Origin of the sequence: Lactiplantibacillus plajomi (assembly GCF_005405405.1) — a bacterium.
Lineage (GTDB): Bacteria > Bacillota > Bacilli > Lactobacillales > Lactobacillaceae > Lactiplantibacillus > Lactiplantibacillus plajomi.
Genome location: NZ_BJDZ01000019.1, coordinates 1 through 50,288 on the forward strand (window position 1 = coordinate 1; position 50,288 = coordinate 50,288).

Consider the following 50,288-nt stretch of genomic DNA (forward strand, 5'->3'; position numbering starts at 1 on the left):
CAACTTGAAGATGAGTATCAAACTCAAATTCAAAATTTAGTCGTGGCATAGGACAAAAAAGTCTCTATTTAAATTGTCTATTTTATTGACAGGGGACCAGTTCGGTTAGTTTTGTTAGACCCGCTAGTGGTGTTAAGTCGGTGACGTCACCATAGATTCGGCCGCTCGGTGCGTTAAAGCCGTTATTCAGTCCCATGCGGGTGACGTTCTTGGCGTATTGCAGACCTTCCAGTGAGTAGGACGTTTTACCGTCGACGTACGTATCCTCACCGAAAAAGGTTTTCAACAGCAACATGTCTTCCTTGGTAATATCCGCAGCGGAGTTCCAAGTACGATCCTTATTTTGATATCGCAGGTCTGCCAAGACTTCCTGTTGGAGCGCCTTGTTTGGCATCCACTCGTTGATGTCTTCGGTTGCGCGGGCCGCGGCCTTGTAGGCGCTAGCCTTGGCAACGACTGGTTGCGTTTCTGGTCTGGTGGTTGGTTCCGCAGTGTCTTTGGCAGTATCCGCCGGTTTTTCCGCAGCGCTAGCCAGTGTTTTGGTTGCCGGCTGATCACTGACTGGGTTGGCCGTTGTTGAACCCGCTTCCGAGCGACCGCTTACATTTTCCTGACTCGCGGCGGTCCGTGATTCGGGCGTGTCAGCGCTTGTCGGGGCAGGTGTTGCGTCGACCGGGTTGGTTGGCTTACTTTCGGAACTAACGGCTGACTTTAAGGCCACTTGCGACTGCTGCAGGGGACTTTCAGCCGCCGTCTGACTGCTGGTCGTTGTCGGCGCTTGTGATTCGGCCGCGCCACTATCGGCTTGTGCGACCTGGTTGGTTAGGGCCATGACTCCCAAGATCATGGTGGTTGCGCCGGTCATTAGCCAGCGCGTCTGATATAAATTGGTTGGTTTAATACGAGTTGTCTTTTTCAAAGAACCCCACTCCTTCAAAATTATATTAGGACATTAAATAAAAATCATTTAAACAGTTTAAGTCTAACATTGTTTTTTGGGAGCGTCTATTGAAACGATAAATTAAATAATGAACAAATATAGAGGAATGGATAAAAAAGGTTGATAAAGTTTATTTTGGCAGGGGTAACGTTAAAATTTAGCGCAAAGAAGCCCTTAGGTTGATTTAAAATTAATGATTGTCTTAGCAAGCCTGAACGGAGTTATTATATTCTGTTATAACCACGAGTTGTGAATGAATTATCATTTTAAAAATCAATCGATAGTTATAATTGAATTTTGGGGGCACGTGATTGGTTGGGTGTGATTTTTAGCAAAGGGTTTAAAATCCTAATAAATGGCCCTGAAATACGAACTCGCGGAAGGGTCGACTTTTTACGCTTTATATTTAGAACTAAAAAAGGAAGTAACGGTGACGTTCATCACGGTTACCTCCCTTTGTGGGTGTGGCGGTTAATTTAGTGCGTCCTAGAAATAACGGGCTGTTGAGCAGCAAGCCCGTTTTTTAATGTGGATAGCTTGTGGACACGAAAATGCGCGCTACCGTCATGAAACAACGGTAACGCGCACTGTCGGTATGCCGGTCGAAAATTGGGCATTTTAGGGGTGGCCGTCTCGAAAAGCGAGACGAACTGTACAGTTGACTTGGGGGTGGATGCGGCATACCGATGCTAAGTGCGTCAGTGCCTTTTAATTGCGCTTACGCCGCTTAGCAGTCCCTAGCCAACCAAATGAAATGACTGCAAGTACCAGACCGAGAATTGCACTGATCCGGCCAGGTGCTTCGTTCGTTTGTGGTAATGCTTGCGCCGCCGCGGTAGCTGGCTTATTAGTTGTCGTACTACCTAGACCGGTAGTTGCGTCACCGTTCGTCGTGGCCGTCGCGGAACTACCAGTCTGACTAGTGCCGGTACTTGCAGTACCACTGCCAGTAGTGCTACCGGTTGTACCGTTTCCAGGTGCCGGACTAGGGCTCGGCTCTGGCGTCGGTGCTGGGCTTGGCGTTGGTGCTGGACTTGGTTCGGGTTCTGGGCTTGGTGCTGGTGTTGGACTAGGTTCCGGACTTGGCGTCGGCGTTGGTTCAGGAGAAGGCGTTGGCTCCGGTGTCGGCGTTGGTTCTGGTTGAGGCGCCTGTGAATTTTCCGGACCGTAAACGTAGGTCACTTCCTGGTTACCCAGGGCAAAACTACCAGTGGCGTTTGCCGGATCCTTCGTGACTTCGAGGCCGGCGATGTTGGCCGGTTTAGTCGTGTAGGACTCACCAATTGTCCCAGTCAACGTTTCATCCGGTGCAACCTGGTTACCGTTTTGATCCACGTGGTGAACAGTAATTGTCCCGGTCGTGATTGCTTTGTAGTAGTAAGTGACGGTTTTTGCGGTGTCACTAAACGTCCCGGTAGTGTTATCGGAAGCGTGGTCAAAGGTGTAACCGGCGAATTCTAGTTCGGCGGTGACGTATTCATCGTTGTAAGCGCCGGTTAACGTAATTGGTTCGCGTAAGGCGTTACCATCCTGATCCAAGTATTCCACGGTGACCGGCTGTACGGTGGAAACGTACGTGTGGGTCACGGTTTGCGCGGTATCGGTAAACGTCCCGCTGGTTGGACCGTCCGTTTTCGAGAGCTTGTAACCCGGAATTTCGGCGGCTGACGCATAAAACGACTCGCCAACCAAGCCGGTCAAGGTTTTGGCCGGTTGTAGCGGCTTGCCATCGGCGTCGACGTAGTTAACCGTCACGTCCGCGGCGGCCGAACTGAGAATGTATGGTTGCAGGATGTAAAAAGCAGTGCCCGTACTATCAGTTCCCTTGGCAATCAGGTAGAAGTTGTGTTCCTGAGGCACAACGTTTAGGGTCATGCCGCCAATCGTGGCCTGGCCGTTGGCATCCCCGGTGAAGCCGGGAATTTGGGTGACTAACTTGCCAAAGGTGATCCCGCCATCGGCACTCGGACTGACGTTGGCGTAATCACCCTGAACCGCTCCGGTCGAACCGTTAAAGTACAGCTTGTAGTAGTATTGACCATCCTGAGTGATTTGAATCGGTTGCGCAACCATGGCACTGGTGGTAAAGGTTGACTTACTACCGTCTGGCAGCAGGTAACCACTATTGGCTAAGGTTGCTTGGGGGTCAGCCTCGTTGACGTAAATTGGTGCCTTGTAAATATATTGGTCGGTATATTCTTTGGTCGTCAGGTTTGGTAACTTACCCAAAACGGAAAGGTCGCTAATCTGGTTGAACGAAACGTCGATGTCGGTTAAATTCGTTAAGCCCGCTAACGCGGAAATGTCTTGAATCCGGTTATGGGCAATATCCAAGTTCGTTAATTTTGTTAAGCCGGCTAAAGGCGTGATGTCAGTAACGTCGCCGTTGTAGTAACCGGCTGGCGAATTCATCCCCTGGTTTAACTTCAAGCTCGTCAGGTTGGTCGCGTATTGCAATCCTTCCAATGAGTAGGACGTTTTGCCATCAATATGGGTATCGGACCCGGTGAAACTGGTTAATAGTTGTAAGTCCGACTTAGTAATGTCACTGACCGAAGTAAACTGACGGTCGGGTAGGTTGAGTGCTTGTAAATTCGTTAACATGTCGGCCTGTAACAACTTATTCGGCATCCAAGTATCGATTGAATCGGTATCACCCGCAACCGGGGTAGGGGTCGCGGTTGCCGCACTTCCCGGCGTTGCCGTGGAAGCCGCGTATTCCGCCGCCTCAGCTGAATCTAACGCTTTGTCCGCAGTCACTTGTTCATCTAACAAGCGGGCGACGGTACTCGTTAAGTACGGCTCGTCGGGAGTAGCGGGCGAAGCGCTGTCGTCGCTAGTAGTAGGTGCCGAGCTATCAGCGCTAGAAGCCGGAGTGGTGCTGCCAGCATCGCTGGAAGTAGGAGCCGAGCTATCAGCGCTAGAAGCCGGAACGGTACTGCCGGCATCGCTAGAAGTAGGAGCCGAGCTATCAGCGCTAGAAGCCGGTGCAGTACTGCCGGCATCGCTAGAAGTAGGAGCCGAGCTATCAGCGCTAGAAGCTGGTGTGGTACTGCCAGCATCGCTGGAAGTAGGAGCCGAGCTATCAGCGCTAGAAGCCGGAACGGTACTGCCGGTATCGCTAGAAGTAGGAGCCGAGCTGTCAGCGCTAGAAGCTGGTGTGGTGCTGCCGGCATCGCTGGAAGTAGGAGCTGAGCTGTCAGCGCTAGTAGCTGGTGTGGTACTGCCGGCATCGCTGGAAGTAGGAGCCGAGCTATCAGCGCTAGAAGCCGGAGTGGTGCTGCCGGCATCGTTAGAAGTAGGCGCCGAACTGTCAGCGCTAGTAGCTGGTGTGGTACTGCCGGCATCGCTAGAAGTAGGAGCCGAGCTATCAGCGCTAGAAGTCGGTGCAGTACTGCCAGGATCGCTGGTAGCGGCCGGACTGGTCACACTAGTCGTGGTCGTGGATACGGATGTCGCCGGTGCTGCGCCCTCAGTGGAACCGGTTCCACTACTTGTCAGCGTTGTACTTGTTGAAGTTGACGTCAAATTGGTTGGCGCGTCGCTGGTCACAGCTGGTGAGCTGCTTGTGGGCGCGTCACTCGTTGCCGCAAGGGCGGATTGATTAGTTAAAATTAATCCGGCTAAAACGGTTGACGCTAAACCGGTTACGAGCCGGCGCTTTGTGGATTGTGTTAAACGTAATTGTTTTTTAGTCAATCTAACCAAACTCCTTTATAATAGTAAATTAAACATTCACCCTCCTATGAACAGTTAAAGTATATATCGAATTAGTTTATAAGTGGATTAAAAATCTTCATCATTAAATTTTCATTTAAATCTTAAGGATTAAACAACGCGGACTTATTAATCCAAAATAAAGCAACCCGGCGAGCCGTCAAACTGAACGGTTAACTGGGTTGCTTTATATGACGATTTAAAGTAGGTGAATGTTATTGGCTTCGCACTGGTCGATCATTGCTTGGGGCCACAGTGAGGCTTGAACTTCGCCAACGTGGGCCTTGCCAAGTAGCAGCATGCATAAGCGTGATTGGCCGATCCCGCCACCGATACTGTAAGGAACCGAAGCGTTTAAAATCATTTGGTGGTACGGTAACTTCAAGCGGTCTTCGGCGTCGGCGTCCTTTAATTGGGCGCGCATGGCGTCGGCATCGACCCGAATCCCCATGCTGGAAATTTCGATTCGTTGGTTCAACGGTTCGTACCAGAAGAGGATGTCGCCGTTTAACTTCCAGTTGTCGTAGTCGGGGGCCCGGCCGTCATGGCGTTTGCCGTCGCTGAGTTTCCAACCGATTTGCATCAGGAAGACGCAACCGAGTTTCTTACAAATGGCGTTTTCGCGTTCTTCCGGTGTCAAGTCCGGGTACATATCGGCAAGTTCCTGGGTCGTGATGAAGTGGATTTCGTCCGGTAAGTGGTGGACGGCTTGGGGGAACTTGTACCAAACTTCGTGTTCCATGTGTTTGATGACTTTAAAAATGGTTTTGACGGTGTTTTCCAAGGTTTCGACGTTGCGTTCGTCCTTGGCGATGACCTTTTCCCAGTCCCACTGATCAACGTAGGCGGAGTGGTAGTTGTCGAGGTCTTCGTCTTTACGGATGGCGTTCATGTTGGTGTACAGTCCTTCGTGCATGTCGAAACCGTAGCGCTTCAACGCGACCCGCTTCCACTTAGCTAGGGAATGGACGATTTCGATCGTATCGTCGCCCATGTCCTGCATGGTAAACGAAACCGGCTTTTCGGTCCCGTTCAGGTTATCGTTCAAACCGGTTTTTTGTTCAACGAACATTGGTGCGGATAACCGGGATAAGTTGAGTTGTTTACCGAATTCATCCTGGAACGTTTCGCGGATGTAGCGGATGGCTTGTTGGGTTTCTTTAACGGATAATTTTGGACTGTAGTCCTTTGGAATAATCAAATGCATAACCAAATCTCCCTTAGTAGCTTATATTTTTAACAACGGTTCAAGATAAAAGAAAAGAAGCCTTTCATTCCTTGAAATCTCAAGGGACGAAAGGCTTCTTTCGCGGTACCACCCAAGTTGTCCGCCAAATGCGAACCAGCTTAAAACAGAGTACTAACATACTCTACCGATGGTAACGTACCGGTTAACGGCTAATCCTACTTTAACATGGTTATTTCAGTTAGCAACTAAGAAAGTGTTTTTCGGATTAATCAGGACCTGATCGGGTTTCCACTCGTTCCCGATTCACTGGCAGGCTGGTTAGTCGTACTCCTCTTTCCTCCGTTTTTTATCTTGTGCCATTTATATTAGCACTTATTTTAATTTTGTAAACCGTAAAATTAAAATTAAATTAGTTCGCGGTCACAAATCCATGATAATACCGGTGAATTAGTCGTTCAAATTATAACGTAACTTCATTTTTTCGGAACCAGCAATGACCATGTCACCGAGTAACTTGGTCTGGCGTTGCATGGCTTCGTCCGCCAACTGCTGGTTGGCAGCTTCCAAGTAAGCGGCAACGTCATCGTGGTTGGCGAGGTCGGCGTCGGTATCGTTTTCGATTTTACGGTAAGCGCTCATGGCAGCTAGTTCGTAGCTGTTACGCATGTCAACGTAGAAATCGTAGTCGGTATCACCGAGTAGGGCGGTCGTGCAGCTCAACCAGTACATGTCGTTTAGGTTGAACGTGCCGTTGGCGTTTTTGTAGCTGGCCGGCGTATCGGTAACGTTGGCGTAGAACGGCACGACCGTGTTGAAGGTGTTGGCACCGAAGGCTAACCAGTGAATACCGGCGATTTCGGCGGGCACGTTGTTGCGGATTTGCAAAATATGAACGTCGTGGTTCCGGTTGATCCCAATTGGCCGGAATAACTTCTTGTCGGCTTCGGAACCACTACCGTAAACGTCGTACTTGGTGTTTTCGTAGTGTGAACTCAAGACGAACTTGACGTCTTCAATACTGATCTTCCGGTTAGCGTGGCAGATGAACGGTAGGTCCTGTTCCATCGGGTCCTGTTCAACGTCCGGCGTAAAGTAGCGTTGACCGAACCAGGCCCGCGGATTGTTATAAACGGTATCCTTGATTGACGCACTACCGAAAATGTGGCGTAAGTTGACCTGATCAAAGTCGGGGTTCAACTGGTATTGGTCAATCAAACCTTCTAAGTCGTCCGAGGCTAGGGTGTCGTCGGCGTTAAAGTCAAAGTCGTCGATGTTCATCCGGTTCGGCGCAACTACGTAAGCGTCGTCCGGAATCCGTTTAGCGGCCCAGTGGTGGCCACCAATCGTTTCGAGCCACCAAATTTCGTCCTTATCTGAAAAGGCAATCCCGTTTGGTTCGTAGGTCCCGTATTCTTTTAGGAGGGCACCGAGGCGTTGCACCCCTTCCTTAGCGCTGTGAATGTATGGTAAAACCAGGGTCACTAAGTCTTCTTCACCGATACCGCCGCTGACGAACGGGTCGACTCCCTGAATCCGGGAGTTGGTGGTGATGGTTTCGGTGGCGGACATCGCGACATTTTCACTGTTGATGCCGGCGGCCGGCCAAGTCCCGTTGGTTAGGATTGAGTTGGGAATTGAGGTATAACGTAACGGGTTATCTGGTAATTCCACCTTGACTTTACTAATAACGGATTGATAGTGGCGCGGTTGGTCCGCCGGGTTAACAACGACTAACCGTTCCGGGTCGAGGGCTTCGTGCCCGTCATCGTTTCGCGAAATAATGGTTGAACCATCGATCGACGCCTTTTTACCAACGAGGATCGTGGTACATGAACCTTTGATACGTTTTTCCATGAATATGTCACTCCTTATAGATTACTTAATGTTATTATACGCTTTCTATAACGGGGTAACACCGGCTTGGGAGTGAAGATTGACCGCTTTCTTCAAAATGTAGTTAACACTGCTAATACTAATGCCGGTCGCCGCCGCAATTTCACGGTAAGTTTTACCGTGCGCGTGCAGTTTTTTGACCAGCGCGTACTTGGCGTTGCGCCGTTGGTGACGGGTACGAACCGGGGCCGGCGCCGGTGGTAGTGGGGTGGCTAGCGGAACCGGCTGGGGAGTTTCGGTTGGGGCTTGCTGGTGCAGGCGGGCTAACTTCTGTAAGACGAGTTCAGTTGTCTGAACATCCCAGAGCGCGTTATGTTGGTTGGGGTTGGTTAGGTTGAAAATGGCGGCTAAGCCGTTCAACGGTAAGTTGTGGTAGCCGTTCTTATGGTTACCGAGGTTGATGATCATGTTCGTGTAGGCTTGGGCGTCGAAAATGGTGACCGGTGTCGTTACGGCGTGCTGTTCACTCGGCGTTAGCTGGTCGTAGTGTTGTGCAATCAGGCGGCGTAAGTACTTGATGTCCTGGGTTTGGTCCCAAAAGACCAAGGGAAGCGCCGGTTGGAGGACCTGGTTAATAAAGGCCTTGATCACGGTCAACGGGTCGCCCTGGCGTTCGTACTGGGCAAGCGTTAAGCCGGTAGCGGCTAGGCCGGCAAGCTTCTTTTCTGGTAAGAAGTCGGGGTTATCGAAGTAGCGGTTAAAGAAAACGTTTGTCTGATGATGGCGATTAAAGCCAATCGCACTAAGTTGAAACACATTGGTTTTAAGTCCAGCGGCTTTCATCACCTGCCAGTTGATCGTATTGGGGGTGTTGGTGCGCCGGAATAAATTGCCAAATTCGCAGTCGATGATGATGTAGGCCGGTGGAATTGTCGTTGGGGCCGGTGCCGGCGTTAAAATGTTGGGTAGGTTGATCAGCCGTTGTTGGTCGCTGGTGGCCGCGTCTGGCAATATGTAACCGAATGATTGTAGAAATTCCTCGCAGGACGGTCCGATGGCGGCGTCACTGCAGGTCACCACTTTTTTAGGCGTCAGCACCATTTCGCTGCGACTAGCAAAACTAATGTGGAACCGGTCGTGGTTGTCCAGTTCAATTGCGGTCACGTTACCAGCGTCGCCGTAGTGCTCGGCCGGCGTTAGCCGTTTGTCATGGTCAATCTGGTAGACCGGTCGGTTCAGCAGGTAAAGACAGTTGAGGTTGTTTGAAATTTTACGTTCGAGCATGGTGAAGGTCGTGGCAAACATGCAAATCACTCCTCTAGTCTGGTTAAGTACATTGTAGCGAACTGCGGGGTCAACTGGCTAACGTTTGCACCGGCCGTCCAACCATGAATTTAGTAATGATGAATTGGTTGCGCCGATTATAGTGACCGTAAAGCGCAAGCCGGGCGTTGGGTTGTAACTGGTATAGCAAGGTCAGCGCGTGACGCGTCACGAGGCAGTGAACGACTTGTTGTTCGGTAAGCCGTCCGCGGACGTAAACTAGGAGCGGGTCGTAGCTAATGATTTTAAATTGGTTGTTATATTGAACCGTTAGTGGTTGTTGTCGCATGGTGATCACCTCAAAATCATTACACGAACACTTGTTCGTTTTTGCAAGTCTAAAGCTGCCGTTTTAAATTAAGTGTGGGGCTGGTTTTCGGTGACTGGTGGGGTGATGGCGCTTAAAAATACGAACAAATCGAAAAACTTACGGGGAAAAAGCTACAAAAAATGGTCTAGACTTGGTATGATAAAATCTGGATAAATGAAAGGAGGCCTTGCCATGGAGCGTGGACGACGCGCAACGTTAGAAGAACGGATCGCCATCGTGAAGTACACGTTGGCCCATGATAACAATTACCAGCAGGCAGCCGACCGGTTTAACGTCTCCTACCCGCAAGTATATACTTGGGTTCGCAAGTACCGTCAAAGCGGCATGGAAGGCTTGGTAGATCACCGGGGCCGACCAAAACAGGCTAAGTGAATTACATATCAAACCCGTTTTCACCTCGAGTGGACGCGGGTTTTTTATTTGGTTCGGCACGTGACGCCGAGTTGTAACTCGCAGGATTCCCCGTTAAAATGGAACTACTATGAAAGAAAAGGTGGACGGATGATGGACTTAGCGGCAGCGCAACAAGTACTGAAAACAACTTTCGGCTACGATGAATTTCGGCCGGGACAAAAAGCGGTGATCGAACAAGTACTGGCCGGTGAAAACACGTTGGCAATTATGCCGACCGGGGGTGGGAAGTCACTCTGTTACCAAATCCCCGCGCTCCTGTTCAACGGCGTAACGGTCGTGGTATCGCCACTGATCTCGCTAATGAAGGACCAGGTGGACGCCCTTAACGATAACGGCATCGCGGCGACCTTCATTAACAGCGCGTTGACCCAGCAGGAAATCAACCTGCGCTTACAAGAACTGCGCCAGGGCGACTACACTTTACTGTACGTCGCGCCCGAACGGCTGGATTCTAGCTACTTCATTCAGGCACTCGGCCAGTTGCCGATTAAACTACTGGCAATTGACGAAGCCCACTGTATTTCGCAGTGGGGCCACGATTTTCGTCCGAGTTACCTGGCGCTGAGTACGGCTATCGAACAACTGCCGACGCACCCGCAAGTGCTAGCCCTGACCGCCACGGCGACCGAGCAAGTGGCACAGGACATTTGCGCGCAACTCGCAATTGATCCTAAGCAGGAAGTCAACACCGGCTTTGCCCGCGATAATTTAAACTTAACGGTTGTGAAGGGCCAGGATACCGACCGTTACGTCCTGGATTACTTGAAGGTCAACCAGGGGGAAGCCGGCATTATTTATGCCAGCACGCGTAAAGAAGTGATGCGGCTGACCGCCCTGTTACAAAAGAAGGACATTAAAGCAGCCCCGTACCACGCTGGACTGGACGCGGACGTCCGCCGACAAAACCAGGAAGACTTCCTGTACGACCGGGTCGCGGTCATGGTGGCCACCAACGCGTTCGGAATGGGCATTGATAAAAGTAACGTCCGCTTCGTGATCCACGCCCAGGTTCCCGGTACCCTGGAAGCTTATTACCAGGAAGCTGGCCGGGCCGGCCGGGACGGATTACCGAGTGAGGCAATCCTCCTGTTTCGACCGGCTGACATTCAGTTACAACACTTCTTTATTGATGAATCGGAAATGGACGATGAACACCGCCGGCAAGCCTACCACAAGTTACAGGTGATGACCCAGTACGCCAATACTCAGGGTTGTTTGCAACAGTTCATCCTCAACTATTTCGGTGAGGACTCCGAACCGTGCGGTCGCTGCAGCAATTGTACTGATCAGCGCGAGGCCCAGGACATTACCACCGACGCGCAAAAGGTGCTGTCGTGCGTGGTGCGGTTGCATTCTCGTTTCGGTAAGGGCGTGGTGGCCCAGGTGTTGACCGGTGCTAATAACCAGCGGATTCGTGAATCGAATCTTAGTGAACTATCAACGTACGGACTGATGGCCGGTCAGCGCCAGAAAAGCGTCGGCGAATTGATCGACTTCTTAACGGCGGCTGGTTATTTGCAAGCGGTCGGCGGCCAGTACCCTACTTTAACCGTAACGGCCAGCGGAGCGGCAGTATTGAAGGGAAAACAAACTGTGCACCGCAAAACGGCCCAGACCGTACACCAGTCTGGACCAGAAAACAGCGCGCTATTTGAACAGTTGCGGACGTTGCGGCGGACGATCGCCGAACAGCAGCAGGTCCCGCCGTTCGTTATTTTTTCCGATAAGACCCTGCATTCGATGTGTGACGTGATGCCCGAAACCGACGCGGCCTTCTTAACGGTCCGGGGGGTCGGACAGAGCAAGCTCGACAAGTACGGTGAGCGCTTCATGGCGACGATTCGGGCAGCTGCCCACGCGGATACCGCAACAAGCGCGGACTAGGCCTTGTCGAGTAGGCCGTATAGGTCGTTGACGACTTTGCCGAACGAGACCGAACTGCGGACGTTCGCCATTAAAACGATGGTCGTCCGGCCACTGCGGCTAATACTGTTGATGATGTTGAAGCCGCCCAGCACGCCGTGGTTGCTATAACTACCGGGATTACAGTAAAAACCCATCCCGTAGGTCGACCAGCTACCGGCCGTTAGCATTTGTTGGCGGGCCGTGCTGGAGATCAGCCGCCCGCTCATCAGGGCCTGGTCGAAGCGCAACATGTCGCTAACCGGCATGTAGAGGTCGCCGACGCCGAATAGCTGGCTGAGATTGCCAAGGGGCGCTTCCACGTAGCGACCGTTACGGATGACGTAACTGGTCGGGTGGTTAGAGAGCTGTTGAAAATGGGGGTACTGCCCGGTCGCGGTCATTTCTGCCGGTTTGAAAATATTAGTGGTCAGGTACGTCATTAACGGCTGACCACTAATTTTTTCGACTAAGTAGGCGAGAATGGTATAGTTACTATCGAGGTAGCGCTAACGCCCCGGCTGTTCACGAATGCCGGCCTGCGCGATTTGGGCGACGAGTTCGGTCGGCGTCATCGGCTGCTCGGTAGCGGCGTGGCCGCGGATACCGGACGTATGGTTTAGCAGGTGTTTGAGGGTGATTTGCCCGCCGTTCGGAAAGTTGGGCAGGTAAGTCGCTAACGCATCGTTGACCCGCAGCTTCCCGCGGTCCTGTAGTTGTAAAATGGCGGTCGCAATCAGTGCCTTTTGGGTTGACCCCACGTAATAGGGGGTGTCGATTTGATTGGCGAGGTGCCGCTGGCGGTCGCGTTCACCGTACGCTTGGCGCAGGATGGTCCGGCCATTGCGGACGATTAGGGCGGTGCCCGAAAAGCGGTGCGCCTTTAAGTACTGGTCAACGCTGGCATTAGCAACGATGGGGTGCAACGGCACGGTTTTAGGTTTTGGCCGCGACGGTTTGGCTTGCGCCACCACCGTGGTCGGGGTCGGTTTGGGGATCACACCAGTTTGTGACACTGCTTGATTATGTAAGCCGTAGATCAGGCCGATGCCGCCAAGCAGCGTAAGGCTGAGTAGCGGCATGAAGCGCAATTTTGAGCGGGGTGGGTAGTGCATCCTAATTCCTCCAATAACGTCGTGATGAGGATAACTTACCACGCTAATACCCGCTTTTTTATGTAGAACACGTATAGTTTTGATAAATCCGGAAAAGGGGAGAACGATGGAATTTACTTGGCAGCACGCCGGTACGGCGGTTTCAATGAAACGTTTTTTGAGCGACCATGGGATCAGCATGCGCCTGATCAAGGCCGTTAAGCACGGGGAGGGCCAGCTGCTGTTAAACGGCGCGGTCGTCAGCGGTGTGATCACCGTCAATTCAGGCGATCGCGCCGGCATCCGTCTAGCCGATGAAGCGCCCGACGACGCGATTGCCGCTAGCCAACAGTCACTGGCAGTCTTGTACGAGGACGCCAACTGGTTAGTCGTCAACAAACCGGCCGGTCTCACCAGCGTGCCGGGTCCTAGTGACCGGACCGAAACATTGGTTAACCGGGTCAAGGGCTACTTGGAACGGACGCAGGCGCCCAACCAGCGCCCGCACCTCGTCACCCGCTTGGACCGCGACACCAGCGGCATCGTACTAATTGCTAAGCACCGTGTCGCGCAGGGAATGCTGGCAAACCCGCGCCTGACAGAAACGCTGAAGAAAACGTACACGGCTTGGATTGCCGGTACGCTCACGCCAACCAGCGGGACCATTGACCAACCGATTGGGCGCGTCGATGATAGTCCGCAGCGGCAAGTCACCGCGGCCGGTCAACGCGCCGTGACCCGTTACCAAGTTGTCGGCGTGGCAGCTGACCGGCAAGTCAGCCGGTTGAGATTAACGCTGGTGACCGGCCGGACCCACCAGATTCGGGTGCACCTGACCAGTTTGGGCCACCCGCTGTTAGGCGACCAGCTCTATGGTGGTCAGCAAGACTTAATCACCCGGCAGGCGCTGCACGCGACCAACCTGAGCTTTTTTGACCCCTTCACTCAGACAACGTTACAAGTCACCGCGCCGTTACCGGCCGACTTGCAGCGCTTGGCCGAGTTAGCGTAATTTAAACGCCCGCGGTGGCTCAGGGCGGTCCCGTTTTCACTTAATAAATATAAAAATCGTGCTCAATTTCTCAAGTAAGGCTACCCGAGAAATTTAGCACGATTATTGTTGTTCTAGTTACGATTCGATTTGCCGCTTACTTGCCACCGGCAGCTTCGGTATCGGCTGCTAACGTGGCGAAGGTTGCTTGCAATTGCTGTAAGGGCGCACTCAACGTTAAGAAATAAATGTGCTCGACACCACTACTACGCATGTCGATCACACCGGCTTCACGCATTAAGCGCAGGTGGTGTGAAACGGCTGGTCTGGAAATATCGACCAGCGCAGTAATGTCGGTCACGTTAAGACCATCATCACTGTTCCCCAGAGCAATGATGATTTGACGCCGAATTTTTTCGGCAAAGATACTGATCAACGTTGCGCTGTTGGTCAGTGCAACTTTTGATTGTTGATAATTAGCCATATCCTCCTGAGTCCTTTCAATCTCTTTCTAGGTCGCCCAGGCACGTTTCCCCCATAAAGTCATACGCTGAAACGTTACCTGAGCGCCCCGTGAACAACTACGCCATGCCGGGCGCTTGCCAAAGGCAATGACGCCGGCCCACTTATCCGCGTAAAGGTCGAAGTGGGTCGGCGAATTTTAAGTCTGCAAGTTGTCGAACGGACTGTACAAACTCGGTAAAGTTGTACTTACGTTTATTAAAGCAAGCGGGGAATTGATTGTCAATCGTTTTTGTCGAAAGTGATTATCATTAGCAACTTTAATCGTTTATGTTCGTTTTGTATCCGTATTTGCACGGCAAAGTGCGTTAAAATGGTACTATGACATTCAGGGGGTGGACAACGTGAAAGTTTTAGGGTTATTAGGAACCCACAATCCGGACGGGGTGACCAGCCAGATGCTGCAGGCGGTCCTTAAGGGGGCGGCTACCAGCGCGGAGACCGAGTTAGTGAATCTGAACGATTACGCACTGACCCCGGATAAACCGCAGGCGAAAAATCCGGATCTTGATAAGCTCGAGGCCAAGTTGCTGGCCGCCGACGTTTGGGTGTTGGCGGCCCCAACTTATATTGGCGGCTTGGCGGGCGTGATGAAGAATTTCATGGACTGTTTTCGCAACCGCATTGCCCGCTATAACGCGGTTGGCGAGGCGGTTCCGGACCGGTTTAAAAACAAGCACTACGTGACCATTAGTGACTGTTACGCCGGTGGTATTGAAAACTACGTGACCGGGGTGACCGACAACGCCTTTAAGTCGATGGACAAGTTCCTAACGATGGGTGGGTTGATCAAGTTGCGCGAAATCGTCGTGACCAACACTTTTGGTATGCAACAACTGCCAGCTAAAAAACGGGCGGAAGGCGAACGGGTCGGTGCCAAGGCCGCCCAAAAAAAGGAAAAGGATGATAGTACTGTGAAACGTTATATTCAATTATTCTTTATGATTGCCGTAATGGCGTTACTGACGATGGGCATTGAAGCGCTGATTGGGCAGGTTGTGCCGTTGGCTAATTTCTGGGCCTACTACGGTATGTTTGTCATTATTTTTTACGTCTTACTCGCAAGCATCCTCCACTTTTTCACCGTGGTCAAACACCGGCGCCGCTAATTCGTGGTACCATGAAGGTACGGGCGTCCTTAGTGTAACGGAAAGCACGCGAGATTTCGGTCCTTGCGATCTCGGTTCGATTCCGAGGGGACGCATTTTCAGTGCTTAGTTGGGATTGTGACGCAACGTAAAGCTAAAAAAAGGTTAAGAGTCAGTCGCTTTGGACGGGAGCCCGTCTTGAAGCGGCTGATTTTGTTATAATAGAGTGTGCCAAAAGTCGGTTAGTTGGCGCGCATTAACGGCGTAAGTCGAATAATCCTGGGATTGGATTGTTGGCCTTACGGTGTTAAGCGGGGCCAACTGACTTTTGACACCCGTTTTGGTTATCAATATTCGGAGACATACAAGCGGCTATGATATTAGTCACAGCCTCGTTGGGGATACTTAGAACGAATTCGAAAATCCGTGGAGGGATTGGGATGCAAGTTGCTGGACAATTAATTTCTACCATCGGGTGGCTGGGGCTCGCGCTAATTGCTAGTGAGTTGCTCGCCACCCTCATTTATGACGTGGGACAGTGGGTCGGCTTTCGCCTGACCGGTGCGCGGGTCGTCGCCCTCGTTGGTTTCCGCTACCAACTGAGTCGGGTCGCGGGCCACTGGAAATTTCAGCGACCGTTGACGGCTTACCCGCACCTGATTGCGATGCCGGCGGAAGATCCGCGCCGTTTCAACCACGCGTTATACTGCTTTGGCGGACCGCTATTTAACCTGTTAGTGGTCGTGATGAGTTTGGTCACGATGCTGCAATTTACGCTTGGCTATAGCTTATGGTTGTTCGTGTTCATCATCTGGATCTGGGTAAACACACTTAAAGTGGCGCAATTATTACCGATGAACTGGTTTGGCCGCCCAACTGCCGGGCAGGAGTTCCGGGCCGCCCGGGAATCCACCGCCGCGATGACCGCAGCCTACGTCACGGCCTGCGCGCGGGCGTTAAAAGTTCAGACTGGTCGGGTCGCCGACCTGGATGCCGGGATGATCGTGATGCCGCGCGACGGTGGCAATCGCAACTACTTAGTGGTGCGCCAGGCCAACCTGATTTTGGAGTGGGGCCTGCAACACGGTTTGAGTACCTCGGAACTGTTGAGCGGCTTGGCGCGTTTGGAACCGAGTTTTAACACCATTCCGCGTGCGGACCTCGCGCACTACTTGGACGCGACGATTTACTGGAATCTTTATAGTGACCACCCGGCGCCGCAAGTCACCGGCTGGTATCAGGATGCCGGGGTCGCGCAATTATTGCGCCGTTACGAACCGCTGGGGAACTTTAAGTTGCGAGCCGTTTACGAATGGCGGGTCAATCAGGCGCCGCAACGGGCGTTAGCGTTAATTACGCGCGGCTTAAAGTACGCGCGCCGGAGCAATGACCTGACCGAAATCGACTGGTTAAAGGCGTTGCGTGCTCGGGTCGAGGCCAGCGCTAAAACGAGTGTTACTAAAGAAGGGTGAGAAGTTGAAACAACGAATTAAGCAACGGCGGGGCTGGTGGCTGACGCTAACCGTCGTGATTTTGGGCCTGTTAGCGGTCGGCCTGACCCGCGTCAACGCGGGCTGGTACCGCCAAACGGTGGCGGTAGTCACCCACGTGCAACGGGAAAACCGGACCACGACCACCGATGAATTTCGTAATCGTGACGTCAGCACCACGCAGCGGGTCACGCTGCGGGTGTTGAATCACCGGCAGCGGGGGCGGGTGTACCACGTTAAAAACGTGTATACCGCTTCCGGGGCGATGGATCAAGCGTATCGGCGGGGCAACCAGGTGTTTATCCGGATTCCCAGTGACCATCATAGTAGTGTAGCAATTCAGGGACTGAAACGGGATACGGCGTTGGCCTTCGTGGTCTGGCTAGCCGCGGCGCTGTTACTACTGATCATGCGCTTTAGCGGGTTAATGGCGTTACTGAGTGTCGGCCTCAACGCGGCGCTGTTTTACGCCGCCATTCAAATTGACTTAATGACCAATGGAAACCACGTTTACCTGCTATTCGGCGTACTGGCGATCGTTTTTGCCGCCCTAACGCTTTGGTTGGTCCTCGGCTGGGGCCGGCAAATGGCCGTGACTTTCGGCGCAACGATGGCCGGGACGCTGTGTGCGCTGGTGATTAGTCTGACGGTCTTTGCGTTGACCCACGAGCGCGGTGTGACTTACGAATCGATGCAGTACGTCACCCAGGTACCGCGGCCGCTATTCTTAGTGGAAACGATTCTCGGTTCGCTGGGAGCGGTGATGGATGAGTCGACCGACATCGTCGCCTCGCTGTTTCAGTTAAAACGGGAACGGCCAGACATTGAAAACGGGCAGGTTTTTAAGTCCGGTATTCAGATTGGCCGTTCAATTATGGGACCACTGATCAACGTGTTATTCCTGATTTTTATGGCCGAAACCTTTGCCATGACGCTATTGTATTTGCGTAACGGCAATAATTGGGGCTACACCTTCACGATGAACATGTCGCTCGGAATGGTTCAGAGCCTGATTTCCGGTATCGGCATCGTGCTCGCCATTCCGGTCGCCAGTTGGCTGGCGAGTCGGCTGATGCCTAAGGAGGTGGCGGCATGAACACGATTACGGTTTTGGGATTAGTCTTATTTTTACTCATGACCCTAGTCGGTGGTAAGACTGGGGCGACCGCCTTTTTAAGCCTGATTTTTAACTTTGGTCTGTTGTTCTTCGCGGTCGTCCTGATTTCGTGGGGCTTTCCACCGATGGGCGTCACGCTGGTTATCGGCATGATTATCCTGGCCTTCACGATTTTCTTTGGCGAGGATAACGAGTTAGCCGCTAAGCCGGCTTACATTGCGGCGTTGATCGTGATGGTCGGCTTGATTCTGGTGATTTTTCCGGTCGAGCACTGGATCATGGCGCAGGGCTTTAGCTTGGAAGACAGTGAAGACCTGGAAGGCATGTCGTTATCGATCGGCGTTTCGTTCGTCGGTGTGGCGGTGACCGAGGCGGTCCTAAGTACCCTCGGCGCGATTGCCGAGGCCGGGATTGCGATTGCGGCTGGTTTAAGTGAAATCATTGCCCAGCACCCGCAGGTTACGACCAAGCGGCTGTACATCGACGGCATTAGTATTGGTAAGCAAATTATCGGCACGACTTTCAACACCTTATTTTTTGGTTTCTTTGGTGGTTTTTTAGCATTGTTCATTTGGTTTGCGAGTTTGCACTACTCCTTCGGTAGCGTCATTAATAACAAGATCTTTGTCGGCGAAGTTCTAATGATCCTGTTCTCACTGATTGGCGTGATTTTAACGGTGCCGGTGACGACTTGGGTGATGACGCTGGAACACCGCAAGGCCGGAAATGAGCCAAAACGTTGACACCCTCAACGGGACTTGTTAGGGTGGGATGGTAGCTTAATGGAGGAATCTTTATGCAAATTCGAAAAGCACGCTCAACCGACGGCGCGGCAATTGCACCGCTCATCGCGGGTATTTATCGCGATATGGAAATGCCGGCGTTGGCTGACGTTAGTGATCAAGATTTATTGGACATGTTGACCCACCTTTACGCACGGCCCGAATATTTGGACGACTTAGCCCAGACGTTCGTGGCCGACGATGCCGGCCAGGTCGTCGGGGTAGCGTTCGGGCACCCGGCGGAAAACGAGGAAGCGGTCAACGACTTGTTGATGCAGGTCTCACAAGCCCACGCCGGGTTCAGCGTCCCGTTAGAACTGGGGGGCGAAACTCAACCGGGCGAATGGTACCTTAGTATGTTGGCGGTTGATCCGCAGCATCAGGACCACGGCATCGGTAGCCAGCTGTTAGGCGCCCTGCCACAGTTGGTTGGCGACCTCGCCGCCAAGTTGAGCTTAAACGTGGACGACGGCAACCCGCGGGCGGCGAAGTTATACCACCGCCAGGGCTTTGCCCGCAACGGACGCTTAATGATTGGTGTCCACCCGTACCAACACATGGTTAAGCCGATCGCCTAGATGCAAAAGGGAACCGCGACCAAAGTCACGGTTCCCTTTTTTTGGCTCCGTATGATAATAGTCGAAGCGTGCACCTTACTTTGTATCCTGACGGGATTACGGGTAGAATAGGGAAGATAACTAGACAGAAGGGAACGTTACATTCCATGCAAATTTACTTTGTTCGGCACGGCCGGACCCAATATAACCTTGAACACCGTTTTCAGGGCGGTGGATCGGATTCACCGCTACTGGCGGATGGCATTGCGGGTGCTAAGGCGGCCGGTCGTTATCTGGCCGACGTGCGCTTTGCACGGGTCTTCAGTAGCCCACAACAACGGGCACTCGACACGGCCAAGTACGTCGTCGCGGAAAATCGTTGGCAACCAGACGTGCAGTTGGAAGCCGGCCTCGCGGAGTTTAACTTCGGTACCTGGGACGGTCAGCGCGAAAGCGAAGTCGAACCGCAAGCCTACGCGCAGGTCTTACTCCACGAGCCCGGAAACTACGACCCGCAGCGCGCGGGGGGCGGCGATGACTACGCCGGCTTTGTTAAGCGGACGACCAGCGCTGTTAAGCGGCTGGTTGAGCAAAATGATCCGGCCAGTGACCAGGCCATTCTGGTCGTATCGCACGGACTGGTCACCACGATGACCGTTAAAACCTTACTGGGTGTACCGGTCGCGGAATTACGTGATCCACTCGACTACCAGGGCCAGCGGTTGAAGACTATCGGTAACGGGATTGTTGCTAACGATAGCTTGACGGTCGTTGAGACGCTTGATAACCAACACTTTACGTTAAAGAAATGGAATGATACCAGCTTTTTAACGGACTGATTCGAACGTGAAACAAGGGGCGGTGACATTAGTCACCACCCCTTGTTTGTCTCCGAATATTAATAGCCAAAACGTGCGCTAAAAGTCAGTTGGCTCCGCTTAACGGCGTAGGTCCAACAATCCAAGCCCAGGATTATTCGCCCTACGCCGTTAATGCTCACCAACTAACCGACTTTTTGCACACTCTCTTTGTGTTGGAACGGCTTAATCAAGCGTTGGTTTTAAGGCTAAGGCCTTGGACGCTTCTTCGCTATCGTCGAAGTGGTGCTTGGTACGGCCGATAATCTGATAATCTTCGTGACCCTTACCGGCGATTAAAACAACGTCACCGGGTTGGGCTTGTTCGATCGCCTTGGCAATCGCTTCGTGACGGTCTTCGTAAACTGGTACGCCGGCGTCCGGCACCCCCGCGACCATGTCTTGCAAAATGGCGGTCGGGTCTTCAGTTCGCGGGTTATCCGAGGTGAAGATTGGCTTACTGCTATGTTCGACCGCAATTTTGGCCATCTTCGGGCGTTTACCCTTATCCCGGTCACCGCCACAACCGACAACGCAGTAAATGTCTTTTTGGGCGAAGTCCTGAATGGTTTCGAGGGCGTTCAACAATCCGTCCGGCGTGTGGGAGTAGTCCACAATGACGCTGACCCCGGTATGTGACGGGACTGCTTGGAAGCGGCCCTTAACGCCGGTGACTTTTTCCAGTGAGGCAATGATCTGGGCTTCCGGAATCCCACTGGCATAGGCGGCGGCAAAGGCGGCCAACATGTTATAAACGTTGAACTCACCGATCAACTTCATGGTCACGTGGGTGACGTGGCCGAAGACCGATAAGTCGAACTCGGTACCGTGGCTATGAATGTGCACGTTTTGGGCGTTGATCATCGCGTCCGGATTGAGCCCGAAGGTTAAGACGTGCGCCGCGGTGTACTGTTCGAATTCGCGGCCGACCGGGTCGTCGGTGTTCAGAACGGCAACTTTGTGGGTGCCGTTTTGGTCGTACTTATTGCCGAGTTGGGCAAAGAGCATTGCTTTAGCTTCGGCGTACTTGGCCATCGTTTTATGGAAGTCGAGGTGGTCCTGGGTCAAGTTGGTGAAGACTGCGATGTCATAGTCGATGCCCCAAACCCGTCCGAGCACTAACGCAATCGAAGAAACTTCCATCGCAACGGTTTGGACCCCGGTGTCCCGCATAGCGGCTAACGTCCGCTGGGTGGTAATGGCGTCCGGCGTCGTGTTGGCCGTCGGGTATTTTTGATCCTTAATCTTACGGTACATTGTGCCAATCAGACCGGTTACCTGTTGTTGGTCGCGGTAGATTTGTTCGATCAGGTGGGTGACGGTCGTTTTACCATTCGTCCCGGTTACACCGATCATCCGCATTTTTTGACTCGGTGCGTCATAAAAGACGTCGGCTAACATCGCCATTGCGCGTTCGGTGTTGGCCACGTAAACAACCGGCACCGCAACGTCGATTGGCTTTTGGGCAACAATCAGTTGGGCGCCTTTTTCAACTGCTTGGCCAGCCAGGTCGTGACCGTCGACGTGGTAGCCGTCGACGCAGATGAAGACGGCCCCCGGCTTAACTTCCCGGGTGTCCTGCGTTAACAGGGTCACGTCAAAATCCGTGGTGAGTGCGGGTTCGACCCGTTTGAACTTTAAACTATTAATTAATTCGCTTGCTTTCATAATTAGTGACGTCCTTTTCCTTAGAATCCGTATTTGACTGTTTCTAGGATACATGCAAATCGGGCAATTGTCGAGGTGGGCCGGTCTGCTTGGTTGATTTCAGTGTACGCTTTATTTGGGTGACGCGAGTAGTGGCGACGTCCCGCTGATTAAGCAACTGAACTTGCTAAGGGTGGCAACAAAAACGACCCGCACGCTCAGGGGCGTGCGGGTCGTTATCGGGCTATTTAATGCCTAAAAATTCATCGTGCAGGGCGTTCATGGCAGCCTTTAAATCGGCTTCCTTAACTAATACCCAGATGGTCGTGTAACTATCGGTTGATTGTAAAATATCGATGTGCTGGGCACTCAGCGCCGTCACGATGCGGGCGGTCACGCCGGGCGTCCCGGTAATACCGGCGCCGACGACCGAAACCTTCGCACAGTGACTGATTGCTTGGCAGTCAACGTGGGCATCGGTCAACAATTGCTTCGCCACCGCCGCATCGCCGTCGATTAAGTTGAAGACGACTTGGTGTTGGGTGATGTTGATGAAATCGACGCTCAGACCGTGTTGGGCCATTAATTGGAAGATTTCGCTGGAACTCAGCGTGTCGGTCGGAACCGTGAACTGGGTCAGGTCCGCCTGGTGGGCGATCCCGGTCACCGTTCGGTAGTGTTCAATTTTGGTGGTCGTCCGGTCAGTAACCAACGTGCCGAGCGCGTCGGTAGCCTCGTAGGTCGAGCGAATCCGCATCGGAACGTGGGCCTGTTCAGCAATTTCGACGGCCCGGGGGTGAATCACCTTGGCGCCTTCGTGAGCCATGTTAGCCAGTTCTTCGTAGCTGATGGCTTCGATGAAGCGCGCGTGGGTGACCAGCCGCGGGTCGGCCGTCATCATGCCGTTAACGTCGGTAAAAATATCGACCCGTTTGGCATGTAACGCCGCCCCGAGAATTGCGGCCGACGTATCGGAACCACCGCGACCGATCGTTGTAATGCGACCGTCCTTGGTAGCACCTTGAAAACCAGTTACAACCACCACGTCGGCGTCTTTGAACGCCTCGGTAATCGGTTGCGGGTCGACCCGTAGAATCTTAGCGTTTTGGAACTCGTCGTCGGTGACAATGCCGGCGTCGTGGCCGGTCATGGCGGTGACGTTCAGACCTTGTTCACGCGCCAGTTCGGTAAAGACGGCCGTTGAAATGGTTTCACCAACTGAAACCAGCATGTCGAGCTCGCGGTTAGTTAAGCGCGATTGGTCGGCGCCAACTAAACCGAGCAACGAGTCGGTCGCGTAGGGCGCGCCCTTGCGACCAATCGCGGAGACCACGACGATGACTTTATCGCCCTGATCCACGGCGTACTGCACGTGCTTTAAAGCTTGTTTGCGGGCGGCGACGTCCTTAACGGAAGTGCCGCCGAATTTTTGAACGATTATATCCATCGGTGATTACTCCTCGATTTTGGCCGCATGGGCGTTAGCTTCGGGACTGTCCATCAAGTGGTCACTTTCAACGTAGATCTTGTGCCACATCATGAAGGTCAATACGGTCCACAGTTTCCGTGAGTTATCACGAACGCCGGCCTTGTGATCATCCAATAGTTTCAAGAAGTAGGCCTTGTTGAAGTATTGGTCGGTTTGCGAGTCGTTAATAATCTGCTTAGCCCAGTCGTACATTTCTTCTTTAAGCCAGAAGCGAATTGGAACCGGGAAGCCCAGCTTCTTACGGTGAAGCACGTGGGCCGGCACAATGTCTTCGACGGCCTTACGTAAGATGTACTTGGTGGTCCCGTGGCTAATCCGCAGGTTGGCTGGGATTTCGGCGGCTAAGTTGTAAACTTCGCGGTCAACAAACGGAGTCCGGAGTTCCAAGCTGTGGGCCATCGTGGTCCGGTCAGCGTTGTGTAATAGGTCACCGTTCAACCAGGTGTGCATGTCGATAAACTGCATCCGGCTGATCGGGTCGTAGTCGACCGATTCGTCGTAAAACGGTTGGGTGATCGACTGGAACGGGTGGTTGCGGTTGTAGTCCTTGAAGAAGGCCTGCTTTTCCTGTTCGCCGAAGATAAAGGCGTTCCCAACGTAGCGGTTTTCTAGTGGCGTGGTTCCCCGTAGTAGGAAGGAACGGCCGCGCATTCCTTCGGGCATCATCATCGCAATCCGCTTCAACGCGCCGTTGATTGGCTTCGTGTAACGGAACGGCTTGAGTGATTCCGGTTCGTGGTAAATCGTGTAGCCACCGAATAGTTCGTCGGCGCCTTCACCGGTCAGGGCGACCTTCACGTGCTTAACGGCTTCCTTAGCCAGAAAGTACTGCGGCACGGCGGCCGGGTCGGCCAGTGGATCATCCATACTCCAGACAAAGTGGGGGAAGGCCTTCATGAAGGCTTCCGGTGTGATCGTCATGCTGAAGTTTTCAACGCCGAGCTTTTCGGCCGTTTCCTGCGCCACGTCTAATTCACTGTAGCCCTCACGTTCGAAACCAACCGAAATCGTCTGGAGGTTCGGGTTAAAGTTCTTCGCAATGGCCACGACGATCGACGAATCAATCCCGCCAGACAGGAAGGAGCCGACCGGAACGTCGGAGCGCATGTGAATCTTAACCGAATCAATCAGGGCGTCCTTGATTTTCTGGGCGTATTCGTCTTCGCTGCGTTGTACCGGATGAAATTCGCGGTGGTAGTAGCGTTCGATTCGGGGGGCGGCCCCCAGCTTTTTGGTTAATGAACAGCCGGGTTCCAACATTTTGATCTGCTTCGTCAAGGTTTCCGGTTCGGGAACGAATTGGAAGGTCATGTAATCTTGAAGGGCGTTCTTATCGAAAGTTTTATCCTTTAAAATCTTGTAAATGGCTTTACTTTCGGAGGCGTAGTAAAAATCGTCGCCGGAAATCGCGTAGTAGAACGGTTTGATCCCGAATTGATCCCGTGCCGCAAACAACGTCTTTTCCTGTTTGTCCCAAATCACGAAGGCAAACATGCCGCGTAAATACTTCGTCGCATTTTCTTTATATTTGGCATACATGCCAAGAATAACTTCTGAGTCGGAGTTGGTTTTAAATTCATAACCTTCTTGTTTCAATTGCGCGCGCAATTCAACGTAGTTATAAATTTCCCCATTAAATGTCATCCAGTAACGTTCATTATCGTATGACAGTGGCTGGTGTCCACCGGCCAAGTCAATGATACTTAAACGCCGAAACCCCATGGTAATGTTGTCATCGGCAAAGTACCCGTCGTCGTCGGGCCCCCGGTGAACAATCATTTTTGTCATTTCGTGGATGGTCTGATCGTAAGCGGCGTTATCCGTCTTTGTCCGATCAGTTAAGCAACCAGCAAAACCGCACATGTATGTTCATCTCTCAATCTTTTAATTATATAGGTAGTTTTATACTCGTGGTTCGCTGTTAATTTACCCGATTAGGGCTGCCAAGTAAAGCAATTCAGCTAATTGTAACGGATTCTTACCGAAGTCCGGTACTTCAGTTGACAAGTATCAACGCCCACCTGTGAGTACACTCCAATCATTATACTTGCTTTATCCCGTAAGATAAAGCTGTCTACGCTTTTGGAGAACGGTTTCATGCAGAAAAAGCGGGGCTGTGGGCGCTATGTTGAGGATGATTGACCCAACAAATTCCGGCAGTTATATTACAAAATATTACGAAACCGCCCAAATATTACAAAAATGGGGACAAATAGTAATCCGGTTGCTATTGAGCTGTTACATTCAGCCGTTATACTAAGTCCTGTTGTTAAGCACTGCAACCCACGTGGTTCGGTGCTAGGAAAGTTACTTTAGATAAAACTACAGGAGTGAAGAATTTAAATTATGAAGATCAAGAGTTTATTATTATCAACTGCCGCCGCAGCAAGTCTGCTTGTTTTTGGGGCAACCGCTGCAAATGCCGACACCATCACGGTTAAAGCTGGCGACACGGTAAGTGCCCTTGCTGAAACTCATAACACGACGATTTCTGCAATTGAATCAGCGAACGCATTAGAAGACGTTAACTTAATCTTCGTTGGCCAAGAGTTGGAAATTAACGTCGCAACTTCAACGACTACTGTTCAAAGCCAAGCACCACAATCAGCTGCTGCTTCACAAGCACCGGTTCAAAGCCAAGCACCACAATCAGCTGCTGCTTCACAAGCCCCAGTTCAAAGCCAAGCACCACAATCAGCTGCGCCTGCTAGCCAAGCTGCAAGCACGACCAGCTCAAGTGACAGTGCTGCTAAGGCCTGGATTGCGAACAAGGAATCCGGTGGTTCGTACAGTGCCCGTAACGGTCAGTACATCGGTAAGTACCAATTAAGCGCGTCCTACTTGAACGGCGACCACTCTGCCGCTAACCAGGAACGGGTTGCTGAAAACTACGTGGCTTCACGTTACGGTTCATGGACCGCAGCCCAAAGCTTCTGGCAAGCAAACGGCTGGTACTAAGATTTAATTAAATGATAATTAACGGACTAATTTAGGTTAGTCACGAAATAAAAGCTGACCCGCGGAAATCTTGTGATTTTTGCGGGTCAGTTTTTTAATAGTTAGGGGCAATCATAGCAGTTAATTGCAACTTTCTGGGTGTTTTGTCCTGTTCAATGTGATAGTTAGTCCCACTTTTTAGCCAGTGAAAAAACAATCAATATTCCGCCAATTGCCAAGCCGGTACTGATAATACCAGTTAGCCGCGAGGGCAGCTGGGCGGTTTCGCCAAGTACGGTTCCAGTGTAGCCAAGCATCCCGCCAATAATCCCGGCGGTTAAGCGGGCTTTCAAACGGCGTGTCAACCGGATTCCCCCCTCCGTTGTAAGTTGAATGTGGGTTAAGCTTAGCACGGCGAATGGCTGGTAACATCAATTTTAAGCAAAGAATGCGTTACGGGATTGTAAACCAGTCAGTAAATACCTGACTAGCCAAGCCCAACGAAACGTAGGAGGGCCATGGCTGCCACGCCGGTTATAACCACGGCAAGCAGACTTTTAGTTAAGACGCCGGCTAAAATTGCTGGCAGTGATGCGTAAATGTTTGGTAAATTGAACGTCGGCCAGTGTCCGGCGTGGTAAACCAGTAAGTTTTCCACGAAAATGGCGGTCATGATGGCGACCGGCACGAACGATAAGAAGTTGATCAGCCAGCCGGGCACCGTCATGTTTTTAATCACGGCAAACGGGATGACCCGCGATAGCCAGGTGACCAGGCCGCAAAGCAGAATGGTTATCAATATGTAGGCGTTCATTTAGGACTCACCACCATTCCAAAACCGCAACCGAGTAACGTTGCGATTAATAGGGCGATGTTGCCTGGGAAAAAGCGCATCAGAAAGAACATGCACACGGCTACAAACAGGACAACTTCGGCCTGGGTGGCTAACGGTTTACTGCGATCGGTGATTATTTGTAAGTATAGTAACCCAATAAACATACCGACGACCGCAAAGTCGAGGCCGAACTGGTCAGGGTCGGCAATTAGGTTCCCTAGCAAGCAACCAACGACCGTGGCGGCTGCCCAGACTAAGTAAGCGACCACGTTAGCGGCGTGTAACCAGGTCGGTCGTAGTTTTTGATCAGTCACGTTTAGCTTATTCATGCTTAGGGCGAAGGTCTCGTCGGTCAACAGGGTCCCCAGACCGATATTTTGTAAGAGGGAATCCCGCTTGAAATAGCGGGCGACCGTCATACTCATGAGAATCATCCGGGAGTTAATTAGAAAAGTGGATAACACGATTGCCGACACCGGGCTCCCGGCAAGTAACATACTAATTATGATGAACTGGGCCGAACCGGCGTAGACGATGAGCGACATCAATAACACCGCCAGCACGGAAAGGTGACTGGTATTGGCCACAATGCCCATTGCGAGCCCGACGCCAACGTAACCGAAGACGGTTGGTAGGACGTCGCGGAGCCCGCTTTTAAAGCTTAAACTTGAATCCATTTGGCTGCCTCCTAACAACGCGTTAATGATAAAGATTAGTGTACACTTTTTAGTGAAAATAATGAAGATTTTTATCATTCGATTTTAATGTAAAAATTAGGTAATTGTTGCTTGCATTTGATTAGTGGCGGGCGTACGATAGTCTCATTGATTTTTTGAAAGGACAAATGGTGAGCGAAATGACTCTGGAACAATTAGCAGCCCGTAGTGGGGTCGCTGCTGATAAAATCATCACTTACACCGAGGCCGGGTTGCTCCCTTGTAAGGACGCGCACGCAACTTTTAGTGCGGACGATCAATATTGGCTGGATATGGTCAATTGCTTCTTAGAAAATGGCTCCTCCGTTGAGGACTTGAAGGATTTAATGCCACTGTGCGAACAGTGCGCAACGACTTATTAATGTGAACCTGAATGCGGGATTTCTAGCTTAAGCTGGGAGCCCGTTTTTTATTTGGTAATTAAAAGGCACACCTACCCGTAATTCCATGCGGATAGGTGCGCCTTTAATTAGCCAAGCCGATCAATCGTTAGCTTTAACTTGTTGTAATAAACTTTTGACTGCGTTTTGCTGGTACTGAGCCGCAGCGGCCTTGCTGACTTTCGTAATTTCCGCCTGACTCATGGTCGGGTCCTTGGTCATGGCAGTCTTGACCTGATTTTGCACGTAAACCTTCGCCCGTGCTTTTAAAGTCGGTTGTTGCTGCTTCATGAGTTTACTGAAAGCTTTTGCCTGACTACTGCTAAGTACCGCCCAGTCCGCGTTCACGTAGAAGGTGTTGTTGGTACTGATCAGTTCGTGATCGTTACCGGCAATTCCGAACCAGAACTTCATCGCGTTACTCTTGTAAGTCCAGCGGGTCGTCTTTGTGACTAATTTCGGTGTATTCTGGCTAGTTTTGACGTGATTAGTGACTTTGACGCTAGCCTTAGTGTGTTGCGTCTTTTTTTGACTCGCCGTCTGTTTGTAAACGTAAACCCGGTGTTTGTCCGCCGAACCGACACTTTGGTAAAGCAACAGGTTCAGCTGCTTATTTGCACTCACCGAGGCGAGCTTGCTCGTTTTTGCCGTGGTGGTCTTGACCATCCCGTAATGTTGATTATCATTTTTAGAAATGAAGACGACTGATCCAACGAGCAACAGGCCAAACACGATGGTTAGTGGCAGCCGGACGCTGTTGCGACTGGTGTAAACAAACGATATTAACAGGGCAATCGCACTAATTACTAAAATAATAAGAATCATTAGTCACGCACCTCCTGGTTATCTGGCTTGACCGAGTGCTGCTTGTCCTTCATAAAGAAGGCAACGAACAGGCCGACAACGCTAAAGCCAACTGCAACCCAAAACGCTGCGTGGTAGCCGTTCAAAGTGGCGTTATAGTAACTATCCTGATAACCGAGCGGGTTACGCTTCAACAGACTGTGGGCCGGTTGGGCGGCGCTCGTCACGTTGGAAAGTACCGAGGTTAGGATGGCGGTCCCAATCGAGCTGGCAATTTGCCGGGTCGTATTGTTGACGGCGGTTCCGTGCCCCATCAAGTGAACGGGCAGGGCGTTCATCCCGGCGGTCGTGGCCGGCATCATCACCATCGCAATCCCGAACATCCGTAAGGCGTACAGGAAGACGATGTAGATCGTGGCGGTCGTCCGCGTGATGAAGGCGAACGGTAACGTCCCAACCGTTAGTAGGAACATCCCGAGGATTGATAAGCGCCGAGCACCGAAGCGGTCAAAGGCCCGCCCGGTAATTGGACTCATGATCCCCATCATTAATGCCCCGGCCAATAAGGATAGGCCGGATTCGAACGCCGAAAAGCCGTGAATGATTTGCAAGTACAATGGAATGACCATTTCGGCCCCGACCATTGCCATGTTGGCTACTGAACTTAAAACGGCGGCGACCGTAAATTCAGTGTGGGTGAAGACCCGTAATTGTAAGAACGGCTTTTCCATGGTTAATTGGCGCCAGATGAACAGGGCGATAAAAATCACACCGAGGATCAGGGTGGTCAGCACGACGGTGGAAGTCCAGCCGTTGTCACCCACGGAAGAGAACCCGTAGAGGAGGCTACCGAACCCGATTGTGGATAACACTAGTGACCAGAAGTCCAACTTGGGCTTGGACGTCTCCAAAACGTCGGCCATGAAGAAGAATCCTAAGATTAAGACCAACGCGACTATTGGCACGATCAGGCCGAACAAGTCCCGCCATGATAAGTTATCGATGACCCACCCGGATAAGGTTGGCCCAATCGCTGGGGCGAGGCCGACCACGATACCGGCCATCCCCATGGCGGCGCCCCGTTTGTCAGCGGGGAAGATGGTCAACATGATGGTTTGCAGTAGCGGCATCGTGACGCCGACACCGACCGCTTGAATCAGGCGGCCAGCTAATAACGCGGCGAAACTTGGTGCGGTCCAGGCAATCACGGTCCCAACTTCAAAAATAGTCATTGCGGATAAGTACAACCACTTCGTTGAGAACCGCGAGCTGAGCCAGGCACTGACTGGAATCATGATCCCGTTGACCAGCATGAAACCGGTCGTTAACCATTGGACGGTCGACGTCGTAATGTCGAATTCCTTCATTAAGGTTGGAAAAGCCGTCGTTAGAATGGTTTGGTTAAGGACGGTACAAAACGTCCCGATTAATAAAATGGCAATCAGTAAACCGCGCTTATACGGCTTGCCGTTCGTATCTAAGGTTGCTGACAATCAAATTCCTTCTCTCTAAAAAAGTACGCTTACTAATATAAGCGGATTTAATTTCTTTGTCAACAAACTTGACATTGATGTTGAAAAATATATACTAAATATTGAAATTGTAAGAAAAGGGGTCGGATTTTGAATAATCAGGACAAGGCGCTGATTGAAAAGTTGAAGCGCCAGATTGATAAGCACCAGTTCACAATTGGAATTAGTGACCTAGCGAAGATGACGGGGGTCTCACAGACGCAATTGCGTTATTGGGAACAAAAAGATTATATTCACCGTTCCAAGGCGGGGGAAAAGAACGTGGCGCACCGGTATTCATACGGGACGTTGATGCGGGTTCATTTCATTAAAACGTTGTTGGATGAAGGTTTTACGTTGGCGGCGGCCGCCGCGCGTGCCGATGCGCACAGTAACCAAATCGAAATGATGCGGATTTTCATGATGACGGCGTTTCAGGGGGTTGAGGAGCGCGACGGTCATCACATGATTGACTTGGGTTACTTCGACGAGGCGCACGAACAGAAGCTTTACTGCTTCATTCAGGACGAACAGGTCCACTACCGGGTCTATCCCGTGAAATAAGTTGGGCTCGCCTAGCTTTTAGCTTGTGAAAACGGTTAAACAATGGTAAATTTAAGGCGGTAGGTGTCGGTCAGTCATTTGGGCATTCAAGTTTCCCGCTCGTCAATCGATCTTATGGCTGGATTGACTGTTGTCATGTTGGTCGTGTTTTGAAGTCTAGCTTTGTAAAAGGATATACAACGGAGCGCGAAGGAGCGCTGAAAGAAGCCCGGTTTAACCGGGTAGAAATCGTGCATAAAACAACGTGTAATTGAAACGAATCTTTCAATCGCCCGGTGATGATGCCTACCATGGGCCCCAAGTGATGCGGGAAAGCTTGGGGCTTTTGTGTAGAGTGTGGGCCGGAGCGGGTAGGTTCCGAGCATAGCCTAGCTACTGACCTTATTAGCGGGCTGTGCTAATGGGGGCAGTAGCGTAGCTAAGCGCAGGAAGCTGCTCCGGTTCACACGTTTCGGCTATGTCGCCAAGAGCGGGTGGTTTTCCAACGGGGCCATAGCGTAGCAGGCGCAGAAAGCTGCTCATAACCACACGTTTCGGCTATATTGCCAAAAGCGGGCTGTGCTAATGGGGGCCATAGCGTAGCAGGCGCAAGAAACAGTCCTGGTTCACACGTTTCGCCCAATTTGTGTCGCAACTAAAAAAAGCTTCGGCACTTGCCGAGGCTCAATTAATCAATAGAATACGATGCGATTACGAATTCGAAATTTGCATGAAGTTGGTGGCGTACCATTCGTTCCACGCAAGCGCCGGTCGACCGCTTTCAAAGTATTTTTGGTCGAGGTGGTCGATCAGGTTGACGTAGTCGCCATACGAGAATTGAACGCTGTCATCCAACCGCTGCTGGGTCGTCATGTAACGGCCATAGGTCAGGTGTTCGTTAATGTCCGTCATGTAATTGGCAACGTCGTAGTTAGACATCAGTTCCAAGTTATTGGCGTCAAATAACGGTAGGTAAAAAGCGGCAAATTCTTCAACGGCTTTCCGTTGTAAGTTGTCGTCGAGTTCGGTAATTGATAATTGAGCATCATTAGTCACGATGCGGTTCCTCCTTAGTATTAAGCACGGCCCCAAAATAATTGTGGTAAGTGTAACCAAAATTATTGGTTTGCGCTACAATTTAATTATGGCACGATTGGAACCGTTTTTCAAAGTTGTCGTGTCCTAGCAGTTCGTTAGTGGCGACAATGACTTAATTGTAGTAAGATAGTGGAATTAACGTTTAGGCAACTCAAAATGTCAAATTTTATGTTGAGGTGAAGGATATTCATGACCCCCATGAAGGAAGATTACTTAAAAATTATTTTCGAACTTGGTGGTACGAAGAAAAAGGTGTCAAACAAGCAGATTGCATTGAGCTTAGACATCGCGGCCGGTTCCGTGACGGAAATGGTCGGTAAATTAGTGCAGGAAGGCTTGGCTAAGCACACCCCGTATGCCGGGATCTCGCTGACTAAAAAGGGTATTCGCTACGCGGAGACCCTGGTTCGTAAGCACCGTATTTGGGAAGATTTCTTAGTGGACAAGCTCCATTACGGTTTACCGGATGTTCATTCGGAAGCCGAAGTTTTGGAGCACGTCACGAGTGAACGCTTGGTGGACTCACTAGAAGCGTTCTTAGGTAATCCGACCCATTGTCCCCACGGTGGGGCGATTCCCGACAAGGAAGGGCACTACCAGGAAGATAGTCATACCAGCTTGGCGGATAGCCAGGATGGTGATGAGGTGGCAATCGAGCGCTTTATCGATAACCACGATCTATTGATGTACCTCCACGACATTGATTTACAAATCGGCCAGGACGTAACCGTGATGAAGCACGATCCGTTCGAAGGACCGGTCACCATTGAGGTTAAAGCGACCGGACAAAAGATTCCGGTCAGTTATAAGGCCGCTCATAATGTTTTTGTTAAGTAAACAATAATTTTCAGGACGTCCCGAACGAATTTGCCAGTCGCGGGTTAGTTATTCTGTTTTAATTATCACGGTATAAAGAATTTTGCGAAAAGCTCGGGATTGGCTACCCTTTTTAAAATCAGTATGCTACAATGACTCATGTAGCTTGGTTAGGTAATTTTGGTCAGATCGTTTCAATAAACTATCCCCAATTTGCACCGAATCATGTACATTATTTTAATTGTGCAGTACGCACTAGGAGGATTTTTTATTATGGAACACGGAACAGTTAAATGGTTCAACGCCGACAAAGGCTTCGGTTTTATCACTCGCGAAAACGGTAGCGATGTATTCGTACATTTCTCAGCTATCCAAGAAGACGGCTTCAAGACTCTTGAAGAAGGCCAAGCTGTAACTTTCGACGTTGAAGAAAGCGATCGTGGCCCGCAAGCAGTTAACGTTACTAAAGACTAATTAACGGCTTAAATGGCTAAATAACCGGTGTTGGGGAATCCCGACACCGGTTTTTTGTTGGAAAGTTTTCCTTTACGAAGGCCCTTCCATGGCTTAAAGTAGGACTTATCAGAAGGTAGGGGGTGACCGCATGACCACGGATGAGCTCATCATTGCGACCTGTTTAAAAGCGGGCAAGATAATGGTAGAAAACGGTTCGGAAATTTCACGGGTGGACGACACAATGATGCGGATTGCGCAAAACGCCGGCGTGATTTCGGCGAACACTTACGTGACAATCACCGGGGTAATGATGTCGATTCAGGGGCGCAACGCGACGCAAATTGCGGCAATCACCCAGCGGACGATCGATTTGGAAAAGGTGGCGCAGGTCAACCAGCTGTCGCGCGAATTTGCGGCCCAAAAAATCGATTTACCGACGTTGCAGCGGCGCTTAAACTCGTTAGACCAAGCCTCGCGCTCGTTTCCGCTTTGGTTGCAGTTAGTCGGGGCGGCGCTGGTTAGCGGCCCGTTAATGATTATGTTTCGCCAGGAAACCATTAATACCTGGCCAACGGTGGTGATTGGGACCCTCGGCTTCCTAGTTTATTACCTATTGAACCGGTACCTGAAAATTAAATTTTTGAGTGAACTAGCCGCAGCCCTATTTATCGGTTTCGGCGCGGAGTGGGCGTTGCAAATCGGTTGGGGAACCAACGTTAATGATATTATTATCGGTAGCCTGATGCCGTTAGTTCCGGGCGTCCCACTGACGAACGCCGTCCGCGATACCTTGGCCGGCAACTTCATTAGTGGCCCGGCCCGCGGCGTCGAAGCGTTACTCAGTGCGGCGGCGCTTGGTTTCGGGATTGCCGTTGTGATCACGTTAGCGTAGGGGGCAGTTATGGCAATTATTGGACAATTGATTTTAGCGTACCTGGCCGTGCTTGGGTTCGGCTTAATTATCAACATCCCGCACCAGGCGTTGAACGTCGCCGGCTGGATTGGAACGATTACCTGGGGAGCTTACTTGATCGTGCAGGCCTTCGACGGTGGGGTGGTGCTGGGCAGCCTGATTGGTTCAATTGGCATCGGCGTGTTAAGTAGTATTGCCGCCCGTGATAAAAAAATGCCGGCAATCATTTTTAACATTCCGAGTCTGGTTTCCTTTGTGCCAGGAAGTCAGGCCTACCAAATGGTCCGCAACTTTGCGTTGGGACAGTATCGCCAAGCGGTCAGCTTCATGTTGCAAGTGATCATGATCACCGGCGCGATTGCGCTGGGTTTCCTGTTGGCGGAACTATTGAACCGCTTAATCGCGTTCGGGCGTTTACAGTGGCGCCGGCACCAAATTAAACAATCCTAAAGAAAACCGGTCGTCGAAAGTAGAATTCGACGACCGGTTTTAAATTTTAATTTAATTACGATTTGCGTATTTTTCACCAGTAGTTGCGGCCTTTAAATTCAAGGATTTCCGCAATACGTTGGTGACCCGTTGCTTTTCGCTTTGGGAAACCACTTCGAAGGCTTGACCATTGATTGACTGGCCGGTCCCCTGAGCGTGGTCGGAAACGATGTTCTTAGTTGCCGAACGGTAGTTGCTAAATAACGTGGTTAGGTTACCGAACGTTAAGTCCGTCCGGGTTTGCTTGGCAATTGATTGTAAGAAGTCTTGCTTAAGCAGGTTCGAGGCGCTGGTACTTTCGCTCAGAATAGCGGTGATCAGCTGGCGTTGCCGTTGCTGGCGACCATAGTCCCCAAGCGGATCTTGGTACCGCATCCGTGAATATTGCAAGGCCTTATCGCCATCCATGTGGGTCTTAACGCCCTTAGTGTAATGGTAGCCTTCGTAAGTAAAGGTCCGAATCGGGGTAATGTCGACCCCGCCGATTTCGTTAACGACCTTTTTCATACCACCCATGTTGATCAATGCGTAGTAGTCAATTGGAACGTTCAACCAGTTTTGGACCGTTTTGATCGTGGTCCCAGCACTACCATAGGCGTAAGCGGCGTTCAGCTTAGTTGGGAAGTCCTGTTCGAAGCCCGAGACGGCTACTTCCGAATCCCGTGGTAGACTCATCAGGGTCGTTGTCTTGGTCTTAGGGTTAACCGTCGCAATGATCAGCGTGTCGGTCCGCCCCTTATAGTCGCGGCCCAGTGCCCCGGTATCGGTTCCGAGTAAGAGAATCGAAATTGGCTTTTTTGAATTTAACACGGCGTTGGTGTTCCGGGACTTTTTAATACCACTACTCTTATAGACGGTATTAGCAGCCGTGCGGGCATTGTGGTAAGTCCGCCAAGCGAAAGCACCGGTCCCAACGAGTAAGACGGCAATGATAATTAAGATGACGTTTCGTACGGGATGGCGCTTTTTCGGTCCTTTTCCACGTGGCTTCTTGTCGCGATGTAATTCTGAACGACTTGGCATTTCTTCCATGAATTCTTCCTCCAATGGTAATGTAGAAAAACTATACTTCAGTTTAGCATTTTTTGTTCATTACGGAAACAAAATCTAAGTGAAGTTTCTTCCCCGAATCTTCACACTTGCACCTAATCATAACGGTTTTAATAAGAAAATGTGGTGGATTCAATTTTCTTTGAGCTTTTTTAAGGTTCCAATGCGGCTTACAACGGTTCAGGCCGTCAATTGATTATGGTATAATTTTAGTAATAAATATTGATGGGGGTTCTTGTCTTGATGATCGATAAGTCGCGTAGTCGGTCGATCAAATTTGTTATCAGTTTGGTTTTATTTGCATACTTGACGTACTTTGTGAGTTCCGGGGCGGTTGGGATTGATTTAGCGGACGCCGCGGTGATCACCTTAGTTCAGGTCAGCCATAGCCATTTCTGGGTTGTTTTTTATAAAATAATCAGTTGGGTGGCGTCACCCAGCCGTGACGTGTATTGGGTCTTGATCGCGGCGTTTTTCGGCTACGGCTTCAAGTATAAAATCCAAGCCATCTGGTCGTTAGGCTACATGGCCGGGGCGATGAGCCTCGGGTTACTGGTGAAACACTTGGTTGGTCGGATGCGGCCAATCGGACACTTAGCGCAGGATACCGGCTACAGTTATCCGAGTGGTCACGTCCTCGGGACCTTTATTCTAGTCAGTGCCATTTTGATATTCGTCGTTCCGGAATTACCAACTTACCGGATGGGCCAAATTGTTGAATGGGTCAGCGTGATTTGGTTGCTGCTCGTAATCTTTGCGCGCATCTACCTGAACGCCCACTATCCGACCGACACGCTCGGGGCCGTCCTGCTAGGATGGTGTTGGACGCAGGTGATGGCCTGGGTTTACGTCCGTTGGGCCCGTAGCTGGCTCAAGTACAAATTGTTTTATCGTTCCTATTTATAGCAAGTTAAAGGGCGTCATCACAATTGTGGTGACGCCCTTATTATTAGCGATTATTTTTGATTATCGGCGAGCCATTCCAAGGCTAATTCTAACCAGTGGGCCGCGTGCGGTTGAACCGCATCGGTTTTCCAAGCCGTCTGGTGGTTGGCGAGTGCCAAACCGTGGGGGCCGTGTTTAAATACGTGCAGCTCGTACGGTACGTTGGCTTGGGCTAGGGCGGTCGCGTAGGCCAAGCTGTTCGTGGCCGGGACGATTGGATCGTCGGCGGTCACCCAAATAAAGGTCGGCCGGTTGGTTGCGCTGACGTGCTGGTCAGCCGCCAGCTTGGTCGGCGTCGCGGACCACTTTGCGAGCGTCGCGGCGTCCTTTGGAAAGCCGAGTAGCGGGCTGATTACCGGGTAGCTTAAGATGACTTGTTGTGGCTTAAGTACCGCGGCGTCGACGTGCAACGTTTGCGGTAACGCGCTGGCCCAGTAGTCGTTATACAAAGCGACGATGTGGCCGCCGACGCTGAAACCGACTGGCGTCAACTGATCAGCGTCAACGTGCCAGTCCGCGGCCCGTTGGCGAATCAGTTGGATGGCCCACGCTAGGTCGAGGACCGGCGCGAGTTCCAGGGGTGCTTGGTTACTTAATAAGGTGTATTCCAAGAAAAAGGCCTGGTAACCGTGACCGGCAAACGCCATCGCGAGACTTTCGGCCTGGCCGACCGGAATCGAGGTGTACGATCCGCCGGGGACGATGATAATGGCCGGCAACGCCGTTTGATGCGCGTTTTGGTCCGGCTGGTGTAAGAAACCGGTGAGTTGGGCGTGACCACCCGATAATTTTTGTTGAATAACTTGCATGCAGACACCTCTCTTGATATGGTTAACATAACTATTATAACGCAAGTCAGGTGGTAGACAATGGGAATGGTCACGGTTACAGAACGGGGAGAACGGGTGTTGCTCCGGCCGTTTACGACAACCGACGTGACGGATTATTACGAACTGGTCGCTAACCGAGCCATTGCCCGGCCAGCCGGTTTTACGCCCGCGCACAGCGTGGTTGAGGCCCAGTACTTACTGGCCCAACAGTTAAAGCTGCCCCAAGTTTTTGCGTTGGTCGACGGTGCCACGATGAAGGTGATTGGTAGTGTTGGTCTGTACGAACGGATGAACCGCTACGGCGAACCAGCGCCCCGTCAAATGGATCTGGGGTACATGTTGAACGCGGATTATTGGCACAAGGGGGTGATGTCGGCGGCGGTTGGGTTGATTTTACGGTACGCCTTTACCGATCTTCGGCTCACCCGGGTGACGGCCAGCTGCTTGGCGGATAACGCGGCCTCCAAGCTAATTTTGGAGCACGCCGGTTTTCGGCAGTACGACGCCGTCAAGCACCCGGACTACGCGCCGTTTGGGGCGGGGGAAACCGAATTGTTTTATGAATGCGTGGCGTTAGCGACCACGCCGGGAGATGATCAGAATGCAACTCGCTAAATCTTTTGAACAGGCGGCCTGCGTCCTCGTGCTACTGGCAACCCAGCAGCCGGAAGTGCCGTTAACGGCCGACGTGTTACACGAACGGATCGGGGGCTCGGCCAGCTATATTCGAAAAATCATTCGAAAGTTGGTTGTTGCCGGTCTGGTCACGTCTAGTAGTGGTAATAACGGGGGCGTCTACTTAGCTAAGTCGCCCGATGATATTTCAATCAAGGACGTGGTCAGCGCCATCGAGGGCACGCTCCACACGTTCCCGAACCGCGGCTACTTTGACCGCGTCTTTAAGGACGTTGAGCCGGTGGCCGATGAGGGGACTAAAATCGTTAACGCGATTTTTTCACAAGCCGACCAGTTATGGCTGGACTTTTTGGCTGAAAAGAAGATTGCGGCGTTAATTAAGCAGTTACTTGCCGTCAAGCAGATTCCGGTCCTGGACTGGACCAACCAATCTGAAGATAAAATGGCGCAACTCAACGCCATCTTAGTCCGTTTACGGGCCAATAAGTGATTTGGATTACAAGCACGTCGATTTTTGTATGCGGTTTCGCCAACAAATAGCGGTAAATCGCTGGTTTAGCTTTAAAAGTGAGCAACGAGAATTAGCGGACCTTTTTCACAAGGCTGAAAATCCTATGATTCCGGCGTTAATTGTGTTATTCTAACATTACTTTTCACAAAGATAGAGGAGACGAACATGGCAGATAAAAAATATTATGGCGCGGATGCGATTGTTGACAGCTTGATTAACCATGACGTGAAGTACGTTTTTGGGATTCCAGGTGCCAAGATCGACCGTGTTTTTGAACGACTAGATCATCCGGTCAACCCGAAGACGCCGAAAATGATCGTGACCCGGCACGAAGCCAACGCGGCCTTCATTGCCGCGGGAATCGGACGGATCACCGGTAAACCGGGGGTCGTTTTAACGACGTCGGGTCCCGGCGCCAGTAATTTAGCCACCGGCTTAGTGACTGCGACCGCTGAAGGCGATCCGGTCCTGGCCATTTCCGGACAGGTACAACGGGCGGACTTACTTCGTTTGACCCACCAAAGCATGAATAACGCGGCGCTGTTTAAGCCGATTACGAAGTACACCGCCGAAGTGCAGGAACCGGAAAATATTTCTGAAGTGCTTGCCAACGCCTACCAGGAAGCGACCGCTGCTAAGCAGGGGGCCAGCTTTGTCAGCGTGCCGCAAGACGTGACCGATTCGGTCGTGTCGACGCCGGTAATCCCACCGTTGCAAGCGCCTAAATTGGGACCAGCCAGTCCGGTTGAAACCACGTTGTTGGCACAAAAAATCAAAGCGGCGAAGTTACCAGTACTATTAGTTGGGATGCGGGCTTCCTCACCAGAAGTGACCGAAGCCATCCGTAACCTAGTGACCGCCGCCAACTTGCCAGTTGTGGAAACGTTCCAAGCTGCCGGGGTGATTTCCCGGGAATTGGAAGCTAACCACTTCTTCGGCCGGGTCGGGTTATTCCGTAACCAACCGGGTGACATGTTATTGAAGAAATCCGACTTGGTGATTGCCGTAGGGTACGATCCAATCGAATACGAACCGCGAAACTGGAACGCCGAAGGTAAGGCGCGCATCGTTGTTATCGACGACATGCGGGCTGAAATCGACCATAACTTCCAACCGGAAACCGAATTGGTCGGGGACATTGCCCAAACGTTGGACTTCTTGTTGCCTTACATGAAGGGCTACGATATTAGTGCCGACGCTAAGCAGTACCTGGCTGAATTACAAGAACGTCTCCAAACACGCGACTTCGTGCCGAACATCGACGAAAAGTCGAACCTGATCCACCCGTTGTCATTTATCGCCGCCCTGCAAAAGCGGGTCACTGATGACATGACGGTCACGGTCGACGTTGGTAGCCATTATATCTGGATGGCCCGGCACTTCCGTAGCTACGAACCCCGGCACCTGTTATTCAGTAACGGGATGCAGACGTTGGGCGTTGCCTTACCATGGGCGATTGCGGCGGCGTTAGTGCGGCCAAACACCCAGATTATTTCAATTTCCGGTGACGGTGGGTTCCTCTTCTCCGCGCAGGAATTGGAAACGGCAGTGCGGTTGAACCTGAACATCGTCCATATTATTTGGAACGATGGGACTTACGACATGGTCAAGTTCCAAGAAGAAATGAAGTACGGCGAAGACGCCGCGGTCAAGTTCGGCCCGGTCGACTTCGTGAAGTACGCAGAAAGTTTTGGCGCAACCGGCTTGCGGGCAAACAGTCCGGCCGAGTTGGGTGACGTCTTGGACCAAGCGCTTAAGGCGGATGGTCCGGTCGTTATCGACGTGCCAATCGACTATTCGGATAACAAGGCACTGGGTAAGACCATGTTGCCTGACCAATTTTATTAAAAGAATGTTGAACCGCGGTTGTCAAAGCAACCGCGGTTTTGTATAATGATTGAGTATATCGAAAGAAGAGGATGCGGTTAACAAGAGTAACTTGCGCGAGACGGGTCATCGTCAGTGAACGCAAGTGAAAGGGGCAACCGCCGAAATCAACGGGGTGTGACCACGCCAATGGTTGGGACTTGGTTTAAGAGGCCAAGAACTGTCGCAACTAGAATAGTTGCGGGGCGCTATCGACGATGAAATCAGCATTTGTAGACCATTCTGATTAAAGTCTTTTTGCGCAGTTTGCAAAGGGACTTTTTATTTTGGTCGGGCTTACCTGAATCGGTGTGAACACTTTTAGATATAAATCGATTTTTTGGAGGGTTCTGCAATGGCAGAAGAACAACATCAGGAAGTGCACCGATCGTTAAAGACGCGGCACTTATCCATGATTGCATTAGGTGGTAGTATCGGGACCGGGCTGTTCGTGGCTTCGGGTTCCGCAATTTCAACGGCCGGACCGGGCGGCGCGCTTCTCGCGTACGCTGGTATCGGGATTATGGTTTATTTTTTAATGACTAGTTTGGGTGAAATGGCGACTTACTTGCCGGTATCGGGATCGTTTTCCACCTACGCCACCAAGTTTGTCGACCCGGCGCTCGGGTTTGCGATGGGCTGGAATTACTGGTTCAACTGGGCGATTACCCTGGCGGTCGACATTAGTACCGCGGCGATCGTTATGCAGTTCTGGCTGCCGGAAGTTCCGGGCTGGGTCTTTAGTTTGATTGCGCTAGTTCTGATTTTTATGATCAACGCATTGTCGGTTCGGTCCTTCGGGGAAACCGAGTACTGGTTATCACTGATCAAGGTCGTGACCGTGTTGATTTTCCTAGTTGTCGGTGTGCTGACGATTTTTGGAATTATGGGCGGTCACGCGACCGGACTAGAGAACTTCGCGTATAAGAAGGCGCCGTTTGTCGGTGGGATTCCAACGATTCTAAGCGTCTTCGTTGTCGCCGGCTTTTCGTTTCAGGGAACTGAATTGATCGGGATTACGGCTGGTGAATCGGCAACGCCGGAAAAGAGTATCCCGGCGGCCATTAAGCAGGTTTTCTGGCGAATCATCCTGTTTTACATTTTAGCGATTTTCGTTATCGCGGCGATCATTCCGTACACGTCCAAGGACCTGTTGGGTTCGTCCGCAACCGACATTGCCATCAGTCCGTTTACGTTGGTCTTCAAACGCGCCGGCTTGGCCGCCGCGGCCAGCGTGATGAACGCGGTCATCCTGACGTCCGTTTTATCAGCGGCCAACTCGGGGATGTACGCGTCGACGCGGATGCTTTACTCGCTGTCCTTACAAGGTTACGCACCTAAGACCTTTGGCCGTGTTAACCGCCGCGGAATTCCAATCATGGCCCTGCTGGGGACGACCGTGATCGGGTTATTGACCTTCTTGTCCAGCATGTTTGGTGAACGGATCTACATCTTCCTGGTTTCTGCCAGCGGGTTGACCGGCTTCATTGCCTGGTTAGGAATCGCTATTTCACACTTACGGTTCCGGCGGGCCTTCATTAAGCAGGGCCACAGCCTCAGCGAGTTACGTTACCATGCTAAGTGGTTCCCGTTTGGTCCCTGGTTTGCGTTCCTGCTCTGCATGATCGTCATTATTGGCCAGGATATTCATTCGTTTGCGACCTTGGATTGGCAAGCCATTGGTGTGACCTACATGAGCATTCCGTTGTTCATCGTGCTGTACGTTTATTACAAGATTCGGTATAAGACGAAGATGATTCCGCTAGATAAGGTGGATTTGAGCCAATCACACCACGATGATTAGTTAATTAAATTCAAGGGATGACCGCTGTTTGGCGGTCATTCCTTTTTGAATTCTCGTGGTTTTGGTGGTGTTATCTAACAAATTCGTTAAAATTAATTGAAGAAGTGCCTTAATAATTAAAAAGAATGCTAAAGTGAAATTACCAAAAAGCTGAAAGGCAGCGAGAGAATGCGAAAGCACATTGTTTTAAAGAGTTTATTATTAGTCAGTTTGGCCGCGGGTTTGAGTGGGTGTCAGTCCCAGGCGGGGTCGTCGAAGCAAACGGCGTCCACTCAGAAGACGACCCAGACCAAAACCAAGCGCCAACGCTTGATTGCGGCGCTACCCAAGGGCGTGAAATCAACGGATACTAACCTATTAGTTGTTAATAAGTGGCATAAGCGTGGTGAAATGACCTTTGAAAAGGGTAGTGTTAACGGCATTGCGGTTCGTAAATCAATCCAACAGCCGTTAACGACCTTTGTCGACGCCGCCAAAAAAGCCGGGTACCCAGCCACGGTGGTTTCCGGCTACCGGTCGGTTGCTTACCAACAACAGGTTTGGGACCAGTCGATCCAATCCTATGAGAACCAGGGAAAGTCGGCTAAGCAGGCGTTGAAGTTAACCAAGGAATTTGTTGCGGTCCCGCGGGGAAGCGAGCACCAAACCGGGTTAGCGGCCGACGTGATGTACACCAAGTGGTATAACGCCCACGGCAACCAACTTTTGTCTTCATCGGACAAGAGTAAGGGCCAGCGGTGGTTGATCAACCACGCGGCCGATTACGGTTTTGTCCTGCGCTTTCCGAAGAGCGGGGCCGACTCGACCGGGATCGAGTATGAATCCTGGCACTTCCGTTACGTTGGTAAGAAGAACGCCGCCTTTATGACTAAGCACAACTTAACGTTGGAACAGTACGTCAGTCTGCTTAAGGCGCGTGAACAAGCGGCTAAATAAGGTCGGGGAGCGTGGGTCCAATGCTAGCCGACTGTTAGCGCACGTTTCAACTATTATCGTACAGAAATTTAAATGAAACTCAGATAAAAGTCACGGGGGCGTATTGAGGGCGGCATAAATTCCGTCAACATTACTTGCCCCAGATATTGCATTTTAGGCGTGAGGTGCGTACAATATGTAGTGTTGCTTTGAAGAATGATTGAAATTGTAGACACACTAAAGGAGAGACGCCCCATGCTTGTAATGTCAGGAACGATCGGTGCCGGCAAGACGAGTTTAACGCAGTTGGTTGCGCAGCACTTTGGCTCCCGAGCGTTTTACGAATCCGTTGACGACAACCCCATTTTGCCTTTATTTTATAAGGATCCTAAAAAGTACGCCTTTTTACTCCAAATTTATTTTTTGAACAAGCGCTTGGACAGTATTAAGTCCGCGTTCGCCAATGATTTGGACGTACTGGACCGTTCGATTTTTGAAGATTCACTGTTATTCCATTTGAACAGTGACCTTGGACGGGCTACCAGTACCGAAGTCGATATTTACGATTCCTTATTGAATAACATGATGCAGGAATTGCCGGAAGCCGCTCACCAGAAGAATCCCGGCTTACTGATCCACATCAACATTTCGTTTGATACGATGTTGGAACGGATCAAAAAGCGGGGTCGCTCGTACGAACAGATCGACCAGGATCCGGACTTGTATAACTACTACAAGACGCTCAATGCGCGTTACGACGACTGGTACAAAAATTATGACCAGAGCCCGAAGATGCAAATTGACGGTGACCAGCTTGATTTCGTCGCTGATCCGGCCGCTCGCCAAGAAGTTATTAAGTTAATTGATGAAAAAGTTGCCAGCTTAGGCTAGTTGCCTTTTAAGGGAACCTGCCTTATAGTAGATGGTGAATATAAAACACGGCGCGTTTTAAGTAGATGCTCAGAGAACCGGTGGGTGGTGTGAACCGGTCGTCGAAACTCCGACGCGACAATGTGGGCAGGTAATTCTGCACGGTAATGGCCGTTATCCAGTTAAGGGTGGAGTCAGTTTGACTCTGAACTTGGGTGGTACCGCGAATCGCAGTCTCTTCGTCCCAATTTTGGGCGGGAGACTGTTTTTTATTAGCTAAAAAATAACTAAGAGGACGTGTGAAGATGTTAGACGTTAAAATGATTCGGCAGAAACCGGATTTTGTAAAGGAACAGTTAGGCCACCGGAACGTACCGGCTAGCCAAATCGACGACTTACTCGCTGAAGATGAAAACCGGCGTGATTTAATTGCCAAGAGCGAACAGTTGAAGGCGACCCGGAACCAGGTTTCGAGCGAAATTTCAACTAAAAAGCGTAATAAAGAAGACGCCAGTGGCGAAATTGCTGAAATGCAAAAGGTCAGTGCTGAAATCAAGGCGTTGGATGAACAACGCCGTAATTCCGAAGCGCAGGTGCACGACATGGCCGCGCACTTGCCAAACATTCCGCACCCGGACGTGCCGATCAGCGCGACGGAAGACGGTTCGGTTGAACTTCGCCGGATCGGCACGCCGCGTGAATTTGATTTTGAACCGAAAGCCCACTGGACGCTGGGTGAAGACCTCGGCATTTTAGACTTCGAACGGGGGGCCAAGGTTTCGGGGAGTCGCTTCTTGTACTACGTCGGCGACGGCGCTAAGTTGGAACGGGCCGTTTACAACTTCTTCCTGGACCAACATGAAGCGGAAGGTTACACCGAAGTCTTACCGCCATACATGGTCACGGACGAATCAATGTACGGTACCGGCCAATTTCCTAAGTTTAAGGACGACGCTTTCCGAATCACCACGCAGGATCTGAGCTTGATCCCAACCGCCGAAGTGCCGTTGGTCAACTATTACCGTGATGAAGTCATCCCGGCTGAAAAGCTACCGGTATACTTCACCGCCTTGTCACCAGCCTTCCGTGAAGAAGCGGGGAGTGCCGGTCGTGATACTAAGGGCTTAATTCGTTTACACCAGTTCAATAAGGTTGAAATGGTCAAGTTTACTAAGCCTGAAGAGTCGTGGGATGAATTGGAAAAGCTGACTAATAACGCCGAATCGTTATTGAAAAAGCTGGGCTTGCCATACCACGTTATTACGTTGACGACTAGTGACATGAGCTTTACGGCCGCAATGACGCACGACTTGGAAGTTTGGTTCCCAGAGCAAAACAAGTACCGTGAAATTTCGAGTTGCTCGAACTGTACCGATTTCCAAGCACGGCGGGCACACATTCAGTACCGTGACGATGACGGTAAGCTGCAATACGTGCATACCTTGAACGGGAGTGGCTTAGCCGTTGGTCGGACGGTTGCCGCAATTATGGAAAACTACCAAAACGAAGACGGGAGCATCACGATTCCGGACGTCTTGGTTCCTTACATGCATGGCAAGACCAAGATTGAAAAACAAAAGTAATGGGTTCATTAAAATCGTCACCGCTTGCGGTGGCGATTTTTTTGCTTAATCCGCATCATGAATAATTAATGACGAGATTTTGCAACTTGAAGCGCTCAAGCGGGGGAATCAACCGGGAGTGGTTTCGATGGAAACTGATGATTTTACGCTTTTTATCGATTAGCACGTAAAAAATACGTGGGTTTTAAGGCGTGAGTAACCGCGCCGTGGCGGTACTTTTGAAAAATGTTGCAAAAAAACGTCATTTTTTTTGAAAATAGGGTTTGCTATTTGGTTACTGCGTGCTATAATGTTTCTTGTCGGAAAAATGTGTTTGTTTTATTCATTAGCAAGCATATTTATCCAAAAGAAATTTAAAAATATGTTGACAACGTCTTAACGAAATGATAAAGTTAAATAGTTGTCAAAAGGCATACGAGTAAGACCTGTTAGAACGGCAACGGGCATGGTGATTAACATCATGCGGGTGTGGCGGAACTGGCAGACGCGCTAGATTTAGGTTCTAGTGTCTTACGACGTGGGGGTTCGAGTCCCTTCACCCGCACATGCCGACTTAGCTCAGTTGGCAGAGCATCTCACTAGTAATGAGGAGGTCGGAGGTTCGAATCCTCTAGTCGGCATTTACAACTTAATAGCTTTATTATGCGGAAGTAGTTCAGTGGTAGAACATCACCTTGCCATGGTGGGGGTCGCGGGTTCGAATCCCGTCTTCCGCTTTTAATTTGCCGGGGTGGCGGAATTGGCAGACGCACAGGACTTAAAATCCTGCGGTTAGTGATAACCGTACCGGTTCGATCCCGGTCCTCGGCATTTTAATAAGCACCCATAGCGCAATTGGATAGAGTGTCTGACTACGAATCAGAAGGTTGTAGGTTCGACTCCTACTGGGTGCATTGTATCGGGAAATAGCTCAGCTTGGTAGAGCACCTGGTTTGGGACCAGGGGGTCGCAGGTTCGAATCCTGTTTTCCCGATCGATTTTAACAGTCTTAGTCTTCGGCACTAGGGCTTTTTGTTTAATCTTTAACGGGAAGTAGCTCAGCTTGGTAGAGCACTACGTTCGGGACGTAGGGGTCGCAGGTTCAAATCCTGTTTTCCCGATTTCGGCTAAACCATTGGGTCGGTCAACTTGTTGACCGGCTTTTTTTGTCGCCAAAATGCCGGTTGGGGGTGTAGTATTAGGGTAATCGGAGCGTTAGCTGTTTCTACCATAATATTAGGGTGATTCGCGAAACCGTGTTCGAATCGATTGAAAGCCGGTGGTGGGCGTGCTATGCTGAAACAACTGCAGATGGTGCGGACACCAAGGCGTTAGGTGAAATTCTTTGCTTTTTTCGATTATCCTCGTATAATAATAGTCAATATTAGTCAAAGATATCGAAAAGGGTGAAACACATGCAAAGTCAAAATATCTCAGATATTATTGAAAAGTATTTAAAAAGTATTTTGGCGGACGCAGAACACGTTGAAATTCGGCGTTCTGAAATAGCCGATCTATTCAACGTGGTACCTTCCCAAATCAACTACGTCATTAAGACCCGCTTTACGATTCAAAATGGGTACCTTGTTGAGAGTAAGCGTGGTGGCGGTGGTTATATTCGCATTGAAAAGGTCAACCTGTTGGACGACGCCGACGTGTTGGATACCCTGATTCAAGTGATTGGGGATTCGATCACGCAGCGCGATGCGTACGCGGTCGTCCAGAGCTTATACGAGGACGGTGTTTTGAACCGCCGGGAGGCCCAATTAATTTTAGTGGCCACTGATCGCAACACGTTAGCCGTTAACGACCGTGATTTGGAGAACAGTTTGCGAGCCCGCATCATTATTGGGATTTTGAATCATCTGCGTTACGAAAGCTAGAGAAAGCGAGGAATCGCAATGGATAACTTATTTACCCCGAGTGCCAAAAGTGTTTTAGTTTTAGCCCAGGAGCAGGCCAAATATTTTAAGCACCAGGCCGTTGGTACGGAACATTTATTATTAGCATTAGCCATTGAAAAGAACGGAATTGCTAACAAGGTGCTGCAACAGTATGCGGTTAGCGAGGACGATATTCGTGAAGAAATTGAACGTTTTACGGGCTACGGGACGTTAAGCAACGTGGGTAAGGACACCTACCTGCCGTATTCACCGAAGGCCAAGGAAATTTTATCGGTTGCCGGTGATGAGGCCAAGCGTTTGGGTGCCAACAAGATTGGGACCGAACACTTGCTGTTGGCGATGTTATCCGACGATACCATTCTCTCGTCAAGAATTTTAATGAACTTAAACTTAGACTTGGGACAGACCCGCAAGGTTGTTTTACGTAAGTTAGGCGTTAGTGATGCCATGACTAAGCGTAAGGGGAACGACCAAAACCGGGGCGGCAAAAAGGCTGAGGGGACCCCAACCTTGGATTCACTCGCCCGCGATTTGACCCAGTTAGCCAGTGAAAAGGCGATGGATCCGGTGGTTGGCCGTTCGAAGGAAGTTAAGCGGGTCATCCAGATCTTATCACGACGGACTAAGAACAACCCGGTTCTCATTGGGGAACCGGGGGTCGGCAAAACGGCGATTGCTGAAGGTTTAGCACAAAAGATCGTTGCCGGTGACGTTCCGAGCGACATGGCCGATAAGCGGTTAATGATGCTCGATATGGGCTCACTGGTTGCCGGCACCAAGTACCGTGGTGAATTTGAAGACCGGTTGAAGAAGGTTATCGATGAAATTTATAACGACGGTCACGTCATTCTATTTATCGATGAATTGCATACCTTGATCGGTGCCGGTGGTGCGGAAGGCGCAATCGACGCCTCCAACATTTTGAAGCCGGCACTCGCCCGTGGTGAATTACAAACTATCGGGGCGACGACCTTAAACGAATACCAGAAGTACATTGAATCGGACGCGGCCTTAGAACGGCGGTTTGCGACCGTCATGGTCAACGAACCGACCGAAGACGAAGCCGTTGAGATTTTGAAAGGCTTACGGCCACGCTATGAAGACCACCACCACGTTAACATTACCGATGACGCGGTCAACCAGGCGGTCAAGTTATCGAGTCGTTACATCAGCGACCGTTTCTTGCCAGATAAGGCGATTGATTTGATGGACGAAGCGGCTGCCAAGGTGCGGATCGATCAAATGGACCGGCCAACTAAGCTGACGAAAAATCAGGATAAACTGACCAAGCTGCGCGCGGATAAGGAAACGGCGATTGAAGCACAAGACTTTGAAAAGGCCGCCGATATTCGTAAGCAGGAAATGCAGTTGAAACAGCGGGTCGAAAAGATCGAAGCAACCGCGGCTGAAAAGGCCGAGACCGGTGATAGTCCGCGTTACGCACTCAGCGTTAATGGTGAAGACATTGCGCAGGTCGTTGCAGAATGGACCGGGGTACCGCTGACCCAGTTGCAAAAATCTGAAAGTGAACGCTTAGTGAACTTGGAAAAGATTTTGCACGAACGGGTCGTTGGTCAGCCGGAGGCCGTATCAGCGGTGGCCCGTGCGATTCGACGGGCTCGCAGTGGTCTGAAAGATCCGAGTCGGCCAATTGGTTCCTTCATGTTCCTCGGACCGACCGGGGTCGGGAAGACCGAGTTAGCTAAGGCGTTAGCTGCGGCAATGTTTGGTTCCGAAGACAACATGATTCGGATTGATATGTCCGAATACATGGAACGTTACTCGACCAGCCGGTTAATCGGTTCGGCACCGGGCTACGTGGGTTACGACGAAGGGGGCCAATTAACCGAAAAGGTTCGCCAGAAGCCGTACTCAGTCGTGCTCTTTGATGAAGTTGAAAAGGCCCATCCCGACGTCTTCAACATCTTGTTGCAAGTCTTGGATGACGGTTACCTGACCGATTCGAAGGGACGCAAAGTGGACTTCCGCAACACGATTCTGATCATGACTTCCAACCTGGGGGCAACCACCTTACGGGACGAGAAGTCGGTTGGTTTCGGTGCCACCGACCGTGCGAACGACTACAACGCGGTGGCCGCGACGATTCGGGCCACCTTGAAGCAGACGTTCCGGCCGGAATTCCTCAACCGAATTGACGAAACCATCGTCTTCCATTCACTGAATAAGGAACAACTCCACGAAATCGTGAAGTTGATGGCTAAGGAAATCATTACGCGGGTTGGTCAACAATCGATCAATTTGAAGATTACGCCGGCGGCCATTGACGTGGTTGCTAAGGCCGGTTTTGATCCGGAATACGGCGCGCGGCCAATTCGGCGGGCGTTGCAGACCGAAATTGAAGACCGCTTGAGCGAAGCGTTGTTGTCGGGTGAGATTAAGGCGAATGACACCGTCACGATTGGCGCTACCAAGGGTAACATCAAGATTAGTGTTAAAGAGCAGCCTAAAAAGGACGGTCGTTCAACCGTTTCTGCTAAATAACGAATGAAATTGTGGCTCTTTGTCAACCGGTGTTGATGAGGACTAATTTGAGAATCCAATTCATTTACGAATTGGGTTCTTTTTTGTGATTTTGATTTTAAATGAGACTTGA

The 50,288-nt window shown here is 51.0% G+C and carries 45 protein-coding genes, 8 tRNA genes, 1 pseudogene and 1 riboswitch; of the genes and pseudogenes, 35 read left to right on the plus strand and 19 right to left on the minus strand.

Annotated features, from left to right (window positions below):
- Nucleotides 1-82 precede the first annotated feature (82 nt).
- Nucleotides 83-919, minus strand: coding sequence for a superantigen-like protein SSL4 (locus FFM82_RS08680; protein WP_137645449.1), 837 nt, complete (start codon nt 917-919; stop codon nt 83-85).
- 729 nt (nt 920-1,648) lie between these two features.
- Nucleotides 1,649-3,544, minus strand: a complete 1,896-nt coding sequence (locus FFM82_RS13565) for a MucBP domain-containing protein (RefSeq protein ID WP_225425658.1) — start codon at nt 3,542-3,544, stop codon at nt 1,649-1,651.
- On the opposite strand from FFM82_RS13565, the gene FFM82_RS13570 reads away from it, so the two are divergent.
- Nucleotides 3,519-4,544 (plus strand): hypothetical protein, encoded by a 1,026-nt coding sequence (locus tag FFM82_RS13570; RefSeq protein ID WP_225425660.1) that lies wholly within the window; start codon nt 3,519-3,521, stop codon nt 4,542-4,544. The genes FFM82_RS13565 and FFM82_RS13570 overlap by 26 nt on opposite strands.
- A 312-nt stretch (nt 4,545-4,856) precedes the next feature.
- On the opposite strand, the gene asnA is transcribed toward FFM82_RS13570, so the two are convergent.
- From asnA to FFM82_RS08705, 4 genes are all read right to left on the minus strand, one after another.
- The gene (gene asnA, locus FFM82_RS08690) at nt 4,857-5,864 is read right to left on the minus strand and encodes an aspartate--ammonia ligase (protein ID WP_137645451.1); all 1,008 of its coding nucleotides are present in this window, start codon (nt 5,862-5,864) and stop codon (nt 4,857-4,859) included.
- A 429-nt stretch (nt 5,865-6,293) separates the two neighbouring features.
- Nucleotides 6,294-7,700 carry a C69 family dipeptidase gene (locus FFM82_RS08695; protein ID WP_137645452.1) on the minus strand — a complete coding sequence of 469 codons (1,407 nt, stop codon included), beginning with the start codon at nt 7,698-7,700 and terminating at the stop codon, nt 6,294-6,296.
- A 45-nt stretch (nt 7,701-7,745) separates the two neighbouring features.
- Nucleotides 7,746-8,984, minus strand: coding sequence for an RNA polymerase sigma factor sigma-70 region 4 domain-containing protein (locus tag FFM82_RS08700; RefSeq protein WP_137645453.1), 1,239 nt, complete (start codon nt 8,982-8,984; stop codon nt 7,746-7,748).
- A gap of 49 nt (nt 8,985-9,033) precedes the next feature.
- Entirely contained in the window at nt 9,034-9,291 is a 258-nt protein-coding gene (locus FFM82_RS08705) for a hypothetical protein (RefSeq protein ID WP_137645454.1), read from the minus strand.
- A gap of 213 nt (nt 9,292-9,504) precedes the next feature.
- Between FFM82_RS08705 and FFM82_RS08710 the strand changes: the two genes are divergently transcribed.
- A complete protein-coding gene (locus FFM82_RS08710) occupies nt 9,505-9,705 on the plus strand; it encodes a helix-turn-helix domain-containing protein (protein WP_170178263.1) in 201 nt (66 codons plus the stop codon).
- A gap of 129 nt (nt 9,706-9,834) precedes the next feature.
- Complete coding sequence (recQ, locus tag FFM82_RS08715; RefSeq protein WP_137645456.1) at nt 9,835-11,631, plus strand: DNA helicase RecQ; 1,797 nt, start codon at nt 9,835-9,837, stop codon at nt 11,629-11,631.
- Here the strand turns inward: recQ and FFM82_RS13765 are convergent.
- Nucleotides 11,628-12,944: pseudogene (locus FFM82_RS13765) on the minus strand (serine hydrolase domain-containing protein). The gene recQ and the pseudogene FFM82_RS13765 overlap by 4 nt on opposite strands.
- Between FFM82_RS13765 and FFM82_RS08730 the strand changes: the two are divergent.
- Nucleotides 12,871-13,755: an RluA family pseudouridine synthase gene (locus FFM82_RS08730; protein ID WP_137645459.1), complete on the plus strand. Its 885-nt coding sequence runs from the start codon at nt 12,871-12,873 to the stop codon at nt 13,753-13,755. The pseudogene FFM82_RS13765 and the gene FFM82_RS08730 overlap by 74 nt on opposite strands.
- A 136-nt stretch (nt 13,756-13,891) precedes the next feature.
- Here FFM82_RS08730 and FFM82_RS08735 read toward each other — a convergent pair whose 3' ends face one another.
- On the minus strand, nt 13,892-14,218 hold the full coding sequence (locus FFM82_RS08735; protein WP_137645460.1) for an ArsR/SmtB family transcription factor: 327 nt from the start codon (nt 14,216-14,218) through the stop codon (nt 13,892-13,894).
- Nucleotides 14,219-14,600: 382 nt separating this feature from the next.
- Between FFM82_RS08735 and FFM82_RS08740 the strand changes: the two genes are divergently transcribed.
- The 7 genes from FFM82_RS08740 to FFM82_RS08770 all read left to right on the plus strand — a co-directional run bounded on the left by FFM82_RS08740 (nt 14,601) and on the right by FFM82_RS08770 (nt 20,129).
- Nucleotides 14,601-15,365, plus strand: coding sequence for a flavodoxin family protein (locus tag FFM82_RS08740; RefSeq protein ID WP_137645461.1), 765 nt, complete (start codon nt 14,601-14,603; stop codon nt 15,363-15,365).
- Nucleotides 15,366-15,388: 23 nt separating this feature from the next.
- Nucleotides 15,389-15,460 (plus strand) — tRNA-Arg (locus tag FFM82_RS08745).
- A 324-nt stretch (nt 15,461-15,784) separates the two neighbouring features.
- The gene (locus FFM82_RS08750) at nt 15,785-16,816 is read left to right on the plus strand and encodes a hypothetical protein (protein ID WP_137645462.1); all 1,032 of its coding nucleotides are present in this window, start codon (nt 15,785-15,787) and stop codon (nt 16,814-16,816) included.
- Nucleotides 16,797-17,930: a YibE/F family protein gene (locus FFM82_RS08755; protein WP_170178265.1), complete on the plus strand. Its 1,134-nt coding sequence runs from the start codon at nt 16,797-16,799 to the stop codon at nt 17,928-17,930. Before FFM82_RS08750 ends, FFM82_RS08755 begins: the two co-directional genes overlap by 20 nt.
- Complete coding sequence (locus FFM82_RS08760) at nt 17,927-18,694, plus strand: YibE/F family protein (RefSeq protein ID WP_137645464.1); 768 nt, start codon at nt 17,927-17,929, stop codon at nt 18,692-18,694. Before FFM82_RS08755 ends, FFM82_RS08760 begins: the two co-directional genes overlap by 4 nt.
- A 53-nt stretch (nt 18,695-18,747) precedes the next feature.
- Nucleotides 18,748-19,311, plus strand: a complete 564-nt coding sequence (locus FFM82_RS08765; protein WP_137645465.1) for a GNAT family N-acetyltransferase — start codon at nt 18,748-18,750, stop codon at nt 19,309-19,311.
- Nucleotides 19,312-19,457: 146 nt separating this feature from the next.
- Nucleotides 19,458-20,129 (plus strand): histidine phosphatase family protein, encoded by a 672-nt coding sequence (locus tag FFM82_RS08770; RefSeq protein ID WP_137645466.1) that lies wholly within the window; start codon nt 19,458-19,460, stop codon nt 20,127-20,129.
- A 204-nt stretch (nt 20,130-20,333) separates the two neighbouring features.
- On the opposite strand, the gene FFM82_RS08775 is transcribed toward FFM82_RS08770, so the two are convergent.
- The 3 genes from FFM82_RS08775 to asnB all read right to left on the minus strand — a co-directional run bounded on the left by FFM82_RS08775 (nt 20,334) and on the right by asnB (nt 25,146).
- The gene (locus FFM82_RS08775) at nt 20,334-21,815 is read right to left on the minus strand and encodes a UDP-N-acetylmuramoyl-L-alanyl-D-glutamate--2,6-diaminopimelate ligase (protein ID WP_137645467.1); all 1,482 of its coding nucleotides are present in this window, start codon (nt 21,813-21,815) and stop codon (nt 20,334-20,336) included.
- 223 nt (nt 21,816-22,038) lie between these two features.
- Nucleotides 22,039-23,241, minus strand: coding sequence for an aspartate kinase (gene dapG, locus FFM82_RS08780; RefSeq protein WP_137645468.1), 1,203 nt, complete (start codon nt 23,239-23,241; stop codon nt 22,039-22,041).
- Between the two features lie 6 nt (nt 23,242-23,247).
- Nucleotides 23,248-25,146, minus strand: coding sequence for an asparagine synthase (glutamine-hydrolyzing) (gene asnB / locus FFM82_RS08785; RefSeq protein ID WP_137645469.1), 1,899 nt, complete (start codon nt 25,144-25,146; stop codon nt 23,248-23,250).
- A 483-nt stretch (nt 25,147-25,629) separates the two neighbouring features.
- Here asnB and apf point away from each other — a divergent pair, with 483 nt between their 5' ends.
- Nucleotides 25,630-26,241 (plus strand): aggregation-promoting factor, encoded by a 612-nt coding sequence (apf, locus tag FFM82_RS08790; RefSeq protein WP_137645470.1) that lies wholly within the window; start codon nt 25,630-25,632, stop codon nt 26,239-26,241.
- Between the two features lie 164 nt (nt 26,242-26,405).
- Here the strand turns inward: apf and FFM82_RS08795 are convergent, their stop codons facing one another.
- From FFM82_RS08795 to FFM82_RS08805, 3 genes are all read right to left on the minus strand, one after another.
- Nucleotides 26,406-26,585 (minus strand): hypothetical protein, encoded by a 180-nt coding sequence (locus FFM82_RS08795; protein ID WP_137645471.1) that lies wholly within the window; start codon nt 26,583-26,585, stop codon nt 26,406-26,408.
- 122 nt (nt 26,586-26,707) lie between these two features.
- The gene (locus FFM82_RS08800; RefSeq protein WP_137645472.1) at nt 26,708-27,034 is read right to left on the minus strand and encodes an AzlD domain-containing protein; all 327 of its coding nucleotides are present in this window, start codon (nt 27,032-27,034) and stop codon (nt 26,708-26,710) included.
- Entirely contained in the window at nt 27,031-27,732 is a 702-nt protein-coding gene (locus FFM82_RS08805) for an AzlC family ABC transporter permease (RefSeq protein WP_137645473.1), read from the minus strand. The genes FFM82_RS08800 and FFM82_RS08805 overlap by 4 nt, the downstream gene beginning before the upstream one ends.
- 179 nt (nt 27,733-27,911) lie before the next feature.
- On the opposite strand from FFM82_RS08805, the gene FFM82_RS08810 reads away from it, so the two are divergent.
- A complete protein-coding gene (locus tag FFM82_RS08810) occupies nt 27,912-28,133 on the plus strand; it encodes a MerR family transcriptional regulator (RefSeq protein ID WP_137645492.1) in 222 nt (73 codons plus the stop codon).
- 120 nt (nt 28,134-28,253) lie between these two features.
- Here FFM82_RS08810 and FFM82_RS08815 read toward each other — a convergent pair whose 3' ends face one another.
- On the minus strand, nt 28,254-28,976 hold the full coding sequence (locus FFM82_RS08815) for a DUF4811 domain-containing protein (protein ID WP_137645474.1): 723 nt from the start codon (nt 28,974-28,976) through the stop codon (nt 28,254-28,256).
- Entirely contained in the window at nt 28,976-30,448 is a 1,473-nt protein-coding gene (locus FFM82_RS08820) for an MDR family MFS transporter (protein ID WP_137645475.1), read from the minus strand. The genes FFM82_RS08815 and FFM82_RS08820 overlap by 1 nt, the downstream gene beginning before the upstream one ends.
- Before the next feature lie 129 nt (nt 30,449-30,577).
- Here FFM82_RS08820 and FFM82_RS08825 point away from each other — a divergent pair, with 129 nt between their 5' ends.
- Nucleotides 30,578-31,030: a MerR family transcriptional regulator gene (locus FFM82_RS08825; protein WP_225425664.1), complete on the plus strand. Its 453-nt coding sequence runs from the start codon at nt 30,578-30,580 to the stop codon at nt 31,028-31,030.
- A gap of 690 nt (nt 31,031-31,720) precedes the next feature.
- Here FFM82_RS08825 and FFM82_RS08830 read toward each other — a convergent pair.
- On the minus strand, nt 31,721-32,065 hold the full coding sequence (locus FFM82_RS08830; protein ID WP_137645476.1) for a hypothetical protein: 345 nt from the start codon (nt 32,063-32,065) through the stop codon (nt 31,721-31,723).
- Between the two features lie 231 nt (nt 32,066-32,296).
- Here FFM82_RS08830 and FFM82_RS08835 point away from each other — a divergent pair, with 231 nt between their 5' ends.
- The 4 genes from FFM82_RS08835 (at nt 32,297) to FFM82_RS08850 (ending at nt 34,742) form a co-directional block, all read left to right on the plus strand.
- Nucleotides 32,297-32,944 (plus strand): metal-dependent transcriptional regulator, encoded by a 648-nt coding sequence (locus FFM82_RS08835; RefSeq protein ID WP_137645477.1) that lies wholly within the window; start codon nt 32,297-32,299, stop codon nt 32,942-32,944.
- A gap of 252 nt (nt 32,945-33,196) precedes the next feature.
- Complete coding sequence (locus tag FFM82_RS08840; RefSeq protein ID WP_137645478.1) at nt 33,197-33,397, plus strand: cold-shock protein; 201 nt, start codon at nt 33,197-33,199, stop codon at nt 33,395-33,397.
- Between the two features lie 130 nt (nt 33,398-33,527).
- The gene (locus tag FFM82_RS08845; RefSeq protein WP_137645479.1) at nt 33,528-34,271 is read left to right on the plus strand and encodes a threonine/serine exporter family protein; all 744 of its coding nucleotides are present in this window, start codon (nt 33,528-33,530) and stop codon (nt 34,269-34,271) included.
- Nucleotides 34,272-34,280: 9 nt separating this feature from the next.
- A complete protein-coding gene (locus FFM82_RS08850; protein WP_137645480.1) occupies nt 34,281-34,742 on the plus strand; it encodes a threonine/serine exporter family protein in 462 nt (153 codons plus the stop codon).
- Between the two features lie 51 nt (nt 34,743-34,793).
- Here FFM82_RS08850 and FFM82_RS08855 read toward each other — a convergent pair whose 3' ends face one another.
- Complete coding sequence (locus FFM82_RS08855; protein ID WP_137645481.1) at nt 34,794-35,813, minus strand: LCP family glycopolymer transferase; 1,020 nt, start codon at nt 35,811-35,813, stop codon at nt 34,794-34,796.
- Between the two features lie 261 nt (nt 35,814-36,074).
- Here FFM82_RS08855 and FFM82_RS08860 point away from each other — a divergent pair, with 261 nt between their 5' ends.
- Nucleotides 36,075-36,737: a phosphatase PAP2 family protein gene (locus FFM82_RS08860; RefSeq protein ID WP_137645494.1), complete on the plus strand. Its 663-nt coding sequence runs from the start codon at nt 36,075-36,077 to the stop codon at nt 36,735-36,737.
- Nucleotides 36,738-36,787: 50 nt separating this feature from the next.
- Here FFM82_RS08860 and FFM82_RS08865 read toward each other — a convergent pair whose 3' ends face one another.
- Complete coding sequence (locus FFM82_RS08865; protein WP_137645482.1) at nt 36,788-37,585, minus strand: lp_1002 family arylesterase; 798 nt, start codon at nt 37,583-37,585, stop codon at nt 36,788-36,790.
- Between the two features lie 66 nt (nt 37,586-37,651).
- Between FFM82_RS08865 and FFM82_RS08870 the strand changes: the two genes are divergently transcribed.
- From FFM82_RS08870 to FFM82_RS08945, 16 genes are all read left to right on the plus strand, one after another.
- Nucleotides 37,652-38,221: a GNAT family N-acetyltransferase gene (locus FFM82_RS08870; protein ID WP_225425666.1), complete on the plus strand. Its 570-nt coding sequence runs from the start codon at nt 37,652-37,654 to the stop codon at nt 38,219-38,221.
- Nucleotides 38,208-38,732: an RrF2 family transcriptional regulator gene (locus FFM82_RS08875; RefSeq protein WP_137645484.1), complete on the plus strand. Its 525-nt coding sequence runs from the start codon at nt 38,208-38,210 to the stop codon at nt 38,730-38,732. The genes FFM82_RS08870 and FFM82_RS08875 overlap by 14 nt, the downstream gene beginning before the upstream one ends.
- 186 nt (nt 38,733-38,918) lie before the next feature.
- Nucleotides 38,919-40,601, plus strand: coding sequence for an acetolactate synthase AlsS (gene alsS / locus FFM82_RS08880; protein ID WP_137645485.1), 1,683 nt, complete (start codon nt 38,919-38,921; stop codon nt 40,599-40,601).
- A 57-nt stretch (nt 40,602-40,658) separates the two neighbouring features.
- Nucleotides 40,659-40,839: riboswitch (Lysine riboswitch) on the plus strand.
- A 135-nt stretch (nt 40,840-40,974) separates the two neighbouring features.
- Nucleotides 40,975-42,423, plus strand: coding sequence for an amino acid permease (locus FFM82_RS08885; RefSeq protein ID WP_137645486.1), 1,449 nt, complete (start codon nt 40,975-40,977; stop codon nt 42,421-42,423).
- A 168-nt stretch (nt 42,424-42,591) separates the two neighbouring features.
- The gene (locus tag FFM82_RS08890) at nt 42,592-43,359 is read left to right on the plus strand and encodes a M15 family metallopeptidase (protein WP_137645487.1); all 768 of its coding nucleotides are present in this window, start codon (nt 42,592-42,594) and stop codon (nt 43,357-43,359) included.
- A 234-nt stretch (nt 43,360-43,593) separates the two neighbouring features.
- Nucleotides 43,594-44,229, plus strand: coding sequence for a deoxynucleoside kinase (locus tag FFM82_RS08895; RefSeq protein WP_137645488.1), 636 nt, complete (start codon nt 43,594-43,596; stop codon nt 44,227-44,229).
- Between the two features lie 284 nt (nt 44,230-44,513).
- Complete coding sequence (gene serS, locus FFM82_RS08900) at nt 44,514-45,791, plus strand: serine--tRNA ligase (protein WP_137645489.1); 1,278 nt, start codon at nt 44,514-44,516, stop codon at nt 45,789-45,791.
- Nucleotides 45,792-46,253: 462 nt separating this feature from the next.
- Nucleotides 46,254-46,335: transfer RNA gene (locus FFM82_RS08905), tRNA-Leu, on the plus strand.
- 3 nt (nt 46,336-46,338) lie between these two features.
- Nucleotides 46,339-46,411 (plus strand) — tRNA-Thr (locus FFM82_RS08910).
- Nucleotides 46,412-46,435: 24 nt separating this feature from the next.
- A tRNA-Gly gene (locus tag FFM82_RS08915) sits at nt 46,436-46,507 on the plus strand.
- An 8-nt stretch (nt 46,508-46,515) separates the two neighbouring features.
- Nucleotides 46,516-46,601: transfer RNA gene (locus FFM82_RS08920), tRNA-Leu, on the plus strand.
- Nucleotides 46,602-46,610: 9 nt separating this feature from the next.
- Nucleotides 46,611-46,684: transfer RNA gene (locus FFM82_RS08925), tRNA-Arg, on the plus strand.
- Between the two features lie 6 nt (nt 46,685-46,690).
- Nucleotides 46,691-46,764 (plus strand) — tRNA-Pro (locus tag FFM82_RS08930).
- Nucleotides 46,765-46,817: 53 nt separating this feature from the next.
- Nucleotides 46,818-46,891: transfer RNA gene (locus tag FFM82_RS08935), tRNA-Pro, on the plus strand.
- Nucleotides 46,892-47,185: 294 nt separating this feature from the next.
- On the plus strand, nt 47,186-47,653 hold the full coding sequence (locus FFM82_RS08940) for a CtsR family transcriptional regulator (RefSeq protein ID WP_137645490.1): 468 nt from the start codon (nt 47,186-47,188) through the stop codon (nt 47,651-47,653).
- An 18-nt stretch (nt 47,654-47,671) separates the two neighbouring features.
- The gene (locus tag FFM82_RS08945; protein WP_137645491.1) at nt 47,672-50,176 is read left to right on the plus strand and encodes an ATP-dependent Clp protease ATP-binding subunit; all 2,505 of its coding nucleotides are present in this window, start codon (nt 47,672-47,674) and stop codon (nt 50,174-50,176) included.
- Nucleotides 50,177-50,288 lie beyond the last annotated feature (112 nt).

What these genes read in the sequence shown, in the direction of transcription:
- FFM82_RS13565 (WP_225425658.1), bottom strand. Translation starts at nt 3,544, where the DNA reads ATGTTAACGAATTTACAAGCACTCAACCTACCCGACCGTCAGTTTACT.
- asnA (WP_137645451.1), bottom strand. Translation starts at nt 5,864, where the DNA reads ATGCATTTGATTATTCCAAAGGACTACAGTCCAAAATTATCCGTTAAA.
- FFM82_RS08695 (WP_137645452.1), bottom strand. Translation starts at nt 7,700, where the DNA reads ATGGAAAAACGTATCAAAGGTTCATGTACCACGATCCTCGTTGGTAAA.
- FFM82_RS08700 (WP_137645453.1), bottom strand. Translation starts at nt 8,984, where the DNA reads ATGTTTGCCACGACCTTCACCATGCTCGAACGTAAAATTTCAAACAAC.
- FFM82_RS08705 (WP_137645454.1), bottom strand. Translation starts at nt 9,291, where the DNA reads ATGCGACAACAACCACTAACGGTTCAATATAACAACCAATTTAAAATC.
- FFM82_RS08710 (WP_170178263.1), top strand. Translation starts at nt 9,505, where the DNA reads ATGGAGCGTGGACGACGCGCAACGTTAGAAGAACGGATCGCCATCGTG.
- recQ (WP_137645456.1), top strand. Translation starts at nt 9,835, where the DNA reads ATGATGGACTTAGCGGCAGCGCAACAAGTACTGAAAACAACTTTCGGC.
- FFM82_RS08730 (WP_137645459.1), top strand. Translation starts at nt 12,871, where the DNA reads ATGGAATTTACTTGGCAGCACGCCGGTACGGCGGTTTCAATGAAACGT.
- FFM82_RS08735 (WP_137645460.1), bottom strand. Translation starts at nt 14,218, where the DNA reads ATGGCTAATTATCAACAATCAAAAGTTGCACTGACCAACAGCGCAACG.
- FFM82_RS08750 (WP_137645462.1), top strand. Translation starts at nt 15,785, where the DNA reads ATGCAAGTTGCTGGACAATTAATTTCTACCATCGGGTGGCTGGGGCTC.
- FFM82_RS08760 (WP_137645464.1), top strand. Translation starts at nt 17,927, where the DNA reads ATGAACACGATTACGGTTTTGGGATTAGTCTTATTTTTACTCATGACC.
- FFM82_RS08765 (WP_137645465.1), top strand. Translation starts at nt 18,748, where the DNA reads ATGCAAATTCGAAAAGCACGCTCAACCGACGGCGCGGCAATTGCACCG.
- FFM82_RS08770 (WP_137645466.1), top strand. Translation starts at nt 19,458, where the DNA reads ATGCAAATTTACTTTGTTCGGCACGGCCGGACCCAATATAACCTTGAA.
- FFM82_RS08775 (WP_137645467.1), bottom strand. Translation starts at nt 21,815, where the DNA reads ATGAAAGCAAGCGAATTAATTAATAGTTTAAAGTTCAAACGGGTCGAA.
- dapG (WP_137645468.1), bottom strand. Translation starts at nt 23,241, where the DNA reads ATGGATATAATCGTTCAAAAATTCGGCGGCACTTCCGTTAAGGACGTC.
- asnB (WP_137645469.1), bottom strand. Translation starts at nt 25,146, where the DNA reads ATGTGCGGTTTTGCTGGTTGCTTAACTGATCGGACAAAGACGGATAAC.
- apf (WP_137645470.1), top strand. Translation starts at nt 25,630, where the DNA reads ATGAAGATCAAGAGTTTATTATTATCAACTGCCGCCGCAGCAAGTCTG.
- FFM82_RS08800 (WP_137645472.1), bottom strand. Translation starts at nt 27,034, where the DNA reads ATGAACGCCTACATATTGATAACCATTCTGCTTTGCGGCCTGGTCACC.
- FFM82_RS08805 (WP_137645473.1), bottom strand. Translation starts at nt 27,732, where the DNA reads ATGGATTCAAGTTTAAGCTTTAAAAGCGGGCTCCGCGACGTCCTACCA.
- FFM82_RS08810 (WP_137645492.1), top strand. Translation starts at nt 27,912, where the DNA reads ATGACTCTGGAACAATTAGCAGCCCGTAGTGGGGTCGCTGCTGATAAA.
- FFM82_RS08815 (WP_137645474.1), bottom strand. Translation starts at nt 28,976, where the DNA reads ATGATTCTTATTATTTTAGTAATTAGTGCGATTGCCCTGTTAATATCG.
- FFM82_RS08835 (WP_137645477.1), top strand. Translation starts at nt 32,297, where the DNA reads ATGACCCCCATGAAGGAAGATTACTTAAAAATTATTTTCGAACTTGGT.
- FFM82_RS08840 (WP_137645478.1), top strand. Translation starts at nt 33,197, where the DNA reads ATGGAACACGGAACAGTTAAATGGTTCAACGCCGACAAAGGCTTCGGT.
- FFM82_RS08845 (WP_137645479.1), top strand. Translation starts at nt 33,528, where the DNA reads ATGACCACGGATGAGCTCATCATTGCGACCTGTTTAAAAGCGGGCAAG.
- FFM82_RS08850 (WP_137645480.1), top strand. Translation starts at nt 34,281, where the DNA reads ATGGCAATTATTGGACAATTGATTTTAGCGTACCTGGCCGTGCTTGGG.
- FFM82_RS08855 (WP_137645481.1), bottom strand. Translation starts at nt 35,813, where the DNA reads ATGGAAGAAATGCCAAGTCGTTCAGAATTACATCGCGACAAGAAGCCA.
- FFM82_RS08860 (WP_137645494.1), top strand. Translation starts at nt 36,075, where the DNA reads ATGATCGATAAGTCGCGTAGTCGGTCGATCAAATTTGTTATCAGTTTG.
- FFM82_RS08865 (WP_137645482.1), bottom strand. Translation starts at nt 37,585, where the DNA reads ATGCAAGTTATTCAACAAAAATTATCGGGTGGTCACGCCCAACTCACC.
- FFM82_RS08870 (WP_225425666.1), top strand. Translation starts at nt 37,652, where the DNA reads ATGGTCACGGTTACAGAACGGGGAGAACGGGTGTTGCTCCGGCCGTTT.
- FFM82_RS08875 (WP_137645484.1), top strand. Translation starts at nt 38,208, where the DNA reads ATGCAACTCGCTAAATCTTTTGAACAGGCGGCCTGCGTCCTCGTGCTA.
- alsS (WP_137645485.1), top strand. Translation starts at nt 38,919, where the DNA reads ATGGCAGATAAAAAATATTATGGCGCGGATGCGATTGTTGACAGCTTG.
- FFM82_RS08885 (WP_137645486.1), top strand. Translation starts at nt 40,975, where the DNA reads ATGGCAGAAGAACAACATCAGGAAGTGCACCGATCGTTAAAGACGCGG.
- FFM82_RS08890 (WP_137645487.1), top strand. Translation starts at nt 42,592, where the DNA reads ATGCGAAAGCACATTGTTTTAAAGAGTTTATTATTAGTCAGTTTGGCC.
- FFM82_RS08895 (WP_137645488.1), top strand. Translation starts at nt 43,594, where the DNA reads ATGCTTGTAATGTCAGGAACGATCGGTGCCGGCAAGACGAGTTTAACG.
- serS (WP_137645489.1), top strand. Translation starts at nt 44,514, where the DNA reads ATGTTAGACGTTAAAATGATTCGGCAGAAACCGGATTTTGTAAAGGAA.
- FFM82_RS08940 (WP_137645490.1), top strand. Translation starts at nt 47,186, where the DNA reads ATGCAAAGTCAAAATATCTCAGATATTATTGAAAAGTATTTAAAAAGT.
- FFM82_RS08945 (WP_137645491.1), top strand. Translation starts at nt 47,672, where the DNA reads ATGGATAACTTATTTACCCCGAGTGCCAAAAGTGTTTTAGTTTTAGCC.